58 protein-coding genes (2 of these 58 only partly in view) are annotated in these 55,527 nt (G+C 59.6%); 34 read left to right on the forward strand and 24 right to left on the reverse strand.

What is annotated here, in order from left to right:
- On the forward strand, window positions 1–338 hold the 3' portion of the coding sequence (locus ACFZPT_RS08995; protein WP_034111943.1) for an EamA family transporter. 67 nt of this gene lie to the left of the window's left edge; 338 of the gene's 405 nt are visible here — the last part of the coding sequence; the start codon falls outside the window, past its left edge; it ends in the stop codon at window positions 336–338.
- Window positions 339–401: 63 nt separating this feature from the next.
- Here ACFZPT_RS08995 and ACFZPT_RS09000 read toward each other — a convergent pair whose 3' ends face one another.
- A complete protein-coding gene (locus ACFZPT_RS09000) occupies window positions 402–1,172 on the reverse strand; it encodes a MipA/OmpV family protein (protein WP_034096109.1) in 771 nt (256 codons plus the stop codon).
- A gap of 229 nt (window positions 1,173–1,401) precedes the next feature.
- On the opposite strand from ACFZPT_RS09000, the gene ACFZPT_RS09005 reads away from it, so the two are divergent.
- The 6 genes from ACFZPT_RS09005 to ACFZPT_RS09030 all read left to right on the forward strand — a co-directional run bounded on the left by ACFZPT_RS09005 (window position 1,402) and on the right by ACFZPT_RS09030 (window position 8,735).
- Complete coding sequence (locus ACFZPT_RS09005; protein WP_099312747.1) at window positions 1,402–2,100, forward strand: HAD-IB family phosphatase; 699 nt, start codon at window positions 1,402–1,404, stop codon at window positions 2,098–2,100.
- On the forward strand, window positions 2,093–3,487 hold the full coding sequence (locus ACFZPT_RS09010; RefSeq protein WP_034096112.1) for an aspartate aminotransferase family protein: 1,395 nt from the start codon (window positions 2,093–2,095) through the stop codon (window positions 3,485–3,487). Before ACFZPT_RS09005 ends, ACFZPT_RS09010 begins: the two co-directional genes overlap by 8 nt.
- The gene (locus tag ACFZPT_RS09015) at window positions 3,484–4,338 is read left to right on the forward strand and encodes a carboxylesterase (RefSeq protein WP_034111951.1); all 855 of its coding nucleotides are present in this window, start codon (window positions 3,484–3,486) and stop codon (window positions 4,336–4,338) included. Before ACFZPT_RS09010 ends, ACFZPT_RS09015 begins: the two co-directional genes overlap by 4 nt.
- Window positions 4,339–4,454: 116 nt before the next feature.
- Window positions 4,455–5,582 carry a GNAT family N-acetyltransferase gene (locus tag ACFZPT_RS09020; protein ID WP_034096114.1) on the forward strand — a complete coding sequence of 376 codons (1,128 nt, stop codon included), beginning with the start codon at window positions 4,455–4,457 and terminating at the stop codon, window positions 5,580–5,582.
- Window positions 5,579–7,348 (forward strand): ATP-binding protein, encoded by a 1,770-nt coding sequence (locus ACFZPT_RS09025; RefSeq protein ID WP_379555101.1) that lies wholly within the window; start codon window positions 5,579–5,581, stop codon window positions 7,346–7,348. Before ACFZPT_RS09020 ends, ACFZPT_RS09025 begins: the two co-directional genes overlap by 4 nt.
- Window positions 7,338–8,735 carry a sigma-54 dependent transcriptional regulator gene (locus tag ACFZPT_RS09030; RefSeq protein WP_034111955.1) on the forward strand — a complete coding sequence of 466 codons (1,398 nt, stop codon included), beginning with the start codon at window positions 7,338–7,340 and terminating at the stop codon, window positions 8,733–8,735. The genes ACFZPT_RS09025 and ACFZPT_RS09030 overlap by 11 nt, the downstream gene beginning before the upstream one ends.
- Before the next feature lie 197 nt (window positions 8,736–8,932).
- On the opposite strand, the gene ACFZPT_RS09035 is transcribed toward ACFZPT_RS09030, so the two are convergent.
- The 11 genes from ACFZPT_RS09035 to ACFZPT_RS09085 all read right to left on the reverse strand — a co-directional run bounded on the left by ACFZPT_RS09035 (window position 8,933) and on the right by ACFZPT_RS09085 (window position 21,377).
- The gene (locus tag ACFZPT_RS09035) at window positions 8,933–9,271 is read right to left on the reverse strand and encodes a GlpM family protein (RefSeq protein ID WP_034096117.1); all 339 of its coding nucleotides are present in this window, start codon (window positions 9,269–9,271) and stop codon (window positions 8,933–8,935) included.
- Window positions 9,271–10,608 (reverse strand): sigma-54 dependent transcriptional regulator, encoded by a 1,338-nt coding sequence (locus ACFZPT_RS09040; RefSeq protein ID WP_034096118.1) that lies wholly within the window; start codon window positions 10,606–10,608, stop codon window positions 9,271–9,273. Before ACFZPT_RS09040 ends, ACFZPT_RS09035 begins: the two co-directional genes overlap by 1 nt.
- On the reverse strand, window positions 10,605–12,506 hold the full coding sequence (locus tag ACFZPT_RS09045; protein ID WP_034096119.1) for a sensor histidine kinase: 1,902 nt from the start codon (window positions 12,504–12,506) through the stop codon (window positions 10,605–10,607). Before ACFZPT_RS09045 ends, ACFZPT_RS09040 begins: the two co-directional genes overlap by 4 nt.
- A 140-nt stretch (window positions 12,507–12,646) precedes the next feature.
- The gene (locus ACFZPT_RS09050; protein ID WP_034096120.1) at window positions 12,647–13,381 is read right to left on the reverse strand and encodes an amino acid ABC transporter ATP-binding protein; all 735 of its coding nucleotides are present in this window, start codon (window positions 13,379–13,381) and stop codon (window positions 12,647–12,649) included.
- Window positions 13,378–14,049, reverse strand: coding sequence for an ABC transporter permease subunit (locus tag ACFZPT_RS09055; protein ID WP_034096121.1), 672 nt, complete (start codon window positions 14,047–14,049; stop codon window positions 13,378–13,380). Before ACFZPT_RS09055 ends, ACFZPT_RS09050 begins: the two co-directional genes overlap by 4 nt.
- On the reverse strand, window positions 14,049–14,795 hold the full coding sequence (locus ACFZPT_RS09060) for an amino acid ABC transporter permease (protein WP_034096122.1): 747 nt from the start codon (window positions 14,793–14,795) through the stop codon (window positions 14,049–14,051). Before ACFZPT_RS09060 ends, ACFZPT_RS09055 begins: the two co-directional genes overlap by 1 nt.
- A gap of 193 nt (window positions 14,796–14,988) precedes the next feature.
- Window positions 14,989–15,915, reverse strand: a complete 927-nt coding sequence (locus ACFZPT_RS09065) for a glutamate/aspartate ABC transporter substrate-binding protein (protein WP_034137168.1) — start codon at window positions 15,913–15,915, stop codon at window positions 14,989–14,991.
- A gap of 372 nt (window positions 15,916–16,287) precedes the next feature.
- Window positions 16,288–17,826, reverse strand: coding sequence for a glycerol-3-phosphate dehydrogenase (gene glpD, locus ACFZPT_RS09070; protein WP_034111956.1), 1,539 nt, complete (start codon window positions 17,824–17,826; stop codon window positions 16,288–16,290).
- Window positions 17,827–18,101: 275 nt separating this feature from the next.
- Window positions 18,102–18,857, reverse strand: a complete 756-nt coding sequence (locus ACFZPT_RS09075) for a DeoR/GlpR family transcriptional regulator (RefSeq protein WP_034096125.1) — start codon at window positions 18,855–18,857, stop codon at window positions 18,102–18,104.
- Between the two features lie 83 nt (window positions 18,858–18,940).
- Window positions 18,941–20,446, reverse strand: coding sequence for a glycerol kinase GlpK (glpK, locus tag ACFZPT_RS09080; RefSeq protein WP_034096126.1), 1,506 nt, complete (start codon window positions 20,444–20,446; stop codon window positions 18,941–18,943).
- 76 nt (window positions 20,447–20,522) lie between these two features.
- Window positions 20,523–21,377, reverse strand: a complete 855-nt coding sequence (locus tag ACFZPT_RS09085; protein WP_034111958.1) for an MIP/aquaporin family protein — start codon at window positions 21,375–21,377, stop codon at window positions 20,523–20,525.
- A 325-nt stretch (window positions 21,378–21,702) separates the two neighbouring features.
- On the opposite strand from ACFZPT_RS09085, the gene ybaK reads away from it, so the two are divergent.
- A complete protein-coding gene (gene ybaK, locus ACFZPT_RS09090; RefSeq protein WP_099312745.1) occupies window positions 21,703–22,173 on the forward strand; it encodes a Cys-tRNA(Pro) deacylase in 471 nt (156 codons plus the stop codon).
- A gap of 56 nt (window positions 22,174–22,229) precedes the next feature.
- On the opposite strand, the gene ACFZPT_RS09095 is transcribed toward ybaK, so the two are convergent.
- Both ACFZPT_RS09095 and argF read right to left on the reverse strand, forming a co-directional pair.
- Window positions 22,230–23,339 carry an ABC transporter ATP-binding protein gene (locus tag ACFZPT_RS09095; RefSeq protein ID WP_034096129.1) on the reverse strand — a complete coding sequence of 370 codons (1,110 nt, stop codon included), beginning with the start codon at window positions 23,337–23,339 and terminating at the stop codon, window positions 22,230–22,232.
- Entirely contained in the window at window positions 23,336–24,256 is a 921-nt protein-coding gene (gene argF / locus ACFZPT_RS09100; RefSeq protein ID WP_034111959.1) for an ornithine carbamoyltransferase, read from the reverse strand. The genes ACFZPT_RS09095 and argF overlap by 4 nt, the downstream gene beginning before the upstream one ends.
- 433 nt (window positions 24,257–24,689) lie before the next feature.
- Here argF and ACFZPT_RS09105 point away from each other — a divergent pair, with 433 nt between their 5' ends.
- Together ACFZPT_RS09105 and grxD are read left to right on the forward strand one after the other, a co-directional pair.
- A complete protein-coding gene (locus ACFZPT_RS09105) occupies window positions 24,690–26,798 on the forward strand; it encodes a molybdopterin oxidoreductase family protein (RefSeq protein ID WP_099312742.1) in 2,109 nt (702 codons plus the stop codon).
- Window positions 26,799–26,884: 86 nt separating this feature from the next.
- On the forward strand, window positions 26,885–27,223 hold the full coding sequence (gene grxD, locus ACFZPT_RS09110) for a Grx4 family monothiol glutaredoxin (RefSeq protein WP_065906770.1): 339 nt from the start codon (window positions 26,885–26,887) through the stop codon (window positions 27,221–27,223).
- A gap of 69 nt (window positions 27,224–27,292) precedes the next feature.
- On the opposite strand, the gene bfr is transcribed toward grxD, so the two are convergent.
- Window positions 27,293–27,763 (reverse strand): bacterioferritin, encoded by a 471-nt coding sequence (gene bfr / locus ACFZPT_RS09115; protein WP_034096133.1) that lies wholly within the window; start codon window positions 27,761–27,763, stop codon window positions 27,293–27,295.
- Between the two features lie 201 nt (window positions 27,764–27,964).
- Window positions 27,965–28,183, reverse strand: a complete 219-nt coding sequence (locus ACFZPT_RS09120) for a bacterioferritin-associated ferredoxin (protein WP_034096134.1) — start codon at window positions 28,181–28,183, stop codon at window positions 27,965–27,967.
- A gap of 242 nt (window positions 28,184–28,425) precedes the next feature.
- On the opposite strand from ACFZPT_RS09120, the gene ACFZPT_RS09125 reads away from it, so the two are divergent.
- Entirely contained in the window at window positions 28,426–29,028 is a 603-nt protein-coding gene (locus ACFZPT_RS09125; protein ID WP_034096135.1) for a peroxiredoxin, read from the forward strand.
- Between the two features lie 64 nt (window positions 29,029–29,092).
- On the opposite strand, the gene rnt is transcribed toward ACFZPT_RS09125, so the two are convergent.
- Both rnt and pyrC read right to left on the reverse strand, forming a co-directional pair.
- Window positions 29,093–29,764, reverse strand: a complete 672-nt coding sequence (gene rnt, locus ACFZPT_RS09130) for a ribonuclease T (protein ID WP_010564138.1) — start codon at window positions 29,762–29,764, stop codon at window positions 29,093–29,095.
- The gene (gene pyrC / locus ACFZPT_RS09135) at window positions 29,761–30,807 is read right to left on the reverse strand and encodes a dihydroorotase (protein WP_099312740.1); all 1,047 of its coding nucleotides are present in this window, start codon (window positions 30,805–30,807) and stop codon (window positions 29,761–29,763) included. Before pyrC ends, rnt begins: the two co-directional genes overlap by 4 nt.
- Before the next feature lie 156 nt (window positions 30,808–30,963).
- Between pyrC and ACFZPT_RS09140 the strand changes: the two genes are divergently transcribed.
- From ACFZPT_RS09140 to ACFZPT_RS09150, 3 genes are all read left to right on the forward strand, one after another.
- Window positions 30,964–31,872: an OmpA family protein gene (locus ACFZPT_RS09140; protein ID WP_034096137.1), complete on the forward strand. Its 909-nt coding sequence runs from the start codon at window positions 30,964–30,966 to the stop codon at window positions 31,870–31,872.
- A 129-nt stretch (window positions 31,873–32,001) separates the two neighbouring features.
- Window positions 32,002–33,219, forward strand: coding sequence for an argininosuccinate synthase (locus ACFZPT_RS09145; RefSeq protein ID WP_034096138.1), 1,218 nt, complete (start codon window positions 32,002–32,004; stop codon window positions 33,217–33,219).
- A 617-nt stretch (window positions 33,220–33,836) separates the two neighbouring features.
- A complete protein-coding gene (locus ACFZPT_RS09150) occupies window positions 33,837–34,469 on the forward strand; it encodes a response regulator transcription factor (protein ID WP_034096139.1) in 633 nt (210 codons plus the stop codon).
- An 84-nt stretch (window positions 34,470–34,553) separates the two neighbouring features.
- On the opposite strand, the gene ACFZPT_RS09155 is transcribed toward ACFZPT_RS09150, so the two are convergent.
- The 4 genes from ACFZPT_RS09155 to metG form a co-directional block, all read right to left on the reverse strand.
- Complete coding sequence (locus ACFZPT_RS09155) at window positions 34,554–34,736, reverse strand: PA3496 family putative envelope integrity protein (protein ID WP_034096140.1); 183 nt, start codon at window positions 34,734–34,736, stop codon at window positions 34,554–34,556.
- Between the two features lie 107 nt (window positions 34,737–34,843).
- Entirely contained in the window at window positions 34,844–35,482 is a 639-nt protein-coding gene (gene nth / locus ACFZPT_RS09160) for an endonuclease III (protein WP_034096141.1), read from the reverse strand.
- Between the two features lie 164 nt (window positions 35,483–35,646).
- On the reverse strand, window positions 35,647–36,609 hold the full coding sequence (gene rsxB, locus ACFZPT_RS09165; RefSeq protein ID WP_034111966.1) for an electron transport complex subunit RsxB: 963 nt from the start codon (window positions 36,607–36,609) through the stop codon (window positions 35,647–35,649).
- A gap of 117 nt (window positions 36,610–36,726) precedes the next feature.
- Window positions 36,727–38,778 carry a methionine--tRNA ligase gene (gene metG / locus ACFZPT_RS09170; protein WP_034096143.1) on the reverse strand — a complete coding sequence of 684 codons (2,052 nt, stop codon included), beginning with the start codon at window positions 38,776–38,778 and terminating at the stop codon, window positions 36,727–36,729.
- A gap of 171 nt (window positions 38,779–38,949) precedes the next feature.
- Between metG and apbC the strand changes: the two genes are divergently transcribed.
- The gene (gene apbC, locus ACFZPT_RS09175; RefSeq protein ID WP_379555099.1) at window positions 38,950–40,044 is read left to right on the forward strand and encodes an iron-sulfur cluster carrier protein ApbC; all 1,095 of its coding nucleotides are present in this window, start codon (window positions 38,950–38,952) and stop codon (window positions 40,042–40,044) included.
- A 437-nt stretch (window positions 40,045–40,481) separates the two neighbouring features.
- On the opposite strand, the gene fdxA is transcribed toward apbC, so the two are convergent.
- Window positions 40,482–40,805 (reverse strand): ferredoxin FdxA, encoded by a 324-nt coding sequence (fdxA, locus tag ACFZPT_RS09180; protein WP_034096145.1) that lies wholly within the window; start codon window positions 40,803–40,805, stop codon window positions 40,482–40,484.
- 142 nt (window positions 40,806–40,947) lie between these two features.
- The gene (gene mutS / locus ACFZPT_RS09185) at window positions 40,948–43,539 is read right to left on the reverse strand and encodes a DNA mismatch repair protein MutS (RefSeq protein ID WP_047881571.1); all 2,592 of its coding nucleotides are present in this window, start codon (window positions 43,537–43,539) and stop codon (window positions 40,948–40,950) included.
- Between the two features lie 220 nt (window positions 43,540–43,759).
- Here mutS and ACFZPT_RS09190 point away from each other — a divergent pair, with 220 nt between their 5' ends.
- From ACFZPT_RS09190 to ACFZPT_RS09280, 19 genes are all read left to right on the forward strand, one after another.
- The gene (locus ACFZPT_RS09190) at window positions 43,760–44,494 is read left to right on the forward strand and encodes an XRE family transcriptional regulator (RefSeq protein WP_080761400.1); all 735 of its coding nucleotides are present in this window, start codon (window positions 43,760–43,762) and stop codon (window positions 44,492–44,494) included.
- A 597-nt stretch (window positions 44,495–45,091) separates the two neighbouring features.
- Window positions 45,092–45,436: a phage holin family protein gene (locus ACFZPT_RS09195; RefSeq protein WP_034096148.1), complete on the forward strand. Its 345-nt coding sequence runs from the start codon at window positions 45,092–45,094 to the stop codon at window positions 45,434–45,436.
- A gap of 21 nt (window positions 45,437–45,457) precedes the next feature.
- Window positions 45,458–45,973: a hypothetical protein gene (locus ACFZPT_RS09200; protein ID WP_047881569.1), complete on the forward strand. Its 516-nt coding sequence runs from the start codon at window positions 45,458–45,460 to the stop codon at window positions 45,971–45,973.
- Window positions 45,974–45,976: 3 nt separating this feature from the next.
- Complete coding sequence (locus ACFZPT_RS09205) at window positions 45,977–46,588, forward strand: phage baseplate assembly protein V (RefSeq protein WP_047881568.1); 612 nt, start codon at window positions 45,977–45,979, stop codon at window positions 46,586–46,588.
- 9 nt (window positions 46,589–46,597) lie between these two features.
- Complete coding sequence (locus tag ACFZPT_RS09210; protein WP_047881567.1) at window positions 46,598–46,930, forward strand: phage baseplate protein; 333 nt, start codon at window positions 46,598–46,600, stop codon at window positions 46,928–46,930.
- A complete protein-coding gene (locus ACFZPT_RS09215; protein WP_034096152.1) occupies window positions 46,927–47,922 on the forward strand; it encodes a baseplate J/gp47 family protein in 996 nt (331 codons plus the stop codon). Before ACFZPT_RS09210 ends, ACFZPT_RS09215 begins: the two co-directional genes overlap by 4 nt.
- Complete coding sequence (locus ACFZPT_RS09220) at window positions 47,919–48,557, forward strand: phage tail protein I (protein WP_047881566.1); 639 nt, start codon at window positions 47,919–47,921, stop codon at window positions 48,555–48,557. The genes ACFZPT_RS09215 and ACFZPT_RS09220 overlap by 4 nt, the downstream gene beginning before the upstream one ends.
- A complete protein-coding gene (locus ACFZPT_RS09225) occupies window positions 48,554–49,090 on the forward strand; it encodes a hypothetical protein (protein ID WP_099312739.1) in 537 nt (178 codons plus the stop codon). The genes ACFZPT_RS09220 and ACFZPT_RS09225 overlap by 4 nt, the downstream gene beginning before the upstream one ends.
- Before the next feature lie 85 nt (window positions 49,091–49,175).
- Window positions 49,176–49,928: a hypothetical protein gene (locus tag ACFZPT_RS09230; protein ID WP_082136129.1), complete on the forward strand. Its 753-nt coding sequence runs from the start codon at window positions 49,176–49,178 to the stop codon at window positions 49,926–49,928.
- Between the two features lie 11 nt (window positions 49,929–49,939).
- Window positions 49,940–50,176, forward strand: coding sequence for a tail fiber assembly protein (locus tag ACFZPT_RS09235; protein ID WP_379555095.1), 237 nt, complete (start codon window positions 49,940–49,942; stop codon window positions 50,174–50,176).
- An 85-nt stretch (window positions 50,177–50,261) separates the two neighbouring features.
- A complete protein-coding gene (locus ACFZPT_RS09240; protein ID WP_169867413.1) occupies window positions 50,262–50,435 on the forward strand; it encodes a hypothetical protein in 174 nt (57 codons plus the stop codon).
- A 2-nt stretch (window positions 50,436–50,437) separates the two neighbouring features.
- The gene (locus ACFZPT_RS09245) at window positions 50,438–51,604 is read left to right on the forward strand and encodes a tail protein (protein WP_034096156.1); all 1,167 of its coding nucleotides are present in this window, start codon (window positions 50,438–50,440) and stop codon (window positions 51,602–51,604) included.
- Window positions 51,604–52,110, forward strand: coding sequence for a phage major tail tube protein (locus ACFZPT_RS09250; protein ID WP_034096157.1), 507 nt, complete (start codon window positions 51,604–51,606; stop codon window positions 52,108–52,110). Before ACFZPT_RS09245 ends, ACFZPT_RS09250 begins: the two co-directional genes overlap by 1 nt.
- Window positions 52,111–52,160: 50 nt before the next feature.
- A complete protein-coding gene (locus ACFZPT_RS09255; RefSeq protein ID WP_034096158.1) occupies window positions 52,161–52,733 on the forward strand; it encodes a phage tail assembly protein in 573 nt (190 codons plus the stop codon).
- Entirely contained in the window at window positions 52,730–52,855 is a 126-nt protein-coding gene (locus ACFZPT_RS09260) for a hypothetical protein (protein ID WP_010212704.1), read from the forward strand. The genes ACFZPT_RS09255 and ACFZPT_RS09260 overlap by 4 nt, the downstream gene beginning before the upstream one ends.
- A 6-nt stretch (window positions 52,856–52,861) precedes the next feature.
- Window positions 52,862–54,106, forward strand: a complete 1,245-nt coding sequence (locus tag ACFZPT_RS09265) for a hypothetical protein (protein WP_034096159.1) — start codon at window positions 52,862–52,864, stop codon at window positions 54,104–54,106.
- Window positions 54,106–54,489 (forward strand): phage tail protein, encoded by a 384-nt coding sequence (locus ACFZPT_RS09270; protein WP_034096160.1) that lies wholly within the window; start codon window positions 54,106–54,108, stop codon window positions 54,487–54,489. Before ACFZPT_RS09265 ends, ACFZPT_RS09270 begins: the two co-directional genes overlap by 1 nt.
- A complete protein-coding gene (locus tag ACFZPT_RS09275; protein WP_034096161.1) occupies window positions 54,482–54,694 on the forward strand; it encodes a tail protein X in 213 nt (70 codons plus the stop codon). The genes ACFZPT_RS09270 and ACFZPT_RS09275 overlap by 8 nt, the downstream gene beginning before the upstream one ends.
- Window positions 54,695–54,703: 9 nt before the next feature.
- Window positions 54,704–55,527 carry the 5' portion of a contractile injection system protein, VgrG/Pvc8 family gene (locus tag ACFZPT_RS09280; RefSeq protein ID WP_034112075.1) on the forward strand. Its footprint extends 187 nt past the window's final position, so only the first 824 of its 1,011 coding nucleotides appear in the window; it begins with the start codon at window positions 54,704–54,706; the stop codon falls past the right edge of the window.

The following is a 55,527-nucleotide window of genomic DNA, read 5'->3' on the forward strand; positions in this document are numbered from 1 at the left end:
TGCTGATCTGCACCGAGAGCGCCGGCCAGCTGTTTACCAAGGTCGCCGGCGATCAGCTGGGGCAGATGGATTTCAATTGGCGGTGGCTGGTGGAAGTCGCGCATAACCCCGGCATCCTGGCGGCGATTGCCTGCTACATCGGCGCGTTTTTCGTGTGGATGCTGATCCTGCGGCGCAGCAGTTTGTCCCTGGCCTTTCCCCTGAGTTCGCTGGTGTTCGTGGTGGTGCTGTTGGGGTCGTGGCTGGGGCTGGGGGAACATATCAGCCTGCTGCACTGGGTGGGGGTTGCAGTGATCATTGGCGGCATCGCCTTGCTGGCCGAAGGCGAAGAGAACTGATGGTAGAGGGGCTTGGCCCCCCGATGTTCATGGGTGGGAGGGGCAAGCCCCTCCCACATTGAATCAGTCGAACTTGTAGCTGATCGCCGTCTGCACCTGCCCCTGGTTCACATCGCCAGTCTGCTTGACGATGCTGCTGTCCGCCGCCGAGCCCACCAAGTGCACCCAGCTGGCGCTGGTCAACAGGGACCAGTGGGGCGCCAGGGGGAATTCGAAACTCTGGGTCAGCGTTACATTCTGGAAGCCGCCGCTGGCGCTGTATGGGCGATACCCGGTGGCGGCGGCCTCGTGGTCGTCCACGCCGAAAAACGTGTTGGTCTGCCGTGCGTCGGCGAAATGCGCCACCAGGCCGCTGCTGCCGATGATTCCGCCGCCCAGCGGGTAGCCCAGTTCGCCACCCAGTTTGCCCAACGTGCCGCTCTGGGCGTGGCCGCCGCCAACGGCCTGGCCCAACTGCGCGTAGACCCGCCAGAAATCAGCCGGTGCGTACTGCACGAAACCACCGATCTCAGCCATGTCCGACACATTGCGCAGGCCCTGTAGCGAGCCGTTGGAAGTACGTCCCTGCAGGTAATTGATATACGGCCCAGCGCTGAAACCGTGGGTGTTCAACGCGCTCCAGGTCAGGCCGTCGTCGGTGCTGAGGCTGACATTGCCCCAGTCCAGGTCCACATAGGGCACCGGCCGGGTTTCGTAGCGGCTGCCGGTCGGGTCGTGGGGCTGGTAGCTCAGGCCGGCGCCGACTTCACCGCTGATGCCGTCGGCCAACGCGGCATTGGAGACACTCCACAGGCCAAGTAAACCGGCGAATGCCGCGCGGGTGATCCTCAACATGGTCACTGTTCCTTGATTGAATACCCGCGCATGAACGCGCAAAGCATGGCGGCCGTGCAAGCACTCATCTTGTTTGTAGCAAGCTACAAAAATTGTAGCTTCCACGACACTTATCACCTGCGTACCCCGAGCAAAGCCCCGGCCCCATGGGGTGATGGCCAGTTGGCACAGTCTCTGCTCTACCCCTGGTGCAAGCGCATGCAGCGCGCCCTCTTCAAGGTAAACGCAGATGATTGACTGGCATATCGTGTGTGACTTCGACGGGACCATCACGCCCACCGATGTCATCGACAACGTCCTCCAACGCTTCGCCGGCCCCGAGTGGGAAACCATCGAGCAGCAATGGCTGGACGGGCATATCGGTTCACGCGAATGCCTGAGCCGCCAACTGGCGCTGATCAAAGCCACGCCCAGCGAGCTGCTGGCGTACTTCGACAGCGTCGAGATCGACCCGGACTTTCCGGACTTCGTCGATCACGTCCTCGGCCTGGGGGCGAGCCTGGAAGTGGTCAGCGACGGCATCGAGCAAGGCATTGCGCGGATTTTGTCGCGCAACTACGTGACCTTGCTGCCGATCCTCGCCAACCGCCTGCGCCAGGTCGACCAGAACAGCTGGCGCATCGACTTCCCGTATTCCAGCGATGCCTGCCGCGCTGCATCCGGCAACTGCAAGTGCAAATCCACGCCAGGCAACAAGCGGGTGCTGGTGATCGGCGACGGCAAGTCCGACATGTGCGTGGCGTCCACCGCCGACTTCGTGTTCGCCAAGGGCGGCCTCGCCGAGTACTGCACCGCCAACGCCATCCCCCACGCGCGCTTCGACACCTTCGCCGAAGTGACCGCACTGCTGGCGCGGCTCCCGCAGAGCCTTGCCGCCAACGCCACCTCCTTTGCTACCGACTCTCAGGAACTCTTCCATCATGTCTGATATCCGCATCGCTACCGCCGAAGACCAGGTGCTTCTGGATAAAGAAGCCAAGTATTGCTCCTACGGGGACACCGTCCACTACATCGAGCCGCCGCGCATTTTCAGCCGCTGCGAAGGCTCCTACGTATGGGACACCGAAGACCAGGCCTACCTCGACCTGCAAATGTGGTACTCGGCGGTCAACTTCGGCTACGCCAACCCACGCCTGAACAACGCGCTGAAACAGCAGATCGATACCCTGCCGCAGATCGCCAGCCAGTACCTGCACAAGGGCAAGATCGAGCTGTCGGAAATGATCGCGGTGGACGCCAAGAACAAGTTCGGTCGCGACGGTCGCGTGCACTTCAATGTCGGCGGCTCGCAATCGATTGAAGACTCCCTGAAGGTGGTGCGCAACGCTACCAACGGCAAAAGCCTGATGTTCGCCTTCGAAGGCGGTTACCACGGGCGCACCCTCGGTGCTTCGTCGATCACTTCCAGCTACCGCTACCGTCGCCGCTATGGCCACTTTGGCGAGCGCGCGCAGTTCATCCCGTTTCCGTACCACTTCCGTGGGCCCAAGGGCATGACCAAGGAAGAATATGGCAGCCACTGCGTGCAGCAATTCGCGCGGCTGTTCGAGACCGAATACAACGGCGTGTGGGACCCGAAAGTCGGGCAGAGCGAATACGCCGCGTTCTACGTCGAACCGATCCAGGGCACCGGCGGTTACGTGATCCCGCCGATGAACTTCTATCGCGAACTCAAGCAGGTGCTGGATCAGCACGGCATTCTGCTGGTTTCCGATGAAATCCAGATGGGCTTCTACCGCACCGGCAAGCTGTGGTCGATCGAGCACTTCGACGTGCAGCCCGATGTGATCGTGTTCGGCAAGGCGCTGACCAACGGCCTCAACCCCCTGGGTGGTATCTGGGCTCGCGAAGAGTTGATCAACCCGAAGATCTTCCCGCCAGGCTCGACCCACTCCACCTTCGCCTCCAACCCGCTGGGCACGGCGGTGGGCCTGGAAATGTTCAAGATGACCAACGAAGTCGACTACGGCGCGATGGTGATGGCCAAGGGCAAGTTCTTCCTTGAAGGTTTGCAGGATTTGCAGAAGCGTTTCCCGATCATCGGTGACGTGGACGGCCTGGGCCTGGCCCTGCGCTGCGAAATCTGCGGCCCGGACGGTTTCACCCCGGACAAGGCAACCCTGGACTACATGGTCGAGGAAGGCATGAAGGGCGATATGGTGGTCGACGGGCAGAAACTCGGCCTGATCCTCGACGTAGGCGGTTACTACAAAAACGTGATCACCCTGGCGCCGTCCCTGGAAATCAGCTACCCGGAAATCGAACTGGGCCTCAAGCTGCTGGAACAACTGCTGGTACGGGCGACCAACCGGTGAACAGTCACGGGTTCGACCTCGGTGAAGGTGATGCCGGTTTCGTGCTGGGCAACGGTCCGGTCGGGGTCCTGTTGATCCATGGCCTGACCGGCACCCCGAACGAATTGCGCCAGGTCGCCAAGGGCCTGGCCAAGGACGGTACGTGCACGGTGTACGTGCCGACCCTGGCCGGGCACTGTGGCGGCAACAGCGACTTGCAGGCCACCGGCTGGCGCGACTGGTACGAAGGCGTGCGCAAGACCTTCGTGCAGGTGCGCCAGCGGCATGGGCAAGTGTTCGTCGGTGGCTTGTCCATGGGCGCGGTGATGTCGATGTACCTGGCTTCGGAGCATCCGGGCCAAGTCGCCGGGCTGCTGATGTATTCCACCACCCTTAAGTACGACGGCTGGAGCATCAGCAAAATGGCGTTCATCACGCCGTTGCTGATCCGCATCCCGTTCGGCGTGCGCCTGTTCCGGTTTACTGAAAAGCCGCCCTACGGCATCAAGAACCAACGGTTGCGGGCAATCGTCGAGCGGCAGATGAAGGAGGGTGAAAGCAGCGAGGCGGGGTTATTGACCATGGAAGGGGTGACGGTGCGCGAGTTGCACTGGATGAACGCCGTGGTGAAAAAACGCATGCCGTCGATCAACGTCCCGGCGCTGGTGCTGCATTCGATCGAAGACGATATCACCAGCCGCTGGAACGCCGACTACGTCGAACGCCACCTCGGCGGGCCGGTGACCAAGATCCTGCTGGACGACTGCTACCACATGATCACCGTCGACCTGCAATACCGGCGGGTGATCGAACTGAGCGCCGCTTTCATCCGCGAACGGGCGAACGATGATGTGTTGGCGTGTTGTGGTTAACGCGACTGTTGTGCTGAGCGGGCTGTGCGCCAAGCAAGCTCTTGTTGGTGAGCAGGTCAAGCCTGCTCACCAAGCGACCTGACCCAACTAGATCCTCAGCCAAAAAAGGGGAACACGTGATCACCACCCAAGCCTTTGCAACCATCCGGGCGCTCCAGCGCAGTGCCTGGAACGATTGTTTTCCTGGTGCGCTGGAGGACTGGGACTACTACGTCGCCGTGGAAAACGCCGCCATCGAGGATTTTCAATGGCGCTACCTGGCCGTGTACGACAATGGAACGCTGGTGGCCGTGGCGCCGGCCTTTATCACCCATTACCGCCTCGACACCACCGTGTCCGGTGTCGGCAAGCGCCTGACCACGCGCTTGCAACGCGTGTGGCCCGGGGCTTTGCAGTTGGGGTTGTATGCGGTGGGCTCGCCGGTGGCCGAGCGCTGCGACGTCGGGTTTGCCAGTGACGTGCCGGCCGCGCGCCGACCGCTGTTGCTCAAGCACCTGTTGCACGCCGCGCGACAGGACGCCGATGACCTCGGCATCGGCCTGCTGGCGGTCAAGGATGCCCCCAGCCATGACCCGCACTGGCGCGAAAGTTGCCGCGCCGCCGGTTTCCAGAGCATGCCGAGCCTGCCCACCGGCGTGCTGCCGCTGCCCTATGGCTCGGTGGACGCCTACCTCGGCTCGCTGGGCAAATCCACGCGCAAGGACCTGCGCCGCAAGCTGCGCGCGCCAGGCCCGCGTGTCGAGTGGCGGGACAATATCGATGATGTGCTGCCCGAGGTCATGAGGCTGTACGAAGCCACGCTTACCCGCGCCGAATTGCAGTTCGAACGCTTGCCCGCCGACTACTTCACCGGCGTGCTCGAACGCCTCGAAGGGCGCGCGGTGTGTGTGCTGTACTGGGTGGACGAGCAACTGGTGGCGTTCAACCTCATGCTCAGGGACGAACATCGGCTGGTGGACAAGTTCTTCGGGCATGACGTCGCCTTCACCCGCGACCACAACCTGTACTTTCGCAGTTGGCTGACCAATGTCGACTACTGTATTCAACACAAAATTGCAGCGTACGAGTGCGGGCAGGCCGGGTATGCCAGTAAGCTGCGCCTGGGCTGCGAGTTCCAGGGCAACCAGGTGTTCTTCCGACACCGCAACCGCCTGGTCAACGGACTGCTCGCGCTGGTAAAACTGTTTATTCGACCGGATCGTTCCGACCCTGCCATGGCTGCCGCAATAAGCGAAACCCGATGATCACCAAGACCCGCCAGAAAGCCCGTCCGTTTGCCATTTCGCGCTGGAGTGTCCAGCGCAAGCTGGTGCTGGCGTTCTGGTTGGTCAGCGTGATCCCCACCATGATTGCGGCGGAATTGGCCGCCACCACGCTGTCGGAAATTTTCGACAGCAACGTGCGCATCTGGCTGCAGGAGTCGACCAAGATCGTCAAGGACGAGATCGACGATATCCTTCACGACAACGCGCGCATGGCCAAACTGTTCTTGCGCTACACCAGTCCGCCAGAGAGCAGGCAAGCCGCCAAGCACGATCGTCTGACCGCGGACATAGCCGATGCCACCGACATCGATGTGGTCGCGCTGATCCGCGTGAGTGACAACAAACCGGTGTTCAGCACCGCCGCCGACGACATCGTCAAACAGATCAGCCTGGCCCGGAACACCGTATTGCAGACCGTGCAGGTGGGCGGTGTGTCCACCGGCATCGTGGTCTCCACCTTCGAGACCACCCAGGAGGGCGTCGACTATGTGCTGTTGGTCGGCACCTACCTGGACAGCAGCTTCCTCACCAGCGTGGCCGATGTGCATTCCCTAGACCTGCGCCTGTACCTGGCCAACCCGGACGGCTTCTCGGAAATCTTTTCGACCCAACGCTTCGAGGATCACCCCTCGCGCATCCCCAAGGACGTCGAAACCGCGATGCGCAGCACGCGCCAACCCAGCGAGCAGTTCACCCATAACTACAGCGGCCTGTACTGGCCAATCTTCAACGACGCCGGCGAGTTGCAAGGCGTGATTTTCAGCGGGTTGCTGCGCCACACCAGCCTGGTGGGGCTGGTCAACCAGAGCAACTTGTTCGTGCTGATCTTTGTGCTCAGCTCGGCGTTGTCCCTGGCGGCCGGGGTGCTGGTGTCGCGACGCCTGACCAAGCCGCTGCGGGATCTGTCCCAGGGCGTCAGCGCGGTGATCTCAGGCGATTATGCGCACCGCGTCGAGGTCAGCGGCGGCGACGAATTGGCCCAGTTGAGCAGCACCTTCAACCACATGACCGAACGCTTGGGCGAATTGCACCAGCTCGAAGCCCAATTGCGGCGCCGCGACCGCCTGCATGCCCTGGGCGAAGTCGCCATGGGCCTGGCCCACGAGATCCGCAACCCGTTGGGCATCATCAAGACCGCCACCCAGTTGCTGCACCGCCGCGCCGACCTGCCGGACGCCGACAAGCGCCACCTCGAATACGTGATCAGTGAAGTCAGCCGCATCAATGACCTGATCACCGAGTTTCTCGACTTTGCCAAGCCCAACCCGCCGCTGCGCGTGGTGCAACCGGCGCGTGCACTGGTGGAAGAAATCCTCGGCTTCTGCGCGCCAGAACTGGCCACCCATAACATCGATGCGCAGATCGACGACCAGGCGCCGGGGGCGACGCTGTATGCCGATGCCCGCCAACTCAAACAGGCGTGTCTCAACCTGATCATCAACGCTATCGACGCCATGCCCGACGGCGGGCGTTTGACCTTGGGCATTCGCAGCGTGGGCGACAACACCGTCATCAGCATTGCCGACAGCGGCCAAGGTATTCCCGCCGAGATGATCGAGCGTATCTTCACGCCGTTTGTCACCACCAAGGCTTCGGGCACGGGGCTGGGGCTGGCCAAGGTCTATTCGATCATGGAAAGTCACGACGGCAGCATCGAATGCGCCAGTGAGAAAGAGGCCGGCGCCACCTTCAGCCTGTACATTCCGGCGCGGGGCGAAGACGACGAGGACAGTCATGACGCATAACGTATTAGTAGTCGACGATGAGCCCAAGCTGTGTGATTTGCTCGCCTCGGCCCTGGGCCAGAACGGCATTCAAGTATTCACCGCCGGCAACGGCCTGCACGCGCTCAAGGTGTTGGAGCAGGAAGACATCGACCTGGTGATCAGTGACTGGCGCATGCCGGGCATGGACGGTGCGGCGCTGCTGGCGGAAATCAAAACGCGCTACCCCCACGTGCCGGTGATCGTGATGACTGCCTACAGCACAGTGAAAAACGCTGTGCAGTCGATGCGTAACGGCGCCTATGACTACATCGCCAAGCCGTTCGATATCGACGAACTCGATATCACCGTGGCCAAAGCCCTGCAGTTTCGCGACATCCTGCGCGACAACGCACGCCTGCGCGCCGAGCTGGATGAGCACGCGCAGTTCGACAGCCTGGTGGGCGACAGCCCGGCGTTTCGCAAGGTGCTCCAGGCAGTGGATTCGGTGCGCGACAGCAGCGCCACCATCCTGCTGACTGGCGAGAGTGGTACCGGCAAGGAAATGGTCGCGCGCGCCATCCACAAGCACGGCAGCCGCGCCGACAAACCCTTCGTGGCGGTCAACTGCGCGGCGATTCCCGAAGGCTTGTTGGAAAGCGAGATGTTTGGCCATCGCAAGGGCGCGTTCACCGGCGCGGTGTCGGACCGGGTCGGGCGCTTCCAGCAGGCCGACAAGGGCACGTTGTTTCTCGATGAAGTAGGCGATATGCCCCTGGCCTTGCAGGCCAAGATCCTGCGCGCTTTGCAGGAGCGGGTGATCGAGCCGGTGGGCGACCCGCGTGAGCGCAAGGTGGACGTGCGAGTGATCGCCGCCACCAATAAAAACCTGCTGGATGCAGTGGCCAACAAAGAGTTTCGCGAAGACCTGTATTACCGCCTCAATGTGTTCCCGATCCCGCTACCGGCCCTGCGCGAGCGGGTGGAAGACATCGCGCCCCTGGCCCGGCATTTCGCCCAGACCCTGAGCGCCACCGCCGGCAAACGCATCACCGGTTTCAGCCCCGAGGCCTTGCAGGCCATGGCGGCGTATCACTGGCCGGGTAATATCCGCGAGCTGCAAAACTGCGTGGAGCGCGCGACCATCGTGGCAGCCACGCCCGTGATCGAAGACATCGATTTGCCAGGCTATCTGTTTGCTTCCAAGCCCAGCGAGGGCGGCGTGGCGACGATTCTCAGCGACGGCCCCGGCATTCCCCAGGACTTGGATGCGGCGCTGGCCGAGGTCGAGAAAGCCTACATCCTGGCGGCGTTACAGGAGAGCAACGGCGTACAGGCCGCGGCGGCGGCAAAGATCGGGATTTCCGAGCGCAGCTTCTGGTATCGCCTGAAGAAGCTGGGCATCCAGGTCGACAAAATAGTCCGCTGACTCAACCGGGATAAAACTGTGGGAGGAGGCTTGCCCTAATGCCAGTCAGTTAGGGGATTCAGTTGATCCAGCCCAGGCAATAACTTTCAAAGGTGGGAGGGGGCTTGCCCCCGATTGCAGTGGCCCAGTTACAGATGAGCTGACTGTCACACAGCTATCGGGGGCAAGCCCCCTCCCACATGTTTGACCGCAGTGTGTCAGGTGTGAAGGCGTACCCAGACGCTTACCAGCACAGTTGCGGCGATTAGCCACGCTACTGCCGCTACGGCTAAAGAAGCCTCCAGGCGCATTCGGTCGACCATCACATACAACGCAGCCAGGTACACAAAGTACGGAATGATCGACCACATGCCGAACAGGATGGTGGTCTTCAAGTCTTCCACCGAGCGGCCTTTGCCGACGATGTAGTGGGCGATCAGCGCAAAGGTCGGGAACAGCGGCACCAGCCCGGCGATGTAGTAGTTCTTGGTCTTGGCCAGCGCGGCGAGTATCAGCACCACCGCCGCGCCCAGGGCGGCCTTCAGAAACAGATCCATCAGTGACTCAACCCATATTTTTTGACTTTGTCGAACAGCGTGGTCTTGGCCATTCCCAGCTCCTGGCTGGCTTGGGTCAGGTTGCCGCCGCTGCGTTGCAGGGCGTCCATCAGCAAATTGCGCTCAAAGGCTTCCACCGCCTCGGTAAAGGCCAACCCCTGGCCGCCGCTGCTGGCGCCGCTTTTTTTGAATGCGGGCAGGCCGAGTGCGAAGCGTTCGGCGACGTTGCGCAATTCGCGGACGTTGCCGGGCCAGTCGTGGCTCATCAAGCTGGATAGGGTCTGGTTATCCAGCTCCGGCGCGGTGCGGTCGAAACGCAGGGAGGACTGCTGCAGGAAATGCTCGAACAATTGCAGGATGTCTTCGCGGCGCTCGCGCAGTGGCGGCAACTCCAGGGTGACTACGTTGAGGCGGTAATACAGGTCGCTGCGGAACTGACTGGCGCGGCTCAGCTCGTCCAGGTCGGATTTGGTCGCGGCAATCACTCGGCAATCCACCGCCACGCTCTGGTTGGAGCCGAGGCGTTCCAGGGTGCGTTCCTGCAACACCCGCAGCAGTTTGATCTGCAGGTTGATGGGCATGCTTTCCACTTCGTCGAGGAACAGCGTGCCTTCATGGGCGTGTTCGATCTTGCCGATACGCCGCTTGCCGGCGCCAGTGAAGGCGTTGGCTTCGTGGCCGAAAATCTCGCTTTCAAACAGGTTTTCCGGCAAGCCGCCGCAGTTCAGGGCGACGAACTGGTGGGCGTGGCGCCGGCTGAAATCATGCAGGCAGCGGGCGACCAGTTCCTTGCCTGTGCCGGTCTCACCTTCGATCAACACATTGGCTGAGGTGTCGGCGACATTGGCGATCAATTCGCGCAGGTTCTGCATGGCCGGCGAACGCCCGATGATTCGGCCTTCCAGGGAGTCGCGTTCGGCCAGTTGACGGCGCAGCGCCCAGACTTCCCGCGCCAGCCCGCGCTGCTCCAGGGCGCGCCGGGCGACGTCCACCAGGCGTTCGGGGGAGAAGGGTTTTTCCATGAAGTCATAGGCGCCGTTGCGCATCGCCCCGACGGCCATGGAAATATCGCCGTGCCCCGTGATGAGCACCACCGGCAGGCTTTTATCCAGGGCTTTGAGGCGGGTGAGCAGCTCCAGGCCGTCGATGCCCGGCAGGCGGATATCGCTGATGACAATGCCGGCAAAGTTCTCGCCGACGCGCTTCAAGGCTTCCTCGGCGCTGGCCACCCCCACACTGGTGATGTCTTCCAGCGCCAGGGCCTGCTGGCAACCGAGCAGCACATGGGGGTCGTCTTCGACGATCAGGACGGTGAGGTCATTGGGGTCTGTATTCATGTCGACTCAGTGGGGTGAGCGCCCGCCAATGGCAGGCTCAGGACAAAGGCCGTACCACCGCTGGGCGGGTGTTCCACGGCGAGGTTGCCGCCGGTGGCCGCCGCCAGGCTGGCCGACAGGGTCAGCCCCAGGCCCAGGCCTTGTTCGCCGGGTTTGGTGGTAAAGAACGGTTCGAACAAATGTTTGCGCGCCTCGGGGTCGATGCCGTGGCCATTGTCGCGCACCTGCAAGCGGTATTTGCCCTCGGCGTTGCTGCCCTCCAGCCACAGTTCGGGCGCCGGCTGGGCCTGCATGGCATCCAGGGCGTTGCCGATCAGGTTGACCAGGATCTGCTCCAGGCGCGTTTGATCGATCTGCAATGGGGCGTCGGTAAAGTCACGGTGCAAGGTCAGTGGCAGGTTGTCCAGACGCGCGCTCAGCACCTGGAGCGCGGCGTCCACAGCCTTGGCCAGGCTGGCTTGGCCCTGGTCGTCGCCACGCCGGGCGAACGAGCGCAGGCTGGCGGTGATGCGGCCCATGCGGTCGATCAGTTCGTTGATGGTCTTGAGGTTGGTGCTGGCGGTGTCCAGCGCGCCGCGTTCGAGGAAGCGCACGGTATTGCCGGACAAGGTGCGCAGCGCCGCCAACGGCTGGTTCAATTCATGGGCGATGCTGGTGGACATCTGGCCGATGGCCGCCAGTTTACCGGCCTGCACCAGTTCATCCTGGGCGCGGCGCAGGGTTTCTTCGGCCTGGCGCCGTTCGCGGATCTGGCCCTTGAGCCGTTCGTTGCTGGCGCGCAGGTCGGCGGTGCGTTCGGCGATCCGCCGCTCCAGTTGGCTGTTGGCTTCCTGCAAGGCTTCCCGCGCGGCGAGGCGGGTGGCGATGACCTTGCGTCGCTCGTTCCAGGCAATCAGCAGGAATGCCACCAGGCCGAAGGCGACCGCCACCAGGATGCCCTGATTGATCGCTGCGCGACGCAGGTCGTTGAGTGGGGTGAGGAGGGTGAAGCTCCAGGGTGTGTCATTGAGCGGGCGCGATTGCGCCAGGTAGCTGACCTCGTGCTCGTCGTTGACCACTTCACTGTTGGCCGGGAAGGTCAGTTTTTCCGTTCCTTCCTTCAAACGCTCGCGTGCCAGGGGCTCCAGCTCGTTCAAGGTGGCCCAGTAGTATTGCAGGCTGTGGGCGAGGCGTTCTTTGACCTCGTCGCTCAGTGGACGCACGGCCTTGAGGCGGCGGGCCGGGTCGCTGGAGAGAATGATGATGCCGTTCTCGTCGCTCACGAACGCTTCGAGGCGCGCACGCTGCCAGCGCTCTTCCAGGGCTTCGAGGCGCACTTTGACCACGGCGACGCCAATGATTTTGCCGTGCTCCTCCAGGCCATGGGCCAGGTAGTAGCCAGGCTCGCCGTTGGTGCTGCCGATGCCGTAGAAACGACCGGGCTGGCCGCGCACGGCGTTCTGGAAATATGCGCGGAAGGACAGGTCTTCCCCCTGGTAACTGTCGGCATCGCGCCAGTTACTGGTGGCGAGTACGCGGCCAGTGGTGTCCATCACGTAGATGGCCCGGCTGCGGCTGCGTCGGTTCAGGCCTTCGAGGTAATCGTTGACGGCTTTGCGGGTTTCTTGATTCGGGTCGGCCAGCAGCGTGGAGACACTGGTTTCCAGCTCCAGCAGGCTGGGCAGGTAGGTGTATTTGCTGATCTCGCTCTCGACGGTACGGGCATGCAGCTCCAACTGGCGTTCGCCGTTGTCGCTGAGGGTGCGGATGCCATAGTACTCACTGATCCAGAAGCCGATGTAACCCAGGCCGATCATCAGGGCGATGATCAACGGCGGCAGGAACAACTGGCGAATCAGGCGAGGTTTCACGGCAAGTGATGGCGGTGCGGCGCGAAATTGGTTGGGGTCGCATTTCATCACAGATGCCTTGGGTCAACCAGAGCTTGCCATGTAGGAGGGGGCTTACCCCCGATGACGGTGGCTCAGTAACAGATGTACCGACTGACACACAGCTATCGGGGGCAAGCCCCCTCCCACACTGGCTCGGGCTTAATTGCTTAGTGCTGCAGGATTTTCTCGAGGAACTGCTGCGCGCGCTCGGAGCGGGCGCTGATGTCGCCGAAGAATTCTTCTTTCGGGCAGTCTTCGATGATCTTGCCGGCATCCATGAAGATCACGCGGTCGGCCACTTTACGGGCGAAGCCCATTTCGTGGGTCACGCACATCATGGTCATGCCTTCCTGAGCCAGTTGCACCATTACATCCAACACTTCGTTGACCATTTCCGGGTCCAGGGCCGAGGTCGGTTCGTCGAACAGCATGACGATCGGGTCCATGGCCAGGGCGCGGGCAATCGCCACACGTTGCTGCTGACCACCGGAGAGCTGGCCAGGATGCTTGTGGGCGTGTGCCGACAGGCCGACGCGCTCAAGCAATTGCAGGCCTTTCTTGGTGGCTTCTTCCTTACTGCGGCCAAGCACCTTGATCTGCGCGATGGTCAGGTTTTCGGTGATGGTCAGGTGTGGGAACAGCTCGAAGTGCTGGAACACCATGCCCACGCGCGAGCGCAGTTTCGGCAGGTTGGTCTTCGGGTCGGCGATGGAAGTGCCGTCGACCACGATGTCGCCTTTCTGGAACGGTTCCAGCGCGTTCACGCACTTGATCAGGGTGGATTTGCCCGAGCCGGAGGGCCCGCACACCACGATTACTTCGCCTTTTTTAACCTCGGTGCTGCAATCGGTCAGCACCTGGAAGTCGCCATACCACTTGTTGATGTTCTTGATAGAGATCATACGGCAAACCTTTTTTGCAGACGCTTGACCAGCAGCGAGGCGGAAAAGCTGATGATGAAGTAGACGACACCGGCGAAGATCAGGAACTCATTGGAGCGGCCGATGATATCGCCGTTGGAGCGGGCGGAGTTGAGGAAGTCCACCAGGCCCACGGTGTAGACCAGCGACGTATCCTGGAACAGGATGATCGACTGTTGCAGCAGCAACGGGGTCATCTTGCGGAACGCCTGGGGCAGGATGATCAGGCGCATGGTCTGGCCGTAGGTCATGCCCATGGCCTGTGCTGCCGCCATCTGGCCCTTGGGGATCGACTGCACGCCGGCCCGCACGATTTCACAGAAGTACGCGGCTTCGAACATCATGAAAGCCACGACGCAGGAGGTGAACGCACCGATTGGGGTGTCTTCGCCGGTGATCCAGCGCAGCACGAACGGCACCGCCAGGTAGAACCAGGTGATCACCAGCAGCAGGGGGATCGAGCGGAAGTAGTTCACATAGGCGCCGGCCAGACGCGACAGCAGTTTGCTGGACGACAGGCGCATCAGCGCGAGAATCGTGCCCAGGGCGATACCGCCGATCACGCCCATGACCATCAGCTTCAAGGTCATGATCATGCCGTTCCACAGGCCGGGCATGGCGGGGATGATACCGCTGAAATCGAGTTCCATTATTTACCCCCCACGGAGATCAGGCCGGGCACTGCGACTTTCTTCTCGACCAGGCGCATCAGCAGCATCAGGCTCATGTTCAGGGTGAAGTAGATCAGCGTGGCCAGGGTGAAGGCTTCGAACAGGTTGGCCGAGAACTCGGCGGTCTGTTTGGTTTGCGCCAGCAGTTCCATCAGGCCGATCAAGGACGCCACGGAGGAGTTCTTGAAGACGTTGAGGAATTCCGAGGTGAGGGGCGGGATGATGATGCGGTAGGCCTGGGGCAGCAGCACGTTCCAGTAGATCTGCGGCAGCTTGAAGCCCATGGCGCGGGCGGCGGCTTCCTGGCCGCGTGGCAGCGCCTGGATACCGGTGCGCACTTGTTCGCAGACACGGGCCGCGGTGAACAGGCCCAGGCACACGACAACGCTCAGGTAGGCCGAGGTGGTCGGGTTCAAGTCCTGCTTGTACCAGTCCTGCAGGTTCTGCGGCAGCAGGTCGGGCACCAGGAAGTACCAGATAAACAGCTGCACCAGCAACGGCACGTTACGGAACAGCTCCACGTAACAGGTCGCAATGCCGGATACCAGCCGGTTCGGCACGGTGCGCATGACCCCCAGAATGGAGCCCAGCAGCAAGGCGATGATCCATGCCACGACGGCGATGGCGATGGTCCAGCCCAAGCCGGCGATGTACCAGTCGAGATAAGTCTCGCTGCCCACGCCGGTGGACTTGAAGAACACGCCCCAGTCCCAGTTGTAATTCATTAGGGTCTCCCCCGAAATCGATCGATGTACAAGCACCCGCTTGGGGAAAATCCATTCCCGCCTGACGTTGAACGCCAGGCACACGCGATCGGCTCGAAAACCGCCAGGTCGAGTGTTCCAAGTTAAAACCAGCAGGTAGTAACAGACGCCTGAGGGAGGGTTGGCTCCCTCAGGAGATAAGGTTAGTCAGCTTTTAGATCTTTACTTCCGGAGCCGGCTTATCGGTCGGGTTCTGGATCAGTTCCTTGACCTTGTCGCTCATCGGGAAGTTGAGGTTCAGGCCTTTAGGTGGAACCGGGCTTTCGAACCACTTGGCGTAGATCTTGTTGATCTCGCCGGACTTGTACAGACCGATGATGGCGTCATCCACGGCTTTCTTGAACGCTGGGTCGTCTTTGCGGACCATGCAGGCGTAGGCTTCGAAAGACTGCGGAGTACCGGTGATTACCCAGTCATCCGGCTTCTTGGCCTTGGCTTCCTCACCGGCCAGCAGGGCGTCATCCATCATGAACGCTACGGCGCGGCCGCCTTCAAGCATCTGGAAGGATTCGCCGTGGTCTTTGGCGGAGATGATGTTCATGCCCATCTGCTTGTCGGCGTTCATCGACTTGATGATGCGCTCGGACGTGGTGCCGGCGGTGGTCACGACGTTCTTGCCTTTAAGGTCGGCAAAGTCGGCATAGCTTGGCTTGCCATCTTTGTCTTTCTTGACCAGCAGACGGGTGCCGATTTCGAAGATGTTGGTGGTGAAAGCGACTTGCTGGGCGCGTTCGGCGTTGTTGGTGGTGGAACCGCACTCGATGTCGACGGTGCCGTTCTGAACCAGCGGAATACGGGTCTGCGAGGTCACCAGGTTGTAACGGGTCTGCAGATCGGGCTTGTTCAGGTCTTTTTTCAGGGCTTCAACGATGGCCAGCTGAATGTCGTGGGAGTAACCCACAGGTTTGCCCGAGCCATCCGCGATGTAGGAGAACGGAATGGAGCTGTCGCGGTGCCCGAGGGTGATGGTGCCGGAGTCGTTGATTTTCTTCAGCGTGCCGGTGAGTTCGGCGGCAAAGACTGGAGTGCTGATCAGAGCAGCAGCGATAGCTGCGCCCAAAATATGGGGAACGATGCGCATCAATACTTCCTCGACATTTGTTTTTTTTATGAAGCCGGCTAAACGGCTCTCTTGTACAGCGAATGTCCGTGACGGCTCCTGAGGCGTCTCGGCAATCGTCCAAGAGTGTAGAGCATGAGTCGTGCCAGGCTTGAAATAAAAGGTTAACTGTATGATTTAAAAGGTGATTAAGTTTGTGTTACGGGATTTCGCCGGTCTTTTGATCCGGCAAACCGAATAGCGTGGGAAGTCGTGTTCGGAAAACCGAATGGCCGTTGGTTGGTCGATCGGCGTAAGTGTGTACGGGACAAACGCAAAAGCGCCGCGTTTATTCAGAATAAACGCGGCGCTCTCAGGTTGTTACTCGCAGGCTCAAGACCATGCGGCGGCAGGTCAGGCCGCTTGGAACTTACTGCGGTTCTGCTCAACCTTGGACAGGTAGCGCTGGACGTTGTCCTGCTCTTGCTCAGTGGTAAACAGGCCCAGCTTGGTGCGGCGCCATAGGATGTCCTGAGCCTGGGTGGCCCATTCTTCTGTGCACAGATAGTCGACCTCGCGGGTGTACAGGCCACCGCCCAAATGCTCGCCCAGGTCAGCCAGGGTTTGCACGCCCTCCAGCAGGCGCCAAGTGCGGCTGCCGTAGGTTGTGGACCAGCGGCGTGCGATCTCGCTCGGAACCCAATCGAACTTGGCGCGAATCGCCTCGGCCAGCGCTTCGGGCGTGCTCATGTCCTCACCACCCGGCAGGCTGGCCGTGGCGGTCCAGCTAGGACGCATCTGCGTGAAGTACGGCGCCAGTTGGGCCATGGCCGATTCGGCGAGCTTGCGATAGGTGGTCAACTTGCCACCGAACACCGACAGGATTGGTGCCTCGCCCGTACTCCCGGACAGTGCCAGGGTGTAGTCGCGGGTGATCGCCGATGGGTTGTCCGACTCGTCGTTGCACAACGGGCGTACGCCGGAGTAGGTGTGCACGATGTCATCGCGGCTCAGTTGCTTCTTGAAGTGGGCATTGACCACCTTGAGCATGTAGTCGGTTTCGCCCTCGGTGATCGCCACTTTCGCCGGGTCACCGGTGTATTCGCGGTCGGTGGTGCCGATGATAGTTAGATGATTCAGGTACGGAATCGTGAAGACGATGCGCTGGTCTTCGTTCTGCAAAATGTGCGCGTGGGCGCCTTCATACAATTTCGGCACGATCAGGTGGCTGCCCTGGATCAGGCGGATGCCGTAGGGCGAATCCAGTTTCAGGTCATCCTTGATGAATTTGGCCACCCATGGGCCGGCGGCATTCACCAACGCACGAGCGCGAATCGAAAACAGGCTGCCGTCGGCACGTTCCATGTTCATTTCCCACAGACCCTTGCTGCGATGGGCGCTGACGCACCGGGTCTGGGTGTGGATATGGGCGCCCTTTTCGCGGGCGGCCATGGCGTTGAGCACCACCAGGCGGGCGTCGTCGACCCAGCAGTCGGAATACTCGAACCCTTTGGTGATTTCGCTTTTCAGTGGGCTGTCCGGGCCAAACTTGAGGCTCTTGGAACCCGCGAGTTTTTCGCGCTTGCCCAGGTTGTCATAGAGGAACAGCCCAGCACGAATCATCCACGCCGGACGCAGGTGCGGGCGGTGCGGCAGGACAAAACGCATTTGCTTGACGATGTGCGGCGCCTTGGCCAGCAGCACTTCCCGTTCGGCCAGGGCTTCGCGCACCAGACGGAATTCGTAATGTTCGAGATAGCGCAAACCGCCGTGGATCAGCTTGCTGCTGGCGGAAGAGGTGTGGCTGGCCAGGTCATCCTTTTCGCAAAGGAATACCGACAGCCCACGACCGGCTGCATCTGCTGCAATGCCGACGCCATTGATCCCGCCGCCGATAACGGCAACGTCATAGACTTCAGCAAGCGGTGGAGCAGGCAAGGTAGAAGGGTTCATCGGCTGGCCTCGCGATTTTTTCGTATTGGAATTCGAACATTAATGTTCATTTGCGAAAATGGTAGCCGATAAACGCGGGCACAGCCACCCGACTTCGATTGAAAAAACTCATCGAAGGGCAGGAAAAGGAAAAATTGTGAACATTGGCCCGTCTAAGGCTCGAGATGTTTCAGCGAGTATTGATAGCTATCGGGGGCAAGCCCCCTCCCACATTTGAATGGTTATACACATCAAAGTGTGGGAGGGGCTTGCCCCCGATAGCATCAGTAAAGGCCCTACACGACTTCCAGCCGAACCTTATGCTGATTCAGCAACTGCACCAACGCCGGCACCGGCTCTTGGTCAGTCACCAGGCAATCCACCAGACTGATCGGCCCCAACCGAATCATGGCATTGCGCCCGAATTTGCTGGAGTCCGCCGCCAGAATTACTTGCCGGGCATTGGCGATGATCGCCTGAGACACGCGCACTTCCTGGTAATCGAAATCCAGCAGGCTGCCGTCCTCGTCGATGCCGCTGATACCCACCAGTGCGAAGTCGACTTTGAACTGATTGATAAAGTCGACGCTGGCCTGGCCCACCACGCCGCCGTCGCGTCGCACATTGCCGCCGGTGAGCAGCACGTCGAAGTCGTCCTTGGCGCTGAGCATGGCGGCGACGTTGAGGTTGTTGGTGATGATTTTCAGGTGGCTGTGGTTCAGTAGCGCACGGGCGATGGATTCGGTGGTGGTACCGATATTGATGAACAGCGAGGCGTGATCGGGGATCTGGGCGGCGATGGCTTCGCCGATGCGTTGTTTTTCGTCGCGCATCTGGTCGGCACGCATGGCGTACGCGGTGTTTTCGACGCTGGAGTCATAGGCTGCGCCGCCATGGTAGCGACGCAGCAGATTAGCGTCCGCCAACTGGTTGATATCGCGGCGGATGGTTTGCGGGGTGACAACGAACAACTGCGCCATTTCCTCGATACTGACGTAGCCGCGTTCGCGGACCAGTTCGAGAATTTGTTGCTGGCGGGGAGGCAGATTCATGGGGCGTCCTTTGGGCTGCCATACAAAAGTGGCCCATGATGACGCAGGAATCTGCTCCCTACCAGTTACAACCCGAGGTTGGCTTATTCGGCGCCTTCGTGGGGCTCCCAGTCTCGGGTGCGGCTGACTGCTTTTTGCCAGCCGGCGTAGAGTTTTTCTTTTTCCTTTTCGTCCAATTGAGGTTCGAATTCGCGCTCGATCACCGCTTTGCCGCGCAATTCGTCCAGGCTGCCCCAGAAACCGCAGGCCAAGCCGGCCAGGTACGCCGCGCCCAGCGCTGTGGTTTCACGCATTTGCGGGCGCTCCACCTGAGTACCGAGGATGTCGGCCTGGAACTGCATCAGGAAGTTGTTGGCCACCGCACCGCCGTCTACGCGCAGGGCTTTGAGGCGTTCGCCGGAATCCTGCTGCATGGCGTCCAGCACGTCGCGGGTCTGGTAGGCAATCGACTCCAGAGCTGCACGAATAATGTGATCCACACGTACGCCACGGGTCAGGCCGAACAGCGCGCCACGGGCGTAGGGGTCCCAGTACGGTGCGCCCAGACCGGTGAAAGCAGGGACCAGGTACACGCCGTTGCTGTCCTTGACCTTGCCGGCAAAGTATTCGGTGTCATGGGCGTCGTTGATGATCTTCAGCTCGTCACGCAGCCACTGCACGGTGGAACCACCGTTGAATACTGCGCCTTCCAGGGCGTAGGCCACTTCGCCGCGCGGGCCGCAGGCGATGGTGGTGAGCATGCCGTGCTTGGATTTCACGGCTTTGTCGCCGGTGTTCATCAGCAGGAAGCAGCCGGTGCCGTAGGTGTTCTTGGCCTGGCCGGCTTCCACGCACATCTGGCCGAACAGTGCGGCCTGCTGGTCACCGGCGATGCCGCCGATGGCGATACCGCTTTTGGTGCGGCCGTAGATTTCCGACGAGGACTTCACTTCCGGCAGCATCTCGCGCGGAATGTCGAGGATCTCCAGCATCTTCGCATCCCACTCCAGGGTGTGGATGTTGAAGAGCATGGTGCGCGAGGCGTTGGTGTAGTCGGTGACGTGGGTTTTGCCGCCTGTAAATTTCCAGATCAGCCAGCTGTCGACGGTACCGAACAGCAGCTCGCCGCTGCGCGCACGCTCGCGGCTGCCTTCGACGTTGTCGAGGATCCACTTGAGTTTGGTGCCCGAGAAGTACGGGTCGGTGACCAGGCCAGTGGTGTCGCTGATGTATTGTTCGTGACCGTCGCGCTTGAGCTGCTGGCAGATTTCGGTGCTACGGCGGCACTGCCAAACAATGGCGTTGTAGATCGGGCGGCCGGTGACTTTGTCCCACACCACGGTGGTTTCGCGCTGGTTGGTGATGCCGATGGCGGCTACCTGGTCATGGTGCAGGCCGGCCTGGGCCAGCGCTTCGACCATCACCGCGCTCTGGGTGGCGAAGATCTCCATCGGGTCGTGTTCGACCCAGCCCGCTTGCGGGTAATGCTGGGCGAACTCACGTTGGGCGGTGCAGACCACGTTGGCGTCACGATCGAAGATGATTGCCCGCGAACTGGTGGTGCCCTGGTCGAGGGCAATGATGTAGTTCTTATTCTGAAGGTCGGTCATGTCGATTGCCTTAAACGAAATAGGAAGTCAGAAATCAGCCTGGGCCGCGAAGGGCAGGGGCGCCAGGCTGGCGCTTTCAGGAAATACGGGTATTGCCGTTGACAGCCGTGTCAGGTGTTTCAATTACAGCAGGTGCGGCGCTCGGCAGATGACGGGCGATCAGGCCGCGATACGCCGCAGCACCAAGGCACGCACCCACGATCGGCGCGAAAATCGGCACCAGGAAATAAGGAATATCGCGGCCGCCGGTAAGGGCCATTTCACCCCAGCCGGCGAAAAAGGTCATCAGCTTCGGCCCCAGATCCCGCGCGGGGTTCATCGCAAACCCCGTCAGCGGGCCCATGGCGCTGCCGATCACGGCGATCAGCAGACCGATCAACAGCGGCGCCAGTGGGCCGCGTGGCAGGCCGTTGTTGTCATCGGTCAGGGCCATGATCACGCCCATCAGGATCGCGGTAATGACCATTTCCACCAAGAACGCTTGGGCGGTGCTCAGCAGCGCATGGGGGTAAGTGGAGAACACCGACGCCAGCTCAAGGCTGGCTTGAGTGCCGCGCACCAGATGGTGGGTTTGTTCGTAATCGAAAAACAGATTGCTATAGAGGGTGTAGACCAAGGCGGCCGAGCAAAAGGCGCCGGCGATCTGGGCGAGGATATAGAAAGGCAGTTTGCGCTTGTCGAAGTCGGCGAACAGGCACAGCGCGATACTCACCGCCGGGTTCAAGTGGGCCCCGGAAATCCCGGCGCTCAGGTAGATCGCCATGCTCACGCCGACCCCCCAGATGATGCTGATTTCCCACAAGCCAAAACTGGCACCCGCGACCTTGAGCGCAGCGACACAGCCGGTACCGAAGAAGATCAGGAGCGCAGTGCCCAGAAACTCGGCCATGCATTGGCTTGAAAGTGAAGGCTGTTGAAGAGCAGTTGTCATGGAAAACCTCAATTGTTTTTCTTGTCTGGCGCTAGACCTCAACGGCCTTGCGCGATTTTCACCGCGGCGGGGATCCCCATCTCCGTTACGGCTTACTGCTCGAATGCGTAGGATTATTTCCCACTGTATTCGGAAACGAAAAAATATAGACAAGAATGACCGCTGTCAAAGGTCGAAAGTGAACTGTCAGTCACTTTCCAACTATTGGTCTGATGAATGATCACGTCACCTACGCCCGATGCGTGTCACGGCAGTGGGCGCACTAGAGCGTTTCGTGCTGGGTTGGCCTAGAATTGGCCATCTGTTTGCCACGCTTGGAGTATCCATGACCCCTGCACTGGATCTTTTGAAGAAAGTTCGCGCCGAACATCGTATTCATAGTTATGAACACGACCCTAAGGCCGCCTCCTATGGGCTGGAGGCCGCAGAGAAATTGCGCCTCGACCCGGCGCAGGTGTTCAAGACCTTGCTGGCGAGCAGCGAGAAGGGCGAATTACTGGTGGCCGTAGTACCGGTCGTCGGAAGTCTGGATTTGAAGGCCCTGGCTCATGCGGCGGGGGTCAAGAAAGTCGAAATGGCCGATCCGGCGGCCGCGCAGCGTTCAACCGGTTACTTGCTGGGCGGCATCAGCCCGCTGGGGCAGAAGAAGCGCTTGCGCACGTTTATTGATGTGACGGCACAGCCCTTCGCGACGATTTTTGTCAGCGCAGGCAGGAGAGGGTTGGAAGTGGAGTTGCCGGCGGCAGTGCTGGCGGAGCATACCCAAGCCAAATTTGCCGAAATTGGCCGGGCATAATCCAGATTGCTGAAGATGCCGTGTGGGAGGCGGCTCACTCCCACACGTTTCGTGACTCAGCTGGCAGTGCTGTAGCGCCGTACGCCGGATTCGAGCTGGGGAATTTGCGCCGCAACGCTGCCTGACGCTTGGAACAGTACCAAGTGTTCAGCGGCGACACGAATGCCAACCTCCGCGCCCACCAGGTGGTCGGCATGGCTGGGAAAAATCGACTCCAGCTGTGCGCCGGTCGGCAGTTGCAGGCGGTACAGGGTGGACGCGCCGAGGAAGGTCTTGCCGACAATCCTTGCCTTCAACGCGCTGTCGGGCGCATAGACGATATCGTCCGGGCGCAGCAATACATCCACCGCACCGCCCGTAGGCCAGGTATAGGCACGGTTGCCGCGCAGATCGCCCAGCTCGGTGCTGACCGACTCCGGTGAGCTCAACTGCCCACGAATGAAGTAGCCCTGGCCGATAAAGCTGGCCACATAAGGCGTCTGCGGTTCGTGATAGAGGTTGTAGGGCGTGTCCCATTGCTCCAGCCGGCCTTCTTTGAACACGCCCACCTGATCGCTCACCGCGAAGGCTTCTTCCTGGTCATGGGTGACCAGGATCGCACTGGTACCGCGCGCCTTGAGGATGTCGCGCACCTCATGACTGAGCTTGCGGCGCAATTCGCCATCCAGGTTAGAGAAGGGTTCGTCCAGCAGCAGCAATTGCGGTTCCGGCGCAAGGGCGCGGGCCAGTGCCACACGTTGTTGCTGGCCGCCGGACAGCTCATGGGGAAAGCGCTTGCCCAGGTTTTTCAGGTTGACCAGTTCCAACAGCTCGGCCACCACACGCTCTTTTTGCGGGTGCTTGCGAATGCCAAAGGCGATGTTGTCGGCCACGCTCAGATGGGGAAACAGCGCGTAGTCCTGGAACACCATACCGATGCGACGTTTCTCCGGCGCCAGGGTGAAACCGGCGCTGGAGATGACTTCGCCTGCCAGACTAATCTCGCCTTCGTACACCGGCTCAAACCCGGCGATCGCGCGCAGGGTTGTGGTTTTGCCGCAGCCCGAGGAGCCCAACAGGCAGCCGATATCACCGGCATTGAGGTGCAGATTGAGGTTCTGCACCACGCGTTGGTCCTGATAGCCGCAAGCCAGGTTGCGCAGGTTCAGCAGTAATGAATGGCTCATGCGTGGTGGTACGCCGGCTCGACCAGAAATTCGAGCAGGGCCTTCTGTGCGTGCAAGCGATTTTCGGCCTGATCCCAGGCGACCGAACGCGGGTCGTCGAGTAGGTCGAGGCTGATTTCTTCGCCACGGTGCGCAGGCAAGCAGTGCATGAACAGCACGTCCGGTGCGGCCAGGTCGAGCAGGTCGCGGTTGACCTGGTAGGGCGCGAACAAGGCCAGGCGCTTGGCGGTTTCGTCTTCCTGACCCATGGAGGTCCACACGTCAGTGCTCACTAGGTGCGCGCCAACCACGGCGTCTTTTGGATCGCGCAGCAGTTGCACGCGGCCATCGGCCTTGGCCAGGAACTCAGGGTTAGGCTCGTAGCCTTCCGGGCAGGCGATGCGCAGGTGGAAGTCGAATTGAATCGCCGCTTCTATATAGCTGTTGCACATATTGTTGCCGTCGCCGATCCAGGCCACGGTCTTGCCCTGGATCGAGCCGCGGTGCTCAAGGAAGGTTTGCATATCGGCCAACAACTGGCAGGGGTGCAGGTCATCGGACAGGCCGTTGATCACCGGCACGCGCGAGTTGGCGGCGAATTCGGTCAGGGTGCTGTGGGCGAAGGTTCGGATCATCACCGCGTCGAGCATGCGCGACATGACGATGGCGCAATCGCTGATCGGCTCGCCACGGCCCAGTTGGGTGTCCCGCGGCGACAGGAAGATGGCCTGGCCGCCCAGCTGAATCATGCCGGCTTCGAAGGACAGGCGGGTACGCGTGGATGATTTCTCGAAAATCATCCCGAGTACGCGGTTTTTCAAAGGCTCGAACAGTACACCGCGGTTACGCAGGTCTTTAAGCTCAATGCCTCGACGGAGCACGCTGACCAGCTCTTCGGGCGTGCAATCCATCAGGGAGAGAAAGTGCCTTGCGCTCATCATTAACTACCTTTTGCAACAGACCGCAGATACTCAAAGCCTTGTTTATTGTGACAACGGGCGAGACCTGCGGCGAAAGCCGCACGGGGGCGACGAAATAGGGGAAGGCGCGATATTGACATTAAATGTCGCGTCTTACCAATAGGGCTACGTTTTTAGGGGTTTTCAAGCAGGGCGCCGAGACGCGTTTGAAGACAATTTCCTGACAGCAGCGGCCCATTTGTACACTGGCCTCGCAACCTTTTGCAATGCGCGGAGGCGGGCTCGGGCCAGGCTGCGTCGGTTTCAGCCGGTATGGGCGGGGTTCTGTAACATTTGCTCATGCTTCGCCATGGCCCGGCCTGATGCCCGGCGATTCACAGGGCGAACGATGCTGGCGCCCATTGAGGTCCCGGCCCATAGTCAGCCCAAAGCCCCTATAAAGAGACTGGCCATGACCAAGACTCTCCACCACCGTGCCTGCCATCTATGTGAAGCCATCTGTGGTCTGACCCTGGAAACCACCCGTAACGACGACGGGCGCCTGGCGATCACCTCGATCAAGGGCGACCCGCAGGATACCTTCAGTCGTGGTCATATCTGCCCTAAAGCTGTGGCGCTGCAGGATATTCAAAACGACCCCGACCGCCTGCATCAACCCATGCTGCGGGTGGGCAGCGAATGGCAGCCGATCCCATGGGAGGAAGCATTCGCCCTGGTGGCCGAGCGGCTCGCGGATATTCAGACACGGCACGGGCAGAATGCGGTGGCGGTGTATCAGGGCAATCCCAGCGTGCATAACTATGGGCTGATGACCCATAGCAACTACTTCCTGGGCCAGCTCAAAACGCGCAACCGGTTTTCCGCGACGTCCGTGGACCAATTGCCCCATCACCTCACCAGTCACCTGATGTACGGCCACGGCCTGCTGCTGCCGATTCCGGATATCGATCACACCGACTTCATGCTGATCCTGGGCGGCAATCCACTGGCGTCCAACGGCAGCATCATGACAGTGCCGGATGTGGAAAAGCGCCTCAAGGCGATCCAGGCCCGTGGCGGCAAAGTGGTGGTCGTCGACCCCCGGCGCAGCGAAACCGCAGCAATTGCCGATCAGCACCTGTTCGTACGGCCTGGGGGCGATGCAGCCCTGTTGTTTGGTGTGCTCAACACCTTGTTTACCGAGAACCTGACTCGCGTCAGCCATTTGCCGGTTGAGGGGCTGGACGAGGTTCGCCGTGCGGTCAGCGGCTTCACCGCCGAGGCGATGAGCCGCCAGTGTGCCGTGCCGGTCGCGCAGATTCGCCAGTTGGCACGGGATTTCGCCGCAGCGGACAAGGCTGTCTGTTACGGGCGCATGGGCGTATCGACCCAAGCGTTCGGTACCTTGTGCCATTGGCTGGTGCAGTTGATCAACCTGGTGACGGGCAACCTGGACAGGATGGGCGGCGCCTTGTGCACGTCGCCGGCGGTGGATTTGGTGGCATCGACCGGAGGCGGCCATTTCAACCGCTGGCAGAGCCGGGTGTCCGGGCGCCCGGAATACGGTGGCGAGTTGCCGGTATCGGCGCTGGCCGAGGAGATGCTGACCGAAGGGGATGGCCAGATTCGCGCCCTGGTGACGGTGGCTGGTAACCCGGTGCTGTCTACGCCGAACGGTCGCCAATTGGAGCAGGCGCTGGATGGTCTGGAGTTCATGGTCAGCGTCGATCTGTATATCAACGAGACCACGCGTTACGCCGACCTGATCCTGCCGTCCACATCGGCGCTGGAGAACGATCACTACGACACCACCTTCAATATGTTCGCGGTGCGCAATGTCACTCGGTTCAATCGCGCGATCTTGCCCAAACCCGAAGGTGCGTTGCATGACTGGGAAATCTTCGTGGGCTTGGCTCAGGCATTCGCGGCGAAGACCGGCGCGGCCCTAAAGCCGACCATGCCGCCGGCGCAGATGATCGACTACGGGCTGCGTGCCGGGGCTTATGGCGATGCGTCCAGCTACAAGTTGTCTCTGGCGATGCTGGCCGATCATCCCCATGGCGTGGACCTGGGCCCGCTGCGGCCCAACCTTGCCGAGCGCTTGAAGACCGCGAACGGCAAGGTGCAGGCGGCTCCAGCGGTGATCCTCGCCGACCTGGCGCGCTTCGCGGCTCAGCCAGCACCTATGGCCGATGAGCTGTTGTTGATCGGCCGTCGGCATGTGCGCAGTAATAATTCCTGGATGCACAACTATCACCGCCTGGTGAAAGGCAAGCCGCGCCATCAGTTGCACATGCACCCCGACGATCTGGCTCAGCGCCAGCTAAGCGATGGCCAGCGGGTACGGGTCAGCTCACGTATCGGCATGATCGAGGTGGAGGTGGTCGCCAGTCAGGACATGATGCCCGGCGTGGTCAGCCTGCCCCATGGCTGGGGGCATGGTCGCCCTGGTGTGCGGATGAGCATTGCCAGCGAACAGCCTGGCGCCAGCGCCAATGACCTGACCGACGAGCGGCAGTTGGATGAGTTGTCCGGCAATGCGGCCTTGAATGGCGTGCCCGTGCAAGTCGCCGCGGCGTAAGGAGCTCGAGCACCCTGCGGGAATTTTGCGTTACAATGCGCCACCGTGCCGACCTGTGAGTCGCAAAGTTCCTGCAGAGGTGTTCCATGGATATCATCGAAACGATCAAAGAGCAGATTGCCAACAACACTATTCTGCTTTACATGAAGGGTGCTCCGAACGCTCCTCAATGCGGTTTCTCCGCGAAGGCGTCCCAGGCCATCATGGCGTGCGGCGAGAAGTTCGCTTACGTCGATATCCTGCAAAACCCAGAAATTCGTGCCAACCTGCCCAAGTACGCCAACTGGCCAACCTTCCCACAACTGTGGGTGGCCGGTGAGTTGGTCGGCGGTAGCGACATCATCGTTGAGATGGCGGCCGACGGCTCATTGCAAGCGCTGATCAAAGAAGCAGCGGCAAACGCGGCAGCCAAAACTGACGCTTGATCGCCGTGTAACAAAAAGCCCCGCTTCTCGTGAGAGAGCGGGGCTTTTTTGTGCCTGTGTGCGTTGGGTTTATTCGCCCATCTGCGACTGCAGGTAATTCTCAAGGCTGACTTTGTCGATCAGGCCCAGTTGAGTTTCCAGCCAGTCGATATGTTCTTCCTGATCTTCGAGGATATCTTCCAGCAGTTCACGGCTGCCGAAGTCGGCGCTTGTTTCGCAATGAGCGATGGCGGCCTTCAGGTCGCTGTGGCTCTTGCGTTCAAAGCCCAGGTCGCTGCCAAGCATTTCCTGGGTGTGCTCGCCGATGTTCAGCTTGCCCAGGTCCTGCACGTTTGGCAGGCCTTCCAGGAACAGGATGCGTTTGATCAGCGCATCCGCGTCCTTCATGGCCTTGATAGATTCTTTGTATTCACGTTTGCCGAGCTTTTCCAGGCCCCAATCGTCGTACATGCGCGCATGCAGGAAGTACTGATTGATCGCGACCAGTTCATTGGCAAGGATTTTGTTGAGTTGCTGGATGACTGAGATGTCGCCTTTCATGACTGGGGTCCTGCCCTGTAATAGCTGTGTATAGGGCGGAGTTTGAGCGGCGAACTCCGTAGTGTCAAACCTAAGTTATTGAATAATAAATGAAAATTAATCGGAATAAGAATGTTTGTGTTCCGCGTCTTGACGCTAACTAGTTGAATTACGGGCATAAAAAAACCGAACACTAAGTTCGGTTCTTTAAAACATGCCCGATCAGGCGTGAGTAAATTCTGCTGAATAGGGGAGCGAAGCCTGCGCGGTCTGCAGCTGCGTCAGGGTTTCCCGTACCACTTGCTTGGCAAGACAAGCGCATTTACCGCACTGGCTGGCAACGCCGGTGGTTTCACGCACTTCCTTGTAGCTGCAGCAACCTTCGTAGATTGCTTCGCGGATTTGTCCGTCGGTGACGCCAGTACAGAGGCACACATACATAAGGGAGAACCGTCGCGGGTTTAGGGCTTAAGTGCGATGGATCTTAATGTTAACGAGAATGATTGTCAAAGTAGATTCATGGACTTTTCGCGCCGGCGCCCTCGCGCTGACGAACGGTTTTTTCCGTGTATGATGGTCGGTCTTCACGAAGCGTGACTGCGTCACAGGCTTGTCGCTTGAACACGGCAGACTCTGGATCGGTCCTTTTACTTCAATCTTCATCCCACATCAGGAGATACCCCATGAGCGTACTCGTCGGTAAACAAGCCCCGGATTTCGACGTACCTGCCGTTCTCGGCAATGGCGAAATCGTCGACAGCTTCAAACTGTCTGAAGCCATCAAAGGCAAATACGGCCTGGTGTTCTTCTACCCGCTGGACTTCACCTTCGTCTGCCCTTCGGAGCTGATCGCTCTGGACCACCGCATGGACGATTTCAAGGCGCGTAATGTTGAAGTGGTTGCGGTGTCCATCGACTCCCATTTCACCCACAACGCCTGGCGCAACACCGCCATCAACGATGGTGGCATCGGCAAAGTCAAATACACCATGGCTGCCGACATGAAGCACGAGATCGCCAAGGCTTACGACGTTGAATCCGAAGGCGGCGTGGCTTTCCGTGGCGCTTTCCTGATCGATGACAAGGGCGTTGTTCGCTCGCAAATCATCAACGACCTGCCACTGGGTCGTAACATGGAAGAGCTGATCCGCCTGGTCGACGCGCTGCAATTCCACGAAGAGCACGGCGAAGTGTGCCCTGCCAACTGGAAAAAAGGCGACAAAGGCATGAACGCCTCGCCAGAAGGCGTTGCCGCTTACCTGACCGAGAACGCTGGCAAGCTGTAAGCCACGTTTACGGTAAAAAAAACCGGCCTGAGAAGGCCGGTTTTTTTATGCGTGGGATTCCATCTCAGTCGTTGAAGTCTTCCCAGCCGCCCATCTGCTTCCAACGATTGACGATACCGCAAAACAGCTCGGCGGTCTTTTCGGTGTCATAACGCGCCGAGTGGGCTTCACGACCGTCAAAGTCGATGCCGGCGGCCTGGCAGGCTTTGGCCAACACCGTCTGGCCGTAGGCCAGGCCGGCGAGGGTGGCAGTGTCGAAGCTGGAGAACGGGTGAAACGGGTTGCGCTTCATGTCCAGACGCGCCACGGCGGCGTTCAGGAAGCCCAGGTCGAAGCTGCTGTTGTGGCCAACCAGGATCGCGCGTTTGCAGCCGTTGGCCTTCAACGCCTTGCGCACGCCACGGAAGATATCGGTCAGCGCCGCTTCTTCGCTCACGGCCATGCGCAGCGGGTGATCAAGCTTGATCCCGGTGAATTCCAATGCGGCGGCTTCGATATTGGCGCCTTCGAACGGTTCGACGCGGAAGAAGTGGGTATGCTCCGGGAACACAAAACCCTGCTCATCCATGCCAATGGTGGTGGCGGCGATTTCCAGCAACGCGTCGGTGGCGCAATTGAACCCACCGGTTTCTACGTCGATGACAACCGGCAGATAGCCGCGAAAACGCTCGGCCATCGGGTGGCGGGAACCGCCACCACTGTGCTCGTGTTCGTCATCGTAATGGTCTTCACTCACTTGCTTTCCTCCAGCAGGCGCCAGCGCAGTGTTTCACCGGCGCGCAGCGGGATGACAGTCAGCTCGCCGAACGGCAGGCTGGCAGGGGCGGTCCAATCGTCGCGAACCAGGGTGATGCGATCGGTGTTGGCCGGCAGGTCGTAGAAGCGCGGGCCATTGAGGCTGGCGAAGCCTTCGAGCTTGTCCAGCGCGTTACGCTGTTCAAATGCTTCGGCATACAACTCGATAGCGGCGTACGCGGTGTAGCAACCGGCACAGCCGCACGCCGCTTCCTTGGCGTGCTGGGCATGGGGGGCCGAGTCAGTGCCGAGGAAAAACTTCGGATTGCCGCTGGTGGCGGCATCCAAAAGCGCCACTTGGTGAGTATTGCGCTTGAGGATCGGCAGGCAATAGAAGTGCGGGCGAATCCCACCCACCAGCATGTGGTTGCGGTTGTACAGCAGATGATGCGCAGTGATGGTCGCGCCGACGTTGGCCGGGGCCTCGGTGACGAACTGCACGGCATCGGCCGTAGTGATGTGTTCGAACACCACCTTGAGCGTCGGAAACAACTCCACCACGCGGCGCATGTGCTCGTCGATGAAGATCTTCTCGCGATCGAACACATCGACGTCGCCACGGGTGACCTCACCGTGGATCAGCAGCGGCATGCCGACTTCCGCCATGGCTTCGATGGCCGGCAGGATCTTGTCGATACTGGTCACGCCGGAGTCGGAGTTGGTAGTGGCGCCGGCGGGATACAGCTTGGCGGCGTGCACGAAACCGCTGGCCTTGGCCTGGCGAATTTCTTCCGGCTGGGTGCGGTCGGTCAGGTAAAGCACCATCAGCGGTTCGAAGCGGCTGCCGGCCGGCCGTACCGCGAGGATACGCTGGCGATAGGCGTCGGCTTCGGCGGCATTACGCACCGGAGGTACCAGGTTAGGCATGATGATGGCGCGGCCAAACGTGCGCGCAACATCGGCCACGGTGTGGGGCAACGCAGCACCATCGCGAAGATGAATGTGCCAGTCGTCGGGACGCAGCAGGGTCAGGCGGTCGGACATTGGGGATTCCAGGCGGGTCAATCTGGTGGGAATGCTACCGGAAAAGACTCGTGCAGGCACTCGCTATCAAGTTTTGCGGGATACGACCGATAGCACTGGGTATGCCTTAACGATGTATGACGCTTTGAAGTGTTGTAGAAACCAGTGGAGCCTCCCGTGCGCCAGCATTATCTAGCCCTGCTCAGTGTGTTCGCCAGTCTGCCTACAATGGCACTCACGTTCCAGACACGACTGGAGAATATTGAGTGGAAGGTGGAAGGCGACCAGTTCGAGTGCCGTCTGACCCAGCCGATTACTGATTTCGGCTCAGGTGAGTTCGTGCGTCGAGCCGGCGAGCAGGCGACATTCCGCCTGAAAGCCTACAACGGATCGCTGGGCGCTGGATCGGCCACCTTGTTGGCGGCTGCCGCTCCGTGGCAGCCGGGTCGCGGTGACATAAATCTGGGAGCGGTGCGCGCCGGGAGCGGCGACGTCCTGTTCAATAGTTCACAGGCCCAGGCCGGGCGTCTGTTCATCGGCTTGCTCGAAGGGCGTTCGCCTACTGTGCGGCATTACGGGCGTGAGGGTGGGTATTCGGAGATCCGTTTACTGCCAGTGAAATTCAATAAGGCCTACAGCGACTATCAGTTGTGTACGACTAAATTGCTGCCAATGAACTACGATCAGGTCAAGCAGACCGTGGTGGGCTTCCCCGGCGGCGGTATCGAACTGGATGCAGCGGCTAAGCAAAAGCTGTCGGTGATTCTCGCATTCATGAAGGCCGATCCTACCGTCAACCATATCGAGTTGAACGGCCACTCGGACAACAGCGGCAATCGCCTGAGTAATCGCGATATCTCGCGTCGGCGCGCCTTGGCGGTCATGGATTACTTCAAGGCCAATGGCATCCCGGAATCCCAGATCACCCTGCGGTTCTACGGTGAAAGCTACCCTCTGGCGCCCAACACCAATGCCGCCAATCGCGCCCGTAACCGTCGCGTGAATATCCAGTTGGAAAGAGTGGCGGCCCCCGAGAAACCGGCGCCCCAGGCCGCGACACCCAGCAATCCGGCGCACACCTCCTAAGGTGCGACCATTGGTCGCCCGTTCGACATAATCTGTCGCTTTATCTTCATTTGCTGTCGCGCCCCTGTAATTTCACGGTTTTGATCGGTAGAATCGACGCCTTTCCGTACAACCCCGTGGAGTGATGGCATGGCCGACGTAAACAAGGTCGTTCTCGCGTATTCCGGCGGCCTGGACACTTCGGTGATCCTCAAGTGGCTGCAGGATACTTATAACTGTGAAGTGGTGACCTTCACCGCTGACCTGGGTCAGGGTGAAGAGGTCGAACCTGCACGTGCCAAGGCGCAAGCCATGGGCGTGAAAGAGATCTACATTGACGACCTGCGCGAAGAGTTCGTCCGCGATTTCGTTTTCCCGATGTTTCGCGCCAACACCGTCTATGAAGGCGAGTACCTCCTGGGTACCTCCATCGCACGTCCTCTGATCGCCAAGCGCCTGATCGAAATCGCTAACGAAACCGGCGCCGACGCCATTTCCCATGGCGCGACCGGCAAGGGCAACGACCAGGTCCGTTTCGAGCTGGGTGCCTATGCGCTCAAGCCTGGTGTCAAGGTGATTGCACCTTGGCGCGAATGGGACCTGCTGTCCCGTGAAAAGCTGATGGATTACGCCGAAAAGCACGCAATCCCGATTGAGCGTCACGGCAAGAAGAAATCCCCGTATTCCATGGATGCCAACTTGCTGCACATCTCCTATGAAGGCGGCGTGTTGGAAGACACCTGGACCGAGCACGAGGAAGACATGTGGCGTTGGACCGTCTCCCCTGAAAAGGCGCCGGATACCCCGCAGTATCTGGAACTGACCTACCGTAACGGCGATATCGTGGCGCTGGACGGCGTCGAGATGACCCCGGCCACCGTACTGGCCACCTTGAACCGTATCGGCGGCGAGCACGGTATCGGCCGTCTCGATATCGTCGAGAACCGCTACGTGGGCATGAAGTCCCGCGGCTGCTACGAAACCCCGGGCGGCACCATCATGCTGCGCGCGCACCGCGCTATCGAGTCCATCACCCTGGACCGTGAAGTGGCTCACCTCAAAGACGAGCTGATGCCCAAGTACGCCAGCCTGATCTACACCGGCTACTGGTGGAGCCCGGAGCGTCTGATGCTGCAACAGATGATCGATGCTTCCCAGGCTCACGTGAACGGTGTGGTGCGCTTGAAGCTGTACAAAGGCAACGTGATCGTCACCGGTCGCAAGTCGGATGAGTCGCTGTTCGATGCCAACATCGCCACCTTCGAAGAAGATGGCGGTGCCTACAACCAGGCAGACGCCGCAGGCTTTATCAAGTTGAATGCACTGCGTATGCGCATTGCTGCCAATAAAGGCCGTTCGTTGTTCTGAGTCGCGGATACGCTTGAAAAAAGCCCCTTACTCAAGGGGCTTTTTTTTGCCTGGCTACTTTAGCAACACCACATGTTTATCCGCGTTTAAATCTATGAGCAATTGCGCCAAAAATTGTACTGATCAATTTATTTGCACAGATTGCGGTGGGTAATTTGTAGGAGTACTAAGAATTTTATAATTAAGCGGGAACTGGTCTTACAGAAAAATCACTCATATAAATGCTATGTGAGTGTAATTAAGGAAAGGTCTGTAGGAATTCAGGATGTAAAAAAATATGTTTATTGGAACTGAAGCAAACGATTTTTTTCCCGCTACGTCAGTCTCTACTTCGTCGTGGCAAGGGGTATTTCCTGAAAGTGCTGTGAGGGGGGGTTACCGCCTGTACCTAATTTTCCGGAAATTTCATTCAAACTATGTATGGACCCGGAAAGGTCTGAAAGGCTGCATAAAACTGGAAACATCCGACTTGGTGTTTTTTTGTAGGGCGATTCCTTTATGGTTGTGGGTTGGGTCTCTGCTTGCTGTTGCTTGGGGGGGAGCGCTATGCCAACTAGGAAACGACTAGGCTATTGTGCTTGCTCTGAATAATTCGAACAGCGAAATTGGACTTTCTTATGAATAAAGTGCTGATCGTGGATGATCATCCTGTCATTCGTCTTGCTGTGCGTATGCTAATGGAGCGTCATGGTTATGAAGTCGTTGCCGAGACTGATAACGGTGTCGATGCGTTGCAACTTGCACGGGAACATATGCCGGATATTGTCATACTGGATATTGGAATTCCCAAACTTGACGGACTGGAAGTTATTTGCAGGCTGTCCTCAACCAAACAACCTGCGCCGTTCAAGGTGTTGGTGCTGACGTCTCAAGCTCCCGGGCATTTTTCAATGCGTTGCATGCAAGCCGGAGCTGCTGGCTATGTGTGCAAACAACAGGATCTGACCGAGCTGCTCAGCGCGATCAAAGCCGTTTTGTCGGGCTACAGCTATTTCCCGAACCAGGCTTTGAACTCGGTGCGTTCCACTATGGGTAATGCCAGCGAGGCTGATATGGTCGAGCGTCTGTCGGGGCGTGAGATGATGGTGTTGCAGCAACTGGCCCGTGGTAAGACGAACAAGGAGATCGCTGACGGTATGTTCCTCAGCAACAAGACGGTCAGTACCTACAAGACGCGCTTGCTGCTCAAGCTCAATGCCCGCTCTCTGGTTGACCTGATCGAACTGGCTCAGCGCAACGGCCTAGTGTAGAGGAGGGTATAACACCCTACGTAGCCAGGGTGACCGGCAGAAAAAAGCCTCCGTCAGGGAGGCTTCCGGTGATCGACCGCTTGGTCAGAGGTCGAAATCGTAATCGGCCAATTGCTTTTGCAGGCGTCGCTCTTCCAGAAGATTGTCGATGGTGCGGCGTTTGCTCAGATTGGTCTTGGCCACTTCTGCAACAGGTGCATCAGTTCCATCGTCATCCGACTCCACAAGGTCGTCTTCGATTTCCAATTGTTCTTTGCCAGTGCTCATAAGGTTAACTCCAGGCTAAGACTGCCGTTGGCGCTCCTTATAACGATAATCCGCGGGCGGGTAAAAAAGATTTTTTCAATCGTGAGATGAAGAAAATCAATGATTCCTCAATCGTCGGATGTCTTGTCTTTGTATTCACACAAATCTTCGATCCGACAGCTCCCGCAACGGGGCTTTCGGGCTTGGCAGACGTAGCGTCCGTGCAGGATAAGCCAGTGGTGGGAATCAAGCAGGTAGGGCTTGGGCACGAACTTCATCAGTTGCTTTTCTACCTCCACCACGTTTTTCCCGCGAGCAATTCCGGTGCGGTTGCTGACTCGGAAAATATGCGTATCCACGGCCATGGTCAGTTGTCGAAAGGCGGTGTTGAGCACCACGTTGGCGGTCTTGCGACCCACGCCTGGCAGGGCTTCCAGTGCTTCACGGGTTTGCGGTACTTCGCTGCCGTGTCGCTCGATCAGCAAACGACAGGTCTCGATCACATTCTTGGCCTTGCTGTTGTAAAGGCCGATGGTCTTGATGTACTCCGACAGCCCCTCAACGCCCAGGGCATAGATTGCTTCGGGTGTATTGGCCACGGGAAATAACTTGGCTGTGGCCTTATTGACACCCACGTCCGTGGATTGAGCGGACAGGATCACCGCAATCAGCAGCTCGAACGGTGACGAGTAAGCCAGCTCGGTCTTGGGTTCTGGATTGTCTTCGTGGAGCCTGCGAAAAATTTCCAGGCGTTTTGCAGCATTCATGAGGCGAAATGTTCCTTGCAGACGGTCAGCGGGATGTCGAAGTGGAGAGCCCTGTGTGAGGCCCTGCGAGCGATAGTCCAAGCAGAATAAGCCTGACGGGCATCAATATGTGTCATGGCCGCGCCGAAAAGGCCAGCAAGGCCGGGTTCCGTGCCTGTTACAGCTCAGTCACCATGGTTATCCACCTGGCGTTGAGCTTCATCGAGCCTATGCTGTGCATCCGCCAGTTGCTGCGCGTCGGCCTGTTGGTCCTGGGCCTTCTTCAACTCGGCGCGGCGCATCGCCAGCTGGATCTTCGCGCGTTTAAGGTCAGCAGAATTGCGGTTGGGTTGTATGGCTACCGGAGCGCCACTGAACTCCAGCGCTGCCAGGGCCTGCTCCGCCGCCTCGAACTGCTGCTGGAGGACAATCAGTTGCGATTGTTGCTCAAACGTCGGCGGATGCCCAAAGGCTTTCAAGGATTTGTGCAGTTGGGCGCGGCTCATGGTTACATTGATCTTGGCCTTCTTCACTGCCGCATCACGTGCTGCTTGTGCTGCGTCTATCGTCGTTACTTCTACAGGCGCCGAGCGCTTGGGGCGGGCCAGGCGCTCGGCGAGTTTGTGTGCTTCTTCGCGCTGCAGGCGCGCGTTGCGTTGTTCGAAGCGGCGACGGGCGCGACTGCGTTTGACCTCGCGCTCAAGGCGTTCTTTATCATCGCTCGCCAAACCACCCACAAGCGCAACGACGCTGAGCGGCGCACGCATCTCGATGCAATCAACCGGACAGGGCGCCACGCAAAGGTCACAGCCGGTGCACTCGTCGATGATCACCGTGTGCATCAGCTTGGCGGCGCCGACAATGGCATCCACCGGGCAGGCCTGGATACATTTGGTGCAGCCGATGCACTCGGCCTCGCGGATGAAGGCGATTTGGGCGGGCCCGTCTCCTCGGCTGGTGTCCAGTTCCAGCATCGGCACGTTCAGCAATTGCGCGAGCCCAGCAATGGTCTCCTGACCACCGGGCGGGCACTTGTTGATCGCTTCACCCTTAGCAATTCCTTCGGCGTAAGGTTTGCAGCCTGGGTGCCCGCATTTACCGCATTGGGTCTGCGGCAGCAGCGCGTCGATACGTTGAATGAGGTTCATGCTGAGATCGTTGTCATGCCGGTTGATTAAACAAACAGAGCCTGATTATCCGGCAGGCAAGAAGGGAGGCTAGCTGCAAAGCCCCGTCGCCGAAACGACAGGGCTTGTTGTGCAGATTTACTTGATGCGCTGACCCGGCTTGGCGCCACTGTCAGGGCTGAGCAGGTAGATTTCTTCACCGCCAGGCCCCGCCGCCATCACCATGCCTTCGGAAATACCGAACTTCATTTTCCGCGGCTTGAGGTTGGCGATCATCATGGTCAGGCGACCATCGAGTTTGGACGGGTCCGGGTAGGCGCTCTTGATCCCGGAGAACACATTGCGCCGCTCATCGCCGATATCCAGCGTCAGGCGCAACAGTTTGTCGGCACCTTCCACCGCCTCGGCCTTAACGATGAGGGCAACGCGCAGATCGATGGCGGCGAAGGCGTCGAAATCGATTTCCGGGGACAGCGGGTCCTTAGCCAGTTCGCCATTGCCGGCCGGTGCGGCGTCGCCGGTGTCGGTCTGGCTGGCGGCCAGGTCTTCTTTCGAAGCGTCGGTCATGGCTTGTACCTTCACAGGGTCGATGCGCGTCATCAGCGGCTTGAACGCGTTCAACGGGTGGTTGGCGAGCAAGGTGGCGTGGTCGTTCCAGGTCAGGGGGGCGACATTCAAGAATGCCTCGGCATCGGCGGCCAGCAGTGGCAGCACCGGTTTGAGGAAGATCACCAACTGGCGGAACAGGTTGACGCCCGTGGCGCAGATCGCCTGCACCTCAGCTTCTTTGCCTTCCTGTTTGTTCAGTGACCATGGGGCTTTATCTGCGATCCAGGCGTTGGCGCGGTCGGCCAGGCCCATGATTTCACGCATGGCGCGGGCGAAGTCACGGGCTTCATAAGCATCGGCGATGCTCGGCGCGGCGGCCAGGAAGGCGTCGGTCAGCTCCGGTGCGGCATTCTCGGCCACCATCACGCCGGCATTGCCCTTGTGGATAAAACCGGCGCAACGGCTGGCGATGTTGACGACTTTGCCCACCAGGTCAGAGTTGACCTTCTGCACGAAGTCTTCCAGGTTCAAGTCCAGGTCATCGACGCCACGGCCAAGTTTGGAGGCGTAGTAGTAGCGCAGGTATTCCGGCGACAGGTGGTCCAGGTAGGTGCGCGCCTTGATGAAGGTGCCACGGGACTTGGACATCTTCTGACCATTGACGGTCAGGTAGCCGTGCACATTGATGCCGGTCGGCTTGCGGTAGCCCGAGCCTTCAAGCATTGCTGGCCAGAACAGGGCGTGGAAGTTGACGATGTCCTTGCCGATGAAGTGATACAGCTCGGCCGTGGACTCCTTGCTCCAGAACGCGTCGAAGTCCAGCTCCGGCGTGCGGTCGCAGAGGTTCTTGAAGCTGGCCATGTAGCCGATCGGCGCGTCCAGCCACACATAGAAGTACTTGCCTGGCTCGCCTGGAATCTCGAAGCCGAAGTACGGCGCATCGCGGGAGATGTCCCATTGCTGCAGCCCGGCATCCAGCCATTCAGCGATCTTGTTGGCCACGGCGTCCTGCAAAGTGCCGCTGCGGGTCCAGGTTTGCAGCATCTGCTGGAAATCCGGGAGCTTGAAGAAGAAGTGCTGGGAGTCCTTGAGCACCGGGGTGGCGCCGGAAATCGCCGACTTGGGATCCTTCAGGTCGGTGGGGGCGTAGGTGGCACCGCATTTTTCGCAGTTGTCGCCGTACTGGTCTTCAGTGCCACACTTGGGGCAGGTGCCCTTGATGAAGCGGTCGGCCAGGAACATTTTCTTTTCCGGGTCGAAATACTGGGTGATCGAGCGAGTTGCAATGTGGCCGGCTTCTTTCAATCGCAGGTAGATCTGGCTCGATAGCTCGCGGTTTTCTTCGGCGTGGGTCGAATGGAAGTTGTCGAAGTCCACCAGGAAATCGGCAAAGTCGGCGCTGTGTTCAGCCTGCACATTGGCGATCAGTTGTTCCGGCGTGATGCCTTCCTTTTCGGCGCGCAGCATGATGGCCGAACCGTGGGCGTCGTCCGCGCAGACATAAATGCATTGATTGCCGCGATGCTTCTGGAAGCGCACCCACATATCGGTCTGGATGTACTCAAGCATATGGCCAAGATGGATGGAACCATTGGCATAGGGCAGGGCGCTGGTGACGAGGATCTTGCGTGGCTCGGACATGGGGCTCGGCTACTTGATGAAACGGAGGTCGGCCACTATAAAGCGCCGGCAAATTTATTTCACCCCGTGGCGTTGTTTCAGCATCCTGCAAACTGTCGAAAGCATGCCGTTACGTGGCCGGAACGGTTAGGATAGCCGCCTGTTTCAGTCAGTCTTTTTCGGGAGTAGCCCATGAGCGCCGTGAATCGCGCAGCGGTGGAAGCCGTTCTTCGCCAGTACACCGACCCCTATTTGAACCAGGACCCGGTGAGCGCCGGCTGTGTGCGAGCCATCGAGGTCCAGGGCGATCAAGTCTCGGTCCAGTTGGAGCTGGGCTACGCCGCCGGCCTGTTCAAGAACGGCTGGGCACAGATGCTGCAGATGGCCATAGAAGGTTTGGACGGCGTACGTTCGGCCAAGGTCGATATTCAATGTGTCATCGCCGCGCACAAGGCGCAGGCGCAGATCCCGGGCTTGGCCAACGTCAAGAATGTGGTGGCAGTGGCGTCCGGCAAGGGCGGGGTGGGCAAGTCTACTACGGCGGCCAACCTGGCCCTGGCCCTGGCCCGCGAAGGCGCACGTGTGGGCATTCTCGACGCCGATATCTACGGCCCGAGCCAAGGCGTGATGTTCGGCATCGCCGAAGGCACGCGGCCGAAGGTCAAGGATCAGAAGTGGTTCGTGCCTATCGAGTCCCTGGGCGTGGAAGTAATGTCCATGGCGTTCTTGACCGATGACAACACGCCAATGGTCTGGCGAGGGCCGATGGTTTCCGGCGCGTTGTTGCAACTGGTCACCCAGACAGCCTGGGGCGACCTGGACTACCTGGTCATCGATATGCCGCCCGGCACCGGTGATATCCAGCTGACCCTGGCGCAGAAGGTGCCGGTGGCGGGTTCAGTGATCGTTACCACGCCTCAGGATCTGGCGCTGCTGGACGCGAAAAAAGGCGTGGAGATGTTCCGTAAGGTCAACATTCCGGTGCTGGGCGTCGTGGAAAACATGGCGGTGCATATCTGCTCCAATTGCGGTCATGCCGAGCATTTGTTTGGTGAAGGGGGCGGCGAGAAGCTGGCCACCCAGTATGGCGTCGAGCTATTGGCCTCGCTGCCGTTGTCGATGCTGATCCGCGAACAGGCTGATGGCGGCAAGCCTACGGTAATGGCTGAGCCTGTTAGCCAAATCGCCATGATTTATCAGGAACTGGCCCGCCATGTGGGCGCGCGGATCGTGCTGCAGGAAGCGGCCATGCCATCCATGCCGACGATCACTGTCAGCGAGGATTGAGGCGAGGAGGGGGCGATTACGCTTTTGCGCAATGTCTCATGTAAGCATTCGCTTACTTTTTCGTAAGCGAATGGTTTTTTTCCTCGCCCTGGGTGGCTAAAAAATGCGAAAGACTTTTCTATCTTATTGAAACATAACAATTATTTAGGGGTGTTCTGTTACGTCGGCGTGCTGGAGTGGATGTAGCATCCCGTTGAACTTCCCTTGGAACTCTCTAACATCAGTCCTGTGTCCACGGATTGACACGGCCATCAAGGAACGATGGTTAAAGGAATATCGCGGGATGCGATTCATCAGGATGATGAAAAGGAATAAAGGGACTAAGGAAAAAATGTGGGCGGGTCATACCGCCCCTTTTTTCGCCTGTAGAAAAGTAAAAGCAGGTCCAGGAAATGCAAAAAGGCCCGCAAGGGGCCTTTTGAGGAACGGTGAGGCTATCAGCGTTCGAGGTCGGCGATTTTGCCGGTCTTGCCATCCCACTCTTCGGCGTCAGGCAGAGCGTCTTTCTTCTCGGTGATGTTGGGCCAGATATCGGCCAACTCAGCATTCAACGCGATGAAGTTTTCCATGCCGGCAGGCACCTCATCTTCAGAAAAAATCGCTTGGGCCGGGCATTCTGGTTCACACAGGGCGCAATCAATGCACTCGTCCGGGTGGATGACCAGGAAGTTCGGGCCTTCGTAAAAGCAGTCCACCGGACAGACTTCTACGCAGTCGGTGTACTTGCACTTGATGCAGTTGTCGGTGACGACGAAGGTCATTTCTAATTTTCTCCTCAGGCGGCGGCAGCGAAACCCTTAATGGCAGGGCTCGCGAGGTTCGGGAGCGATAGTCTGCAGGCCAGGCTAAAAGCCAGCAGCATCCCAAACCGCGCGAGAGTCTACCAGTTTGCAGGCCTGTGCGTTATATCCGAGTCTTCAGTGCATATAACATTTCGAGTGCTTTACGCGGCGTCAGATCGTCCAGCTCCAGCTTGGCCAGTTCATCCAGCACGGGGTGGGGCAGGCTGGCGAAGAGATCGCTCTGATGTGGCGCGGCACTTTGTCGCTGAGTCTTGGCGGGACTGGCAACCGCAGTTTCGTGGGGTAACGCAGTGGTTTCCAGGCGACTGAGGTGTTCGCGGGCGCGGCTGATCACGTCGTTCGGCACACCGGCCAGTTGCGCAACAGCCAGGCCGTAGCTTTGACTGGCCGGCCCCGGCAATACATGGTGCAGAAACACGATACGCTCGTTGTGCTCGGTCGCGTTCAAGTGCACGTTGGCCACCAGCGGCTCGCTTTCCGGCAGTACGGTCAGCTCGAAATAGTGGGTGGCGAACAGCGTGTAGGCGCGTAAATGTGCCAAGCGCTCGGCGGCGGCCCAAGCCAGGGACAGCCCGTCGAAGGTGCTGGTGCCGCGACCCACTTCGTCCATCAGCACCAGGCTGCGTTCGGTAGCGTTATGCAGGATATTGGCGGTCTCGCTCATTTCCACCATAAAGGTCGAACGCCCACCGGCCAGGTCGTCGCTGGAGCCGATCCGGGTGAAAATCCGGTCTACCAGGGACAGCTCGCAACTGGCCGCCGGCACAAAACTGCCGATATGCGCCAACAACACGATCAACGCGGTCTGGCGCATGTAGGTGGATTTACCGCCCATATTCGGGCCGGTGATCACCAGCATGCGGGTATCGTCATCCAGCGACAGATCGTTGGCGACGAACGGCGTGGTCAGCACCTGCTCCACCACCGGGTGACGCCCCTGCACGATGCGCATGCATGGCTCGCTGACGAACCTCGGACAGTTGAGGTCAAGGTTGAGGGCGCGTTCGGCCAGGTTGCTCAACACGTCCAGTTCCGACAACGCTGCAGCCGTGTCTTGCAGCGGCGCCAGTTGGCCGATCAAGTCTTCGAGCAGCGCCTCATACAGCATCTTTTCCCGCGCCAAGGCTCGGCTTTTGGCTGACAGTGCCTTGTCTTCGAACTCCTTAAGCTCCGGGGTGATAAAGCGTTCGGCACCTTTAAGCGTCTGGCGGCGCTGATAGTCGATCGGTGCCTGCTCGGCCTGTTTGCTGGGCAGCTCGATAAAGTAGCCATGCACGCGGTTGTAGCCGACCTTCAGATTGGCCAGGCCAGTGCGGGCTTTTTCGCGGGCTTCCAGGTCGATAAGGAATTGCCCGGCGTTTTCGCTCAGGGCTTGCAACTCATCCAGTTCGCTGTCGTAACCGGTCTTCAGTACGCCACCGTCACGGATGATGGCCGGCGGGTTATCGATGATGGCTTTTTCCAGCAGCGCCGCCAGTTCCGGGTAGGTGCTGGTGGTCACGGCCAGTTGTTGCAGGTGCGGCGCGTCCAGTTCCGTCATGGCTGCTTGCAATTGCGGCAGGGCGCCGAGCGCATCGCGCAGGCGCGCCAGGTCGCGCGGGCGCGCATTTCGCAGGCCGATCCGCGCCAGAATGCGCTCGATATCGCCGATTTCCTTGAGCTGCGGCTGCAGCTTTTCAAAGCGGTAACCATCCAGCAGGCAGGTGATGGAGGATTGGCGTGCTTGCAGCACCTTCAGATCCCGCAGCGGACGGTTCAGCCAACGGGTCAGCAGGCGGCTGCCCATGGCGGTCTGGCAACGGTCGACCACCGATTGCAAAGTATTGTCGCGCCCGCCGGCCAGGTTGGTGTCCAGCTCCAGGTTGCGACGGCTGGCGCCATCGAGCACCACGGTATCGTCCAAGCGTTCGTGGCGCAGGCTGCGCAAGTGCGGCAGGGCGGTGCGCTGGGTTTCCTTGGCATAGCTGAGCAGGCAACCGGCGGCGCCGATGGCCAGGGTCAGGGTTTCGCAACCGAAGCCTTTAAGGTCTTGCACGGAGAATTGCTGGCACAGGCTCTTGAGCGCCGAGTCACGCTCGAAATCCCACGGCGCGCGACGTTTGGTCCCACGCCGTTTTTCCGCCGGCAAATCCTTGGGCCAATCGTCCGGGATCAGCAACTCCACGGGATTAATGCGCTCCAGCTCCGCCAGGAGGTTCTCCCAGCCCTTGATCTCCAGGACTGTGAAATTGCCGCTGGTGATATCCAGCACGGCCAGGCCGAACAAGCGCTCATCCCCCAGCACCGCCGCGATCAAGTTATCGCGACGCTCATCCAGCAGCGCTTCATCACTCACCGTACCCGGCGTAATGATGCGCACCACCTGACGTTCCACCGGGCCTTTGCTGGTGGCCGGATCGCCGATCTGCTCGCAGATCACCACCGACTCGCCCAGCTTTACCAGCTTGGCCAGATAGCCTTCGAGGGAGTGGTAAGGAATCCCACACATCGGAATTGACTGCCCCGCCGACTGCCCGCGCGCGGTCAGCGTGATGTCCAGCAACTTGGCAGCCTTCTTCGCGTCTTCGTAGAAGATCTCGTAGAAGTCGCCCATGCGGTAGAACATCAACTGATCAGGGTGCTGGTTTTTCAAGCGCCAGTACTGCTGCATCATCGGGGTGTGGGAGGACAGATCGGACGTGTTCTTACTCATCAGATAGTTAGCAAATTCGTTGAAAGGAGTGGGGCAAAGGTGGGGCGCTCGGCCCTGCTTATTGCAATGGCCGCAAGGTTAACATGTGAAGTCGGCGCTTCGCAGGTTGCAAACCGGTGTACAAAACGCAGAGACGCTGCCCCTGATACAGCGCGACCTGTGCATAAAATATGCAAATTAGCATTTGCCAAGCTGCAAAACACCCGGCACTATCGCCGTTATGCAAAAACGCAACGTTTCTATCGTATTAAGAGAATTGCTGGACCGCGACCGGATCTCCCCAACGGAGCTTCACCGGCGTACCGGTGTGCCTCAGTCCACGCTGTCTCGGATCCTCAGCGGCAAGATTGTCGATCCGTCTGACAAGCATATCTCCCGCATTGCCGAATACTTTGGCGTGAGCACCGACCAACTGCGCGGGCGCGTGGCCGTAGGCGCTGCGCGGGACGACGGGCGCGACCCGATGCATTCGGAACTCAAGGACATAAGCCTGTGGGACGACGACACCCCTATCAATGACGATGAGGTGTCGATCCCCTTTCTGCGCGAGGTTGAATTGGCTGCTGGATCAGGAAGATTCGTCATCGAGGAAAGCGAGAAAGCCAGCCTGCGTTTTGGAAAGCGCAGCTTGCGACACAATGGTGTGCAATTCGACCAGGCCAAGTGTGTGACGGTGCGCGGCAACAGCATGTTGCCAGTGCTGCGCGATGGCGCAACCGTCGGGGTCAATGCGGGCAAGAGCGGCATCGGCGATATCGTCGATGGCGATCTGTATGCCATCAATCACAATGGCCAATTGCGGGTCAAACAGCTCTATCGCCTGCCATCCGGGATTCGTCTGCGCAGCTTCAACCGCGACGAGCATCCGGACGAGGACTACAGTTTCCAGGAAATCCAGGACGAGCAGATCAGTATCCTCGGCCATGTGTTCTGGTGGGGCATGTACGCGCGTTAACCCAATTCAGTAGGACAAAACCCGCCAAGCAGCGGGTTTTTTTTCGCCTGCCAAAAGCCAGTAACCCCTTGAATCACCAAGCCAAAAATGCACATGAGCATATCCTGAGTGAAAATAAATGCATTTACGCATTGACTGTATATGCATGCATGCATATTCTTCATCTCAAGCCAGCCAACAAGGCCTGGTGGAGGCGGCAAGGATGCTGCCAAGGATGACAAGGAAGGCACGCAACATCGGCAAGGACGCCATCACAGCGATGGCAGGGATGCCAGGCAATACCGGCAAGGATGCCGACGCTCTTTAGTGACACCGCTTTACAAGAAACAGGCAGCGATGAACCGGCCTTAACGGTTCAGAGGGTTGGCAACTGACCCGGGTGTGCAGCGTAAAGCACCAGAAGCAGTTATCCGGCAGACAGGGATCGTGGTCGGAAAAACATTGAGGAAAGAACCGTACCGCGCCAGTAGCGCCGAAGGTTCGAGGACAGCATTACTGAAAAGCCCGGGCAACCGGGCTTTTTGGAATGCCTACCTATAAATGGATTTACCCGGAAAACCGGCATTCAGCCGGCATTGCTCAGCCAGGAGGCGTGACATGACAAACGAGCAGCAAGCGTTAGCGGAAATGCCTATCTGGCTGGTGATTGCACTGGCCTTGATCGGCGGGGTATCCGGCGAAATGTGGCGTGCCGACAAGGAGGGCGCCCGCGGTTGGTCGTTGATCCGGCGCCTGGCCTTGAGGTCTGGCGCGTGCATGGTGTGCGGGGTTTCGGCCCTGATGCTGTGTTACGCCGCCGGCATGTCGATCTGGACAGCCGGTGCCATCGGCTGCCTCACCGCCATGGCGGGGGCCGACGTAGCCATCGGTCTTTATGAACGCTGGGCGGCCAAGCGTATCGGGGTCAACCAGACGCCGACTTCGCGGCCCGATCAGCAGTAATTGCTGCAAGGACGCGACCCTATGACACTTATCGAAAAACCTTCCCAACTGCCCATCGCGATCGCAGAAACGCTCAAGCTGGCGTTCCCGCACCTGCGGGTGGGCAATCACCAGGATTTCAACGGCGCCACGGATGCCAGCGGCATTTTGATCGGCGTGGAGCGTAACGGCCCCGGAATACGCGCCTTGGACGGGCGTAAGGCGCATGCCTTGTCGGTGTCTCTCAAAGTCACGGTTGCCAGCGGTGCGGCGCCCTTTGACGCCTGCGACTTGGCCAGCCAACTGATGGATCTGGCCCTAGACAACCGCTGGGGGCTGCCGGCCGAACAATGCGACCTGCCCATGGCCATTGTGGCAGCACCCTCCGTTCTGGGCTCCAGCGAAACGGACTACGACACTTGGACGGTGTCCTTCAGTCAAACGCTCTATCTGGGGCCGCCGCTGCTCGAAGATCCTACGGGTAAACCGATGTTTGCCTGCACCTGGGAAGTCTCGAATATCGACGATCCTGATCAATATCGAGCTCTGCAGGAGTAGACCATGTTCGACGCGTTACTACGCATGCATCTGGGGCCGATCATCGAGCGCCTGGCGCAAATGGAGGCCCAGCTCGAAGACCTGTACCGCCGTTCCGACAGTTTTTGTCGGATTGGCGTATGTGAGGACGTCGATGCCGCCAGCCACACATGCAAGGTTCGGCATGGCGATTTGCTCACCCCGGCCATTCATTTTTTCAACCCCAGCGCCGGTGCGCAGACGGAAACCCGCATCCCATCTGTGGGCGAGCAATGCCTGCTGCTCAACTATGCAGGTGGAGAAGGGGGGACGCAGTCCGTGGCCTTGTTCGGCCTCAATAGTAGTCAGTTTCCGCCTGTCTCCCGTGTGGCGACGTTGACGCGTCGCCTTTATCAGGACGGCACGCAAAGCGATTACGACGATGCCACTCACCTGTTCAATTGGCGCAACGGACCCACCACCGTCACGGGCTCACGGGAGCAGGTCGTCGCACAGGTCGGCGCCGCCAGCCTGGTACTGACGGCCGACAGCATCGCCCTGCAATTGGGGGCTACCGGCCTGCGGCTGGATGCCGGCGGGGTGCATTTAAGTGGCCCGGTGGTGGATCACCAGGGCCGTGTGATCAGCAGCGCATAAGGATTTGCCATGCTCGGAATCGATAGAAACACCGGGGCAGCCGTGGATGACTGGCTGCAGTTCGTACAGCGCGCCACCCGAGCGCTGACCACTCCCATAGGCACTCGCCAGAAGCGCCCGCTGTACGGTTCGATGATCCCGCAGCTGCTTGGTCAGAACCTGGGCGACGACCTGCTGATCCTCGCCCAGAGCCATGCCGCGCACGCGTTCTACAACACCCAGAATGGCATCGCGGATTTTCAACCCGAGGTCATCGTCGCCACGCGGCAAGGCGCTGGTTTGTTGCTGCGTTTTGCCGGCACCTGGAAAAACCGTCAACAAACCTTCGAGGTCGTGACATGAGCATGTTGATCCCCGGCCAGAACCAACTGGCGGAGCCGGCGCTTATTGCCGTGGAGGCGTTCGAGCCATTGTTGGCGGAATTCAAGGCGTTCGTCATCGATTACGTGGCCACCCGTGCGCCGCAAAGCGCGCCCAAACTCAAGGCCAGTCTGGACAATGAAAGCGAATTATTGACCCTGGCCCTGGAAGCGTTTTGCGTACGCCTGCAAACCCATGAACGCAAGTACAACGCCCGTATCAAGCAGATGCTGGCGTGGTGGGCAACCGGCAGCAACTTGGATGCACGCCTTGCCGACATGGGGCTGGAACGCCAAGTCCTCGACCCTGGCGACCCGGCCGCATTCCCGCCGATACCACCCATTCTGGAAAGCGACGACGATGCCCGTCTGCGCTACTACCTGGCACCCCATGCACCGGCGGCAGGCTCGCGGATGCAGTATCGACGCGAGGTCTTCACCCTGGGTGAACGGCCGTCGGTCAAGGTGCAGAGCGCCACTCCCGGCGTGGTTACGGTCAGCTACACCTTCGACCCGGACGGCTACGCGGCCCAAGTCAAGGATGGCAATGCGCGGCGCACCGCTCCAGGCGAAGTCATGGTCACGGTACTGTCCAGGGAGGGCGACGGCAGCGCATCCTCCGAATTGCTTGACGGCGTGCGACGACATTTCGCACGGCCGGATGTAAGGCCGGAAACCGATCTGGTCAGCGTGCAGAGTGCGCAGATCCTGCCGTACAAAATCCGCGTCGTGGCCAAGATCAACGCCGGGCCGGATTCCGGGTTGACCCAAGTGGCGGCTCAACGCCTGCTGCAAACCTACGCCGACTCCTGCCATCGCCTCGAAGGACGCGTCGACCCCAGTTGGATCGACTACGCCATTCACAGTGCGGGCGCGGCGCAGTTGCAGATTCTCGAACCTCTGGAACCGATCATCACCACAGCCTTCCAGGCCCCTTATTGCACCGGTGTCGAGGTGGAGGTGCGCACGCTATGAGTGAAAGCAAAGCGAGCCTGTTGCCGGCCAATAGCTCAGCACTGGAGAAAGCCCTGGACCTGGGCTTCGGCACCCTGCTGGACCGCGTCGTACCGCCGTTTCCCGCGCTGATGAACCCGCTGCAAACCCCCGTCGAATTTCTGCCGTACCTGGCCGCCGACCGGGGTGTCAGCGAATGGAATACCCAAGCCAGCGAAACGGAAAAACGCCTGACCGTGGGGCTTTCCTGGCAGATCCAGCGTCAGGCGGGCACGCCCAAGGCGTTGAACCATGCGGTGGAGTCTTTGGGTTTTACGCCCAATATCAGCGCCTGGTATCAGCAGCGGCCGCTCGGCGTGCCGTACACCTTTGACGTGCAGGCAATTGTGGGGCGCAGTTGGTCCAGCGGTGACCACAACCGGCTGATTCGGCGTATCAACGCGGCCCAGAGCGAGCGTGATCAGGCCACCATCACCATTGTCCACGAGACCTTGGGCGGCCTTTCGATCAGCAGCGCGCTCGACCCGCCGTTGAGTGACAGTGAGTTTTCCCTGCGGGGCGCTCTACCCGAAACAGTGCTGGGCGCCCGGCTTACCCAAACCGGCGCAGTCCTGCACTACACCATTAACGACTACGACCTCAGGGCGCAGCCATGACAGATGACATTACGCGCCTGGTGCGCTTCACCGCCAAGGGATTGGATGAAGTGCTGCAGGCAAAGAACCAGGGTTTGAAAGGTGAAATCACCCACATTGGCGCCGGCACCGGCCGCTACAACCCGGACGGCAGCGAAGTGGCCTTGCGCGACGAACGCCAACGGGTCGCCATCGTGGATTACGAAGACCTGGGCAATCACCAACTCAGGATGGCCGCGCTGTTTGACGGCGACGGGGAATATGAAATTGGCGAGTTTGGCTTTTATCTCGCCAGTGGGACGCTGTTGGCGGTGTATTCCGTCGCAGGCAAGTTGCTGACGTATAAAGCGGCGGCGGCTCGAATGCTGCAGAAGTTTACGCTGGATGTTTCGCCGTTACCGGGGGATAGCGTGGTGATTGTGGTGGGCGCTGAAAGTCTCAACATTCTTCTCTCAGAAGAGTTGGCTTCACTTTCCGCAGCCTGCATTGACAATATGACGCGTGGTTTGAATGTCGTATTCCGCGTTATGGCGCTCGAGGCTAAAACGACTTAGCATCGATGTCGGCTTGGGATATTAAGAGGCGTCTAATGCGTTGATGTGAAGTATCTAGGGAAGGAAAAAATATGGAGTTCCAAATATGAGTACTGAACAGCAGCTAGTCGCAGTTGTAAGTGCGGCAAATAGATTGACAAATACAGTTGAGAATAAATTGGGTGAAATTGATAAGGCCCTTGCCGATGCTAGAGAAAAATACGAATCTCAGATTTCGGGCTTGACACGCAAAATTCCACGATTGGCAGTTACTAGAAACTTCCATATGGCACCTGATACCACGGGCGCCCTAATAGATGGGTGGTATGTTCATTCGCAAGTAACAGCGACAAAAACTCGGACAATTACTCAGTTATCTCAGTCGGCTGGACGCTCACAAGCTGACGTGGATTTCATGCGTCAGGTTCAGGCGGATGTCAGCGAGCAGTTCCCAGGCTTCGATATTTGGGCCGCTGAATATTGGCGAAATCCGATTAATGTCTGGCAGATGAAATGGTCGGAGGGAAGTGTCAGTCCTTGGTTGGCGTTTCCTTGCTCCATCGATACTGGGAGACTAAGCGGAGCAACGCCCGTTTCTCTCAATACACACATGACTGCCGCTGCTTTTGTGCGAGTCGTAGAGGGAGCTGTTGACGGGACTTGGACTACCGGAAACGAGAAAGGTAAGTGGCGCTGGTGTTCTTTAGGGATGGATCCCGCGGGCTTCTTTTCCCACTACATGCATGTTCATCCGATGCGGATCTCCAATTCAGGGTTGATCGAAGTTATGCTTGCTGGTGCCTGCACAGGTGTCGTTAATCACCCAGTTGACTGGGGAACAATGTTGGCTTTGGGATAAGGGGATCATTGATGAAACCAAAATTCTCGTTGGCGGAAATTCACCCACTAATTAAGTGGACCATAATCCGTAAGGCTCGGGATGCCGATTTGGCGGCCAGCGACTATGCCGCGATGCCTGATTATCCCATTGCAGATCAAGACCGCCCCGTCTTCTTGGCTTATCGCCAAGGGCTTCGCGATCTCCCGGACCAAGGCAGCGACCCGGACGCGGTCGAGTGGCCATCTAAACCGTCCTTTCTCAAATAACCTCACCGCGAAAGCGGTTTTTTTTCGCCTCCCCAAAGCCCCTCCTCAAGGGGCTTTGGCGTTCTCAACCCGGAGAAACCCACCTATGCCTACCCGCCAAACCTACACCGTCCTCATCCCATTCCCTACCGGAGGCGGCCATTGGTCCACCGTTGGCCAGGAACTGGAACTGCTGGACATCGAAGCATCCGCCCTGCGCACCGCTGGCCGTCTGGAACTGACCAGCGTCCTTAACTCCACCCCCAAGAAGGCTGAATAACCATGGCTGAGGTTCTGAACTTCGAGCACAACGGTATTACCGTCAATGCCACCGAATCCCCCGAGGCCATGGGTGGCCTGGGTGATAACGTCATCGGTCTGGTCGGCACCGCGCCGAACGCCCATGCGTCGATTCCAAAAAATGCGCCGTTTCGCATCAATAGCTTCAGCACCCAGGCGCTGCTGGACACCACCGGTGCCGAGTCGGGCACGTTGTTCCACGCCGTCTACCAGATTCTCAAAGTGGTGAAGGTGCCGGTCTATGTGGTGATCGTCGAAGAGGGCGCCACTGCGGCCGATACGCTCAACAATGTGATCGGCGGTAACGACCCGGTCACCGGCCGCAAACTGGGCCTGGCCGCACTCGCCAGCGTGCCTGAAGACCTGACCATCATCGGCGCCCCCGGCTTCACTGGCACCAAGGCCGTGGCCGGCGAGTTTGCCTCGTTCGGCAAGCGCATCAAGGCGCGTGTCGTGCTCGACGGCAAAGATGCCAGCGTCGCCGACCAAGTGGCCTATAGCGGCGAACTGGGCGGCGCCGACCTGGGTTTCGACCGCTGCCTGCTGGTGCACAACATGCCGTCGGTGTACTCCAAGGCGGCGAAGAAAAACGTGTTTCTGTCGCCGTCGTCTCTGGCGATCGCCGCGCTGGCCAAGGTCAAGCAGTGGGAGAGCCCGGGTAATCAGGTGACATTCGCCGAGGACGTTTCCCGCGTGGTCGAGTACAACATCCTCGACACCTCCACCGAAGGCGACCTGCTCAACCGTTATGGCGTGAGCTACTACGCGCGCACCATCCTCGGCGGCTTTTCGTTGCTGGGTAACCGTTCCATCACCGGCAAATTCATCAGCTATGTCGGCCTGGAAGATGCCATCAGCCGCAAACTGGTCAAGGCCGGCCAGAAAGCCATGGCCAAGAACCTCACCAAGTCCTTCATGGATCAGGAGGTCAAGCGCATCAACGACTGGCTGCAAACCCTGGTCGCCGACGAAACCATTCCCGGCGCCAGCGTGTACCTGCACCCGGAGTTGAACAGTGTCGAGAAGTACAAAAACGGCACCTGGTTCATCGTCATCGACTATGGCCGCTACGCGCCCAACGAACACATGATTTATCAACTCAACGCCCGCGATGAAATCATCGAGCAGTTCCTGGAGGACGTTCTCTAATGTTTACCAACCGAGTCAGACAGGCCATTGCGGCCACCCTCCAAGGCCTGCCGTTGTCCGCGACCGTGGAAGAGTTCACCCCGCCGAAGATCGAGTTCGACATGGAACCCATGTCCGGTGGGCGCTTTATCGCCGAGGAAATGGCCAAGAGCGGCAAGGTGCTCAATGCCACGCTGGTCCTCCAGGGTGCCGGTCCTGAAATCATGCTGGCGCTGGGCGTGCGCATGGGTGACGACATCCTGCTCAACGTACGTGAAGCCGGTCAGGACCAGGACGGCAAGACGTATTTCACCTACCACACCGTCGGCGGCAAGCTCAAATCCCTGGATGAAGCGAAGCTGAAGATGGGCGACAAGGCGCTCACCACGCTGGAGTTGTCCTGCCGCACCTACAACCGACTGGAAAACGGCATCCCGGTGATCGACATCGATGTGCGCACCCAAAAATTCGTGCTCAACGGCGTCGACATCCTGGGCGATGCGCGCCGCGCTGTGCTGATGCCTTAAACCCCTGGGGGCGGGTGCGCTCGCCCCTTGCTTGAACAAGGAATTGCCCCATGGCCTGGATGCCACCGCTGCATAGGTTGCTGTCTGCAATCACCGCCGACACCGGCGCGACGATCGAGCAGGTGCAACTCAAACCGCTGTACTACGCCGCGCAAAAAGACGCGCTGGCCCGGGCCGGTGACGACGAGGACGATCAGTTCTTTGAACTGGCGAAACTCGCCACCGGCCTGTCGGAAAAAGAACTCGACCAGCTCAAGCGCCCGGACTACGTGTCTATCGCTCAGTACGTACACGAGATGTCGACGCGACCTGCTTCATTCTTTCTCAACGAACCTCAGCAGTCGTCCCACGACCTGCCCATCCAACTGCTATTGCCCCTGGACGCAGCCGGCCGAACCCTGAATGAACTGCCCCTGGAAATGCCCGCCCTGCGCGCCACCAAAGTGATGAAAAAACTCGCCACCAACAAAGAACGCGCCGAGTTCATCACTGCCCATTGCACCGGCTTGATGATCCCGGATCTCGCGGGGTTGACCGTGCCGGACTGGACAGAATTGCAGGAGCGCATCGACGATTTTTTAAATCAACCGGCGGACTTCTTTCGGAACGCGACATCGACGTGATCCTCGATGTGGTGCCGCTGGTTTACTCGGTAAACGAAGCGGAAATTCTCGACTGGGACGCCGCAAAAGCACTGCGCCGCTACGACATTGCGATCACTCGCCTTGGGGTTAAACAGGAGTAAAGCGAGATGCAAGAGACTCAATATGCGACCCGGCTCGCGGTGCAAGACAACCGCTGGATGCTCGGTGACGCGGATCTGGGCAGTGTGCTCGCACCGTTCTCTGCAAGCTTGGCCGCGCCTGAACGCGAGGCTCCATCACCGCAATCGACGCTCAGCTCGGCGCTGGTTACCGTCAGCGTGGACCTGAATGCGTTGACCCTGGAGCAGGTACGGTTGCGCGAGACGCTGGAGACGCTCAACACGACGTTGTTCATCACCGGCGCTGCCCTGACCGCCCCGGCCCTGAGCCCCGCGACCAGTGAGACGAAGAAAACGCCGGAAGAAACAAAGCCTGCCGAATCCTCCGCCACTCAATTGCTCAAGTGGGCCGTTGAAGGCTTGGCGGATTCGTTCAGAACCAAGGTTTCAGACAAGGTGCTTGAAGCGACCTTGGGCAAGATCCCCCGCATCGGCGCGGTGTTTAAGGGGGCCGGCAAGGGCGGTGACGCTTGCTGCGCGGGTGTCAGCGAGGCGCTGCGGGGGCGTAAGCGTTATGGGCCCAACAAGTCATCTGGGAAGAGAGGGCCAGGCAAGCCTACGTTCATGAAGTCAAGGCGCAGTCCCCCCCGAACCTCTTTGAGTTTGTTCGCCACGGTGCGCAGCCTCTTCGAGAAGGTAAGCAAGGTCTTCGAAGGTCCGCGCCTGGGGTTCAATGCCTCGACGATTGCTCCACGCACAGCGGCCCCTTCGAGCCTGGCTGGCGCCGCGACCCGACTGGAATCATCCGTCGTGCGCAGGCTGGGCCCGCTGAAGTACGTCGACACCGCGATGGCCGTCGTGCAAGGCGTGCGCCAGGGCGATGCAAAAGCCGTTGGCAGTGGCCTGAGCACCGCCGGTGGCGCCTGGGCTGGCGCATCGGCCGGGGCTGCACTTGGCACGCTGGTTTTTCCCGGTATCGGTACCGCCGTCGGTGGTGCAATCGGTGGCTTGCTGGGCAGCGAAGCGGGCAGTTGGCTCGGTGACAAACTGTTCAGTTCAAGTGATCGCTTGCCCGCGCCGAATGCCTTGAGCAAGGAACTCAACAGTGCTCGCACCGACAACATCCAGGTCACGATCTCGCCGAGCATCCAGATCACTGGCGTCAACCCCGCCGATGCCCAGCAAGTGGTCAACCAAGTGCTCCAGGCCCTGCAATTCCAATGCATGCCCATGGTGACCGATTCCCTCGGTATTCGACGCAACGCGGCATTGGCCGACCCCGGAGGTGATTGATGCGACAACAGATGGTATTGGGCGATTTTATCTTTGGTCTCTCACGAGGTTTTGCCTACGCCACGCTCACCCACAGCAGTTACGGGGGCTGGAGCAACCTGGAAATCATTGCCAGCAAGCCGCAGTCCCGTCAGAGCGGTCAGGCTCTGGAGAAACTCACGTTCGGCGGCACGGCAATGTACGCCGTAGGTATGCAGCGCCTGGACGAGTTACGCGCCTTGCAGAATGCGCGGGCACCGCTGCCGCTGGTCGACGGGATCGGCCGGAACTGGGGGCTGTGGCGCATCAACGCCGTGGTGGAAAACCAAAGCCATGTGATCGACGACGGCACCGCCATGGTCATGTCCTGGAGCCTTGAATTGGAGGAGTTCGTCAATGCGTAGAGTGCGAAGTATTGCCGGGGATTCAGTCAACCTGCTGCTGTACCGCGAGTTGGGGCGCTGTGACGACGCTGCTGAAGAAACCCTCTGGCGCCTGAACCCCGAACTGGCCGAGCACGGGCCGGTATTGCCGGCGGGCGTGTGGGTGGTGGTGCCGGAGTTGCACGCCCGGCCAGCGGCTTTGCGGCCGATTTCGGCCTGGGATTGAGGAGGCCATATGACACAGGGATTCACCCCGGTCGTTGAGTTCTACGGTGCCAATGCGGCATTGCTTAACCAACGGTTGATGCACTGGAGCCATACCGATGCCGCCGGTATCCAGACCGACCGACTGGAACTCACGCTCAATACCGAGGGCCTGGAAGGGTTGCCGAGCTTGAGCGGCAAGATCGGCATGCGGGTCGGCTATCAGGAGTCGGGCCTGGTGGAGAAGGGCGAATTCGTCATCACGCAGCGAACCCCGGTGCTGTTTCCGATGCGCCTGATGATCGTCGCCACCGCCGCACCTTTCAGTGCTGCGGACCCCAGCCATTACCGGCAGCGTCGCTCCGCCAGTTACGGGCCTACCACCCTGGGCGCGCTGTTTCGTCAGTTAGTCAGCCGGCATGGCTATTCACCCCGGGTGGCACCGGCGCTGGAAGGCATTCCGATTCCCCATATCGATCAATCCAACGAAAGCGACATGGCGTTTATCACGCGCCTGGCCAATCGCTATAGCGCCATCACAAAACCGATCAACGAACTGTATGTATTGGCGGAAGCCGGCAAGGTTCACTCCCTTTCCGGCCAGCCTCTGCCGGATGTGACGTTATCCGTGACCCAGGACAACCGGCCCGGTGACCAAGCGTTCATCACAGCCAGGCTCGACGAACAATCGCGCTCTAAGTACATGGGGTGCCGTGTGACCTGGTGGGATGCCGCCGGGGGCAAACAGCACGTCGTGCAAGTCGGCATTGCGCCGTTCAAAACCTTGCGCCAACGCTGCCAGAACGAAGCCGAAGCCCGCGCTGTGGCCGAAGGCGAACTGCGGCGCGTGGGCCG

The organism is Pseudomonas sp. MD330_10 (assembly GCF_042610415.1).
Lineage (GTDB): Bacteria > Pseudomonadota > Gammaproteobacteria > Pseudomonadales > Pseudomonadaceae > Aquipseudomonas > Aquipseudomonas rhodesiae.

Coding starts and splice junctions, on each gene's coding strand:
- ACFZPT_RS09000 (WP_034096109.1), bottom strand. CDS start 1,172: ATGTTGAGGATCACCCGCGCGGCATTCGCCGGTTTACTTGGCCTGTGG.
- ACFZPT_RS09005 (WP_099312747.1), top strand. CDS start 1,402: ATGATTGACTGGCATATCGTGTGTGACTTCGACGGGACCATCACGCCC.
- ACFZPT_RS09010 (WP_034096112.1), top strand. CDS start 2,093: ATGTCTGATATCCGCATCGCTACCGCCGAAGACCAGGTGCTTCTGGAT.
- ACFZPT_RS09025 (WP_379555101.1), top strand. CDS start 5,579: ATGATCACCAAGACCCGCCAGAAAGCCCGTCCGTTTGCCATTTCGCGC.
- ACFZPT_RS09030 (WP_034111955.1), top strand. CDS start 7,338: ATGACGCATAACGTATTAGTAGTCGACGATGAGCCCAAGCTGTGTGAT.
- ACFZPT_RS09035 (WP_034096117.1), bottom strand. CDS start 9,271: ATGGATCTGTTTCTGAAGGCCGCCCTGGGCGCGGCGGTGGTGCTGATA.
- ACFZPT_RS09040 (WP_034096118.1), bottom strand. CDS start 10,608: ATGAATACAGACCCCAATGACCTCACCGTCCTGATCGTCGAAGACGAC.
- ACFZPT_RS09045 (WP_034096119.1), bottom strand. CDS start 12,506: ATGAAATGCGACCCCAACCAATTTCGCGCCGCACCGCCATCACTTGCC.
- ACFZPT_RS09050 (WP_034096120.1), bottom strand. CDS start 13,381: ATGATCTCTATCAAGAACATCAACAAGTGGTATGGCGACTTCCAGGTG.
- ACFZPT_RS09055 (WP_034096121.1), bottom strand. CDS start 14,049: ATGGAACTCGATTTCAGCGGTATCATCCCCGCCATGCCCGGCCTGTGG.
- ACFZPT_RS09060 (WP_034096122.1), bottom strand. CDS start 14,795: ATGAATTACAACTGGGACTGGGGCGTGTTCTTCAAGTCCACCGGCGTG.
- ACFZPT_RS09065 (WP_034137168.1), bottom strand. CDS start 15,915: ATGCGCATCGTTCCCCATATTTTGGGCGCAGCTATCGCTGCTGCTCTG.
- glpD (WP_034111956.1), bottom strand. CDS start 17,826: ATGAACCCTTCTACCTTGCCTGCTCCACCGCTTGCTGAAGTCTATGAC.
- ACFZPT_RS09075 (WP_034096125.1), bottom strand. CDS start 18,857: ATGAATCTGCCTCCCCGCCAGCAACAAATTCTCGAACTGGTCCGCGAA.
- glpK (WP_034096126.1), bottom strand. CDS start 20,446: ATGACCGACCTTCAGAATAAGAACTACATCATTGCCCTCGACCAGGGC.
- ACFZPT_RS09085 (WP_034111958.1), bottom strand. CDS start 21,377: ATGACAACTGCTCTTCAACAGCCTTCACTTTCAAGCCAATGCATGGCC.
- ybaK (WP_099312745.1), top strand. CDS start 21,703: ATGACCCCTGCACTGGATCTTTTGAAGAAAGTTCGCGCCGAACATCGT.
- ACFZPT_RS09095 (WP_034096129.1), bottom strand. CDS start 23,339: ATGAGCCATTCATTACTGCTGAACCTGCGCAACCTGGCTTGCGGCTAT.
- argF (WP_034111959.1), bottom strand. CDS start 24,256: ATGAGCGCAAGGCACTTTCTCTCCCTGATGGATTGCACGCCCGAAGAG.
- ACFZPT_RS09105 (WP_099312742.1), top strand. CDS start 24,690: ATGACCAAGACTCTCCACCACCGTGCCTGCCATCTATGTGAAGCCATC.
- grxD (WP_065906770.1), top strand. CDS start 26,885: ATGGATATCATCGAAACGATCAAAGAGCAGATTGCCAACAACACTATT.
- bfr (WP_034096133.1), bottom strand. CDS start 27,763: ATGAAAGGCGACATCTCAGTCATCCAGCAACTCAACAAAATCCTTGCC.
- ACFZPT_RS09120 (WP_034096134.1), bottom strand. CDS start 28,183: ATGTATGTGTGCCTCTGTACTGGCGTCACCGACGGACAAATCCGCGAA.
- ACFZPT_RS09125 (WP_034096135.1), top strand. CDS start 28,426: ATGAGCGTACTCGTCGGTAAACAAGCCCCGGATTTCGACGTACCTGCC.
- pyrC (WP_099312740.1), bottom strand. CDS start 30,807: ATGTCCGACCGCCTGACCCTGCTGCGTCCCGACGACTGGCACATTCAT.
- ACFZPT_RS09145 (WP_034096138.1), top strand. CDS start 32,002: ATGGCCGACGTAAACAAGGTCGTTCTCGCGTATTCCGGCGGCCTGGAC.
- ACFZPT_RS09150 (WP_034096139.1), top strand. CDS start 33,837: ATGAATAAAGTGCTGATCGTGGATGATCATCCTGTCATTCGTCTTGCT.
- ACFZPT_RS09155 (WP_034096140.1), bottom strand. CDS start 34,736: ATGAGCACTGGCAAAGAACAATTGGAAATCGAAGACGACCTTGTGGAG.
- nth (WP_034096141.1), bottom strand. CDS start 35,482: ATGAATGCTGCAAAACGCCTGGAAATTTTTCGCAGGCTCCACGAAGAC.
- rsxB (WP_034111966.1), bottom strand. CDS start 36,609: ATGAACCTCATTCAACGTATCGACGCGCTGCTGCCGCAGACCCAATGC.
- metG (WP_034096143.1), bottom strand. CDS start 38,778: ATGTCCGAGCCACGCAAGATCCTCGTCACCAGCGCCCTGCCCTATGCC.
- apbC (WP_379555099.1), top strand. CDS start 38,950: ATGAGCGCCGTGAATCGCGCAGCGGTGGAAGCCGTTCTTCGCCAGTAC.
- fdxA (WP_034096145.1), bottom strand. CDS start 40,805: ATGACCTTCGTCGTCACCGACAACTGCATCAAGTGCAAGTACACCGAC.
- mutS (WP_047881571.1), bottom strand. CDS start 43,539: ATGAGTAAGAACACGTCCGATCTGTCCTCCCACACCCCGATGATGCAG.
- ACFZPT_RS09190 (WP_080761400.1), top strand. CDS start 43,760: ATGCAAAAACGCAACGTTTCTATCGTATTAAGAGAATTGCTGGACCGC.
- ACFZPT_RS09195 (WP_034096148.1), top strand. CDS start 45,092: ATGACAAACGAGCAGCAAGCGTTAGCGGAAATGCCTATCTGGCTGGTG.
- ACFZPT_RS09200 (WP_047881569.1), top strand. CDS start 45,458: ATGACACTTATCGAAAAACCTTCCCAACTGCCCATCGCGATCGCAGAA.
- ACFZPT_RS09205 (WP_047881568.1), top strand. CDS start 45,977: ATGTTCGACGCGTTACTACGCATGCATCTGGGGCCGATCATCGAGCGC.
- ACFZPT_RS09210 (WP_047881567.1), top strand. CDS start 46,598: ATGCTCGGAATCGATAGAAACACCGGGGCAGCCGTGGATGACTGGCTG.
- ACFZPT_RS09215 (WP_034096152.1), top strand. CDS start 46,927: ATGAGCATGTTGATCCCCGGCCAGAACCAACTGGCGGAGCCGGCGCTT.
- ACFZPT_RS09220 (WP_047881566.1), top strand. CDS start 47,919: ATGAGTGAAAGCAAAGCGAGCCTGTTGCCGGCCAATAGCTCAGCACTG.
- ACFZPT_RS09225 (WP_099312739.1), top strand. CDS start 48,554: ATGACAGATGACATTACGCGCCTGGTGCGCTTCACCGCCAAGGGATTG.
- ACFZPT_RS09230 (WP_082136129.1), top strand. CDS start 49,176: ATGAGTACTGAACAGCAGCTAGTCGCAGTTGTAAGTGCGGCAAATAGA.
- ACFZPT_RS09235 (WP_379555095.1), top strand. CDS start 49,940: ATGAAACCAAAATTCTCGTTGGCGGAAATTCACCCACTAATTAAGTGG.
- ACFZPT_RS09240 (WP_169867413.1), top strand. CDS start 50,262: ATGCCTACCCGCCAAACCTACACCGTCCTCATCCCATTCCCTACCGGA.
- ACFZPT_RS09245 (WP_034096156.1), top strand. CDS start 50,438: ATGGCTGAGGTTCTGAACTTCGAGCACAACGGTATTACCGTCAATGCC.
- ACFZPT_RS09250 (WP_034096157.1), top strand. CDS start 51,604: ATGTTTACCAACCGAGTCAGACAGGCCATTGCGGCCACCCTCCAAGGC.
- ACFZPT_RS09255 (WP_034096158.1), top strand. CDS start 52,161: ATGGCCTGGATGCCACCGCTGCATAGGTTGCTGTCTGCAATCACCGCC.
- ACFZPT_RS09265 (WP_034096159.1), top strand. CDS start 52,862: ATGCAAGAGACTCAATATGCGACCCGGCTCGCGGTGCAAGACAACCGC.
- ACFZPT_RS09270 (WP_034096160.1), top strand. CDS start 54,106: ATGCGACAACAGATGGTATTGGGCGATTTTATCTTTGGTCTCTCACGA.
- ACFZPT_RS09275 (WP_034096161.1), top strand. CDS start 54,482: ATGCGTAGAGTGCGAAGTATTGCCGGGGATTCAGTCAACCTGCTGCTG.